The following is a 57,671-nucleotide window of genomic DNA, read 5'->3' as shown; positions in this document are numbered from 1 at the left end:
GCTGTTCATCTTCCTGGGCTGAGATGGCGTCATCGAAGGCGTCTTTCACCTCTTCCGGCGGACGGGCAGGCAGGAAGTTGACGTCGACGATCTGAAGCCCCATCTGATATTGATCAATGATGCCGTCGATCACCTGCCAGGTCTCCTGGCGGACCTTTTCCCGACCCGTGGTCAGGACGTCATCCATCCGGGTGTGACCCACCACATAACGCAGGGCACTGTCGGTGGCCTGGCTCAGGCTCTCGTCCGCGTTGGTCACGCTAAACAGGTAGGCCTGGGGATCCACGATGCGATACTGCACGTCCATCTCGACCCGGACCACGTTCTCGTCCTGGGTCAGCATGAAACCGGAGGCCGGCAGGGAACGCACGGACTCGACGTCCACCGGGATCACCCGGTCGATGAAGGTCGGCTTCCAGCGCAGGCCGGGATCCACGTTGTGAGAGTACTGGCCAAAGCGCAGCACGACGCCGCGCTCCGCTTCGCGAATGGTATAGAAGCCGCTGACGACCCACACCACCACGGCGATCAGCACGGCGATGGAGATGCCGAACTTGCCCATCTCACCACCGGATTTGCCACTGCCGCCAAACAGGCCACCAAAACGGCGGCTCAACTTGCGCAGCATCTCGTCCAGATCAGGGGGGCCCTGAGTTTTGCCGTTATTCCCCCAGGGGTCACGGTCTTTGCCGTTGTTTCCAGGCTCATTCCAAGCCATCAGCGTCTCCATTTAAATACGTGCGAATGGATGTCATCTCTATCGGCATCATGCCGCCGGGCCTAATCGCCCAGATGGCGGTTCAATGCATGATAAAGCGTTGTAAAACTTCACCTTCTTGCTTCACGAGGCGGTTCCAGTCGGCCACTTGCAAGCGGACTTCCAGCACAAAATCCCCCTCCTCGCTAAAACCTTCCTGCTCTATCCCCTTGAGGCGATAGAGGGTACTGCGCAACCGGGCGGCCGAAGGCGGCAACTGCAACCTGTGGTGTACCATGGTCCCCGCCAGCAGCTCGGTCAGGGCCTGGAACAGCAGCTCACGCCCCTCCCCGGTCTGGGCCGAGAGCCAGACCCGGACAGGGCGCCCCTCATCGTCGCGCTCCAGCAAGGCCGGGCGATCGCTCAGCTTGTCGATCTTGTTGCAGACCATCAGCTGGGGGCGATCATCGGATTCAATCTCGGCCAGTACCCGTTGTACGGCGTCGATATTGTCCTGCATCTGCTCGTCGGCACAGTCGACCACGTGCAGCAAGAGGTCGGCCTCCCGGGTCTCCTGCAGCGTCGCCTTGAAGGCCGCCACCAGATCATGGGGCAGGTGTCGGATAAATCCAACCGTGTCCGCCAGAATCACATCCCCCACGTCCCGGATCTCCACTTTACGCAGGGTCGGGTCCAGGGTCGCGAACAATTGATCGGCAGCATACACGCTGGCAGCTGTAAGTTCGTTGAACAAAGTGGATTTTCCGGCGTTGGTATAACCCACCAGGGAAACGGTCGGCACTTCGTTGCGATTGCGGGCGCGGCGCCCCTGCTCCCGCTGCCTGGCCACCTTGTCGAGCCGGCGCAAGATGGCCTTGATGCGTTCACGCAGCAGACGACGGTCTGTTTCGAGCTGGGTTTCACCTGGTCCGCGCAGGCCGATACCGCCTTTCTGACGCTCCAGGTGGGTCCAACCGCGAACCAGCCGGGTAGAGAGATGGCGTAACTGGGCAAGTTCGACCTGAAGTTTACCTTCATGGGTGCGGGCGCGCTGGGCGAAGATATCGAGAATGAGGCCGGTTCTGTCGACCACCCGGCACTGGAACAGCCGCTCCAGGTTACGCTCCTGGGCCGGGGTCAGGGCATGATTGAAGATGACCACGTCCGCATCCAGGGACTGCACCTCGGCTGCGATCTCTTCCGCCTTGCCGCTGCCGACAAAAAACTTGGCACTTGGCGCACTGCGGCTGGTAGTCACCACCCCCAGCGTGTTGACCCCGGCTGAGCTCACCAACATCTTGAGCTCTTCGAGATCCTCACGTTCACCCTCATCGCTGAAGTTGACATGCACCAATACGGCCTGTTCGCCTGCTTCATAACGGTCAAACAAGCGCTGACTCCTTAACGGAATTCATGGGATCTGTATGGCGAGCGGGCTCGCCGCGTCGGCTCACGCCTCGCTGTCACCGGACTGCTCATCACCCTGGCCGGTGGCGACATGCTGGTGATGATTGACGGCACGGGCCGGCACCACGGTAGAGATGGCGTGCTTGTAAACCATCTGGCTCACCGTGTTCTTCAGCAAGATGACAAACTGGTCAAACGATTCGATCTGACCCTGCAACTTGATGCCGTTCACCAAATAGATAGAAACAGGAATCCGCTCACGGCGCAGCGCATTCAAAAACGGGTCTTGGAGAGATTGCCCCTTAGCCATCTTCTTTTTTCCTTATAGTTTGTAGTTTTTAAACACCGGATATCACTATAACAACCTGATTATACAGGGAGTGTCAAGCCGCACCAGCGCTGGCGACGACCCTGGCGAGGTTGTCAGACTCACCAGATCCCAACCAGGTGACATCAGGCCAGCCCCGCAACCAGGTCATCTGCCGTTTAGCAAGCTGACGAGTGGCAACGATGCCACGATAACGCATCTCATCATACTCCAGTTCCCCGGCCAGGTAGTCCCACATTTGGCGGTAGCCAACGCAGCGGATAGAGGGTAGGTCGGGGGTGAGATCGCCCCGGGCGCGCAAGGCCCTGACCTCCTCTTCGAACCCCTGTGCCAGCATGAGATCGAAGCGCCGCTCGATGCGCTCATGAAGCAGGCTCCGATCGGCAGGGGCGATGGCAAACTGATGCACCCGATAAGGCAGCCCCTCCCCCTGCACCCGGGTCAGATCGGTGAGGGTCTTGCCGCTGATGCGATAGACCTCGAGTGCCCTGCTCAGGCGCTGGGGATCATTGGGGTGGATGCGGGCACCGGCCACGGGGTCGATGCGCACCAGTTCGTCGTGCAGCGCCTGCCAGCCGATACGCTGGGCCTCGGCCTCAATCTCGGCGCGGATGGCCGGATCGGCGGACGGCAGGGGGGAGAGCCCCTCCAGCAGCGCCTTGAAATAGAGCATGGTCCCGCCCACCAGCAGCGGGATGCGGCCACGACCGGCTATCTCGGCCATTTCACGCAAGGCGTCGCGACAAAAGTCTGCCGCCGAATAGCTCAGGGCGGGATCCAGGATGTCGATCAGGCGATGGGGGGCGAGCCTGAGCTCATCGGCGCTGGGCTTGGCGGTGCCGATATCCATGCCGCGATAGATGAGGGCGGAATCCACGCTGATGATGTCGCAGGGCAAGGCCTGACACAGTTCGATGGCGAGATCCGTCTTGCCGGAGGCGGTAGGCCCCATCAAAAAAATCGCGCTCGGCAACTCGCTCACGTTCAGCTTCCTCTCACAGAGCAAAATACAGGGTCGTCTTGGCAGGCGGGCCCCGGCATCACTCCCCGCCCTTGGGTGGGGATACCGGGCGCGTTCTCACTCGCCATCAAATTCGGCCAGGGTGGCAGCCAGGGACAGGGGGCGCAGCAGCCGCCTGTCGGCGAAGGGCTCCCCGGGCAGATGGGCCAGCTCCCCCAGCAGGCGGTTGGCACTGGCAAAATCATATTGTTTGTCTGCGGCCAGCCCTTGCTCCACCAGCCACTGGCAGAGCACCTGGGCCTGCTCCTGGTCGTCGGCCGCCCCGAGCCCGTCCACCAGCTGCAACAACTCGGGCAGCAGCCGGGCCAGGTCGGTCTGGCGCAGCAAGGCGGGCACCCGAGTCAGGATCATGGTGTCGCGCCCCCCGCTTTTCAACTCCAGTCCCAGCCGTTTGAGCAAGATTTCCTGCTCGTTGGCCACCTGCTGCTGGGATTTGGCCAGCTTGAAGGAGACGGGCAGCAGCAGGGGCTGGGCCGCGAGCCCCTGCCCCCAGCCATCTTGCAGCCAGTGCCGCAGCAGTCGGCGCTCCGCCGCCACCAGCCGCAGCAGGGCTAGCCGCCCCCCTTGCTCCAGCAGCAGGTAGCGCCCCTCGACCAGAGAGAGTGCCCGGGCCACTTGCCCGCCCTGGGGCTCGTCCCTGACCGGGCCAACCTCCCCGGATTTGGGCATCGTGGTGAGCAGGGCCTGCATGCCCCGCAGCGCCTCCCGGCTCGGGGCCTCGGCCAAACCGACGCCATGGCCCGTGATGGCCCCGTGCGCGTGCGCCGCTTGCCCCGCCCTGTCCGCGCCGCCCCCGCCGGCAGAGGCTCCCCCCCGTTCACCGGCCCCCTCCTCGCGCACGGCGGCGGGGGCACGATAGCCATGCTCGGCGCCGTACCAGTCGGCGCGCGGAGTCTGGCCAGGGTACTCGGGCGGCTCGGCCACCGGCAGGGTCACCTCGCTCATGGCCAGGGGGGCCTCTTCCCTGGCCCGATGCAGGGCGGCAAAGAGCGCCTGGTAGATGAAATCGTGGATGAGCCGCGCCTGATGGAAACGCACCTCATGCTTGGCCGGATGGACGTTGACATCCACCTGGCGGGGATCCAGCTCTATGTAGAGCACATAGGCCGCGTGGCTGCCGGCGGGCAGCAGCTCGTCATAGGCCTGGCGGATGGCATGATTGATCAGCTTGTCGCGCATCATGCGGCCGTTGACATAGGTGTACTGCAGATCGTTCTGGGGCCTGGCCCCGGCCGGGGTCGCCAGCCAGCCCCGCAGTCGCACGTCGCTGTGCTCGCTCTCGATGGCCAGCGCATGATGCATGAAGGGGCTGCCACACACGGCGGCGAGACGGCGCTCCTGCTCCGCTATCGTGCTGGCGGCACGATACTGGCGCACCAGCTTGTCGTTGTGGCGCAGCAGCAGGGTGACATCGAAGCGCGACAGGGCGATGCGGCGCACCAGCTCGTCGATATGGGCAAACTCGGTCTTTTCGCTGCGCATGAACTTGCGCCGCGCCGGGGTGTTGAAGAAGAGATCCACCACCTCGACCGTGGTCCCGACCGGATGGGCCGCCGGCTTGATGGTGACATCCATCTCCCTCCCCTCTGCCTGCGCCTGCCAGGCCTCTGACTGCGCCTGGGTGCGGGAAGTGAAGGTGAGCCGGGAGACGGAGCTGATGGAGGCGAGCGCCTCGCCACGAAAGCCCAGGCTGTTGATGCCCTCCAGATCATCCAGGGTCGCCACCTTGGACGTGGCGTGGCGCGACAGTGCCAGCACCAGTTCGTCTTGCGCCACGCCGCAGCCGTTGTCACGGATGCGGATCAGCTTGGCGCCCCCCTTGTCGATGTCGATCTCGATCCGGTTCGCCCCCGCATCCAGGCTGTTCTCCACCAGCTCCTTCACCACGGAGGAGGGGCGCTCCACGACCTCGCCTGCGGCAATCTGGTTGGCAAGAATAGGAGGTAAAATACGGATCGGCATCGCTTACTCCTGATGATTGACCTTGGGGGGCGCGGGTGTCCTCCAGAAAGGGGAGCCATACCGCCACCTTGCCGGCGGCAAGATACGGCTCGTCATCCCTTATCCTCTGGGGATATAAAGCACCTGACCAATCTGGATCTCGTTGGATTTCAGATTGTTGTATTTCGCCAGTCGGGACATGGGGATGCCGTGGCGCTCGGCCAGGCGCGACAGGCTCTCACCGCGCTTCACCACGTGCCGGATGCTGCGCTGCTTGTCGATGGTGCTCAGCGCACCATTGCCGGGCAGGCTGGCCACCGGCTTGATGATCCCGGCCCCGGAAGCACTGGCCACGCCCACCACGGGGGCGGCGGCGCGCGCCGACTGGCTGGCCGGTGCCACCTGGCTGACGGGGCGCTGCACCGTGCGGGTCGGGGAGCTGCTCACCTTGCCCGCCATGATGGGGCCCTTGGTGGGATGCGCCCGGTAGTAGTTGCGAATGCCCTGGAAGATGGCCTGGGCCAGCTTGTTCTGATAGGCGGTGCTGGCCAGCAGCTTCTCCTCTTCGTGGTTGGAGATGAAGCCCGTCTCCACCAGCACAGAGGGGATGTCCGGCGCCTTGAGCACCGCCAGACTGGCGTGCTCGGGGGCCGACTTGTGCAGGCGGGCAACCCGTCCCATCTCCTTGAGGATCTGGCGGCTGACGTCATATCCCTCGGCACGGGACTTGTCCATGGAGAGATCCAGGAAGGTGCGCGCCAGATAGGGGTTGGGATCCGATTCGGCGATCACCTTGCCGACGCCGCCGAGCAGCTCGCCCTGCTTCTCCTGCTTCTCCAGCCAGCTGCCCATCTCGCGATTGGCGCGGTTGGTGGAGAGCACCCAGACCGAGGCGCCCCGCGGACGCGAGTTGTGGAAACTGTCCGCGTGCACGGAGACCAGCAGATCCGCCTTGGATTTGCGGGCAATCTCCGAGCGCTTGTTGAGGTCGACGAAGTAGTCGCCCCGGCGGGTCATCACCGCCTGCATCCCGGGCTCACGGTTGATGAGCGCGGCCAGCTTCTGGGAGACCGCCAGGGTCACCCGTTTCTCATAGGTTTTCCGTGGGCCTATGGAGCCCGGATCCTCGCCGCCATGGCCGGCATCGATGGTGATGATCACCTTGCTGCCTGGGGCTGCGGGCGGCGGCGCCGCGTGCCTGGCGGTGCTCTCCTCGTAGGGGAGATCGATCACCAGCCGGTGGCCATAGGGGCCGGCTGGTGCCAAAGGAAACACCACCGGCTTGATGGCGGACTTGAGATCCAGCACCAGGCGCAGGCCCCCCTTGTCCACCGGGGTGCTCTCGCGGATTTTTCGCACCAGCTCGCTCTTGTTCTCGACCCGCGCCAGATTGGTGCCATTGCTGGCCCCCTTGAGGTCGATGACCAGCCGGTCCGGGCCCGTCAGGGTGAAGTAGTTGAACTGGGGCGAGCTGGCGAGATCCAGCACCACCCGGGTGTTGTCGGGAGAGGGCCAGATCCGCACGCTCTTGAGCTGATTGGCCCAGACGGGCAAGGCCAACAGAGTAAACAACAAGGAAATTATTAGACGCACTTGGGTTGCAACCGTTCCAGAATGGCTTCGCCGATCGCAGTGCGGGCCACCAGCAGGGCCTCGCGCTGCATGTCTACATAGGTCAGGGTTATCTCGAGATCCGGGGCGGGCAGCCAGCCCTCTCCCTTCTGTGACCACTCCACCAGACAGAGGGTATGGGGTCCGAAGTAGTCACGGATCCCCATGAATTCCAGCTCCTCTGGATCAGCCAGCCGATACAAATCAAAGTGATAGACCTGCCAGGCGCCCAGTTCATAGGGTTCGACCAGTGTATAGGTCGGACTCTTTACCTTGCCTGAATGGCCGAGTCCCTGCACCCAGCCACGGGTGAGGGTGGTCTTGCCCGCCCCCAGGGTGCCGTGCAGAAACACTGTGGTCGCCTGCTCGCTGACCTGGGCCAACTGGCCACCCAGGGCTACGGTCGCTGCCTCGTCCGGCAGCCTTATCATCAACTGTTTTGCCATCGTCTTCTTAATCTGTCAGGAGTATCGGGGTTGGCCAGAAGGCGGATCCATGGCAACAGGTCCGATGCCAGCATGCCTCTCTCCCCTTCTGCCGCCGCCAGATCGGCAGCTTCCCCATGAATGACGGCCCCCAGGCAGGCCGCGTCGCGCGCCCCCAGCCCCTGGGCCAAAAGGGCGGCGATTATACCAGATAACAGGTCGCCCATGCCGCCCCCCGCCATGCCCGGGTTGCCCTCGTGGCAGAGCCAGATCTGCTGGCCGTCCGCGATCAGGGTTCCCGCCCCCTTGAGCAGCACGACGCCGCCGTAGCGTGCTTGCAGGGACACCACAGCGGCGAAGCGATCGGCCTCCACCTCGGCCACGCTGCACCCCAGCAGGCGCGCCGCCTCGGCGGGATGAGGCGTGAGCACCCAATTATCCTGATGGCGAGGCCCTTGCGCCAGCCAATTCAGCCCATCGGCATCCAATACCAGAGGCAGATCCCGGCACAAGGCCGCCTCGAACAGGGGACGCGCCCACTCGTCTCTCCCCAATCCCGGCCCCAGTACCCGCACCGATTCCCAGGCGGGCGCCAGGGGATGGCATGCCTCACCTGAGGCCGCAGACAGGAGTACCGACGCCGGCAGGCCCATCAGCTCTGGCTGAGTCAGGCTGGCGGCGGGATTGGCCGGATGCTGGCACAGCCGCACCAGGCCGGCCCCCGAGCGCAGGCAGGCCATGGCCGCGAGCAGTATGGCGCCCCCCATCCCCTGATTGCCCCCAACCAGCAGCACCCGACCATGATGCCCCTTGTGGGCGCTGCGGGGGCGGGGGGTGAGCAGGGGCGCCAGGCCGGGGTAATCGATGCGCCGGGCGGCAGGAGCCTGCCAATCCGCCAACGCCAGGCCGAGGGGGTGCAGGTCCAGCTCGCCGCACCAGCTGGGCCCCTGCCCCGTCAGCAGCCCCTGCTTAAGGCCGACCAGGCAGAGGGTGCGGGTCGCCTGCACCACGGCCCCCAGGACCTGACCCGTATCGCCATCCAGGCCTGAGGGGAGATCCACCGCCAGCACTGGGGCGGGCAAGGCATTGATGGCTGCGACAATCTCTGTCATGGCCGGGGAGAGCGGCCTGTGAGTGCCGCTGCCAAGCAGGGCATCTATCACCAGATCAGGCCCGGGGCTCGTCCCGGCCGGGATCCTGTGGTCGTCGGCGAACCGCTCCACTACCCCACCCGCCGCAGCAAAGGCGGCGGCGCTGTGGGCCTCCCCCTTGAGAGCCGAGGGATCACGGGCGGCGATGACCCGTACCGAGAGACCGGCGGCCAGAGCCAGGCGCGCCAGCACGAAGCCATCGCCGCCATTGTTGCCGGGGCCGGTGAAGATCCACCAGTGGCGCGCCTCGGGCCAGTATCGTCTGGCATGGTCAAACAACGCGCTCCCGGCTCGCTCCATCAGGTCATGGAGGCTGATGCCCGCGGCGCCCGCCAGCTCGACCTCGGCCCGGCGGATCTGATCGGTTCGCCACAGCGCCTCGGGCAGCGCCGCGCCAGGATGGCTCGGTTCGGTGCGAAGCTGTGGTAAACTGCCCGCACCTTTCCTGTTGATCTGCATCATGACGGCTCCCGATTTCGACAAACTGGCCCACGATATCAAGCTCTGGGCACGCGAGCTAGGATTTGACCAGGCCGGCATCACGGACACGGATCTGAGCCTGGAAGAGCCCAGATTGCAGGCCTGGCTCGATGCGGGCTATCACGGCTCCATGGATTACATGGCCCGCCACGGCATGATGCGCGCCCGCCCCCACGAACTGCTGCCCGGCACCCTGCGGGTGCTGTCGGTGCGGATGAACTACCTCCCGTTCGAAGCGGGCTTCGCCGCCACCCTGCGCGACCCCAGCCTGGGCTACATCAGCCGTTATGCCCTTGGCCGCGACTATCACAAGCTGCTGCGCGCCCGCCTCAAGGCGCTCGGCGAGCGCATCGAGGCCCGCTGCGAGGCCCTGGGCTGGCGCCCCTTCGTCGATTCGGCCCCCGTGCTGGAGCGTCCTCTCGCCGCCAAGGCAGGGCTTGGCTGGGTTGGCAAACACTCACTCCTGATCAATGAGTCCGCAGGCTCCTTCTTCTTCCTCGGCGAGCTGCTCCTCAGCCTGCCGCTCCCCCTGGACCAGCCGGTGGAGAAAGCGCAATGCGGCAAGTGCGTGGCCTGCATCAATATCTGCCCCACGGGGGCCATAGTCGCGCCCTATGTGGTGGACGGTCGACGCTGCATCTCCTACCTCACCATAGAGAGTGACGAGCCCATCCCCATCGATCTCAGACCCCTGCTCGGCAATCGCATCTATGGCTGCGACGACTGCCAGCTCATCTGCCCTTGGAACCGCTACGCCGATGCCAGCCCGGAGCCCGATTTTCGCCCGCGTCCCAACCTGCACAGCCCCAAGCTGCTGGATCTCTGGGGCTGGTCGGAGCCCGAGTTTCTCAAGCACACAGAGGGCAGCCCCATCCGCCGCATCGGCTATCAGCGCTGGCGCCGCAACCTGGCGGTGGCCCTTGGCAACGGTCCGGCCGACGAGGCGGTCTTCGGTGCCCTGCGTTCAGCCCTGCCAGAAGCCCTGCCCATGGTGGCCGAGCACATAGAGTGGGCATTGGCGAGCCTGGCTGCCCGCCAGCAGGGGGAGAACCGCAAGACCCGATTGCTTATCCGCTGCATCGAAAAGGGTCTGCCGGATCACGCTTGAAGGCCCGCCCCCTTGCTGTTTTCGCGCACATTTTCCATGCTTTAGCGCGCCTGGATGGCGCCATCATCACAAGGATCACAAAGATGCAGATATTGGGTGTGGACATAGGAGGCTCGGGCATCAAGGGGGCCCTGGTCGATACGCAAAGCGGCGAGCTCATCGGCGAGCGTCACCGCATCCCGACCCCGCAACCCGCCACCCCGGCGGCCATCGCCCACGCCCTCAAGCAGCTGGTCGAGCACTTCCAGTGGCAGGGCCCCATCGGCTGCGGCTTTCCCGCCACCATACATCATGGCGTGGCCAAGAATGCCTCCAACATCGACAAGAGCTGGATAGAGACGGATGCAGCCAGGCTGTTTGGCGAGGTGACCGGCCTGCCCTGCTTCGTGCTCAATGACGCCGATGCCGCCGGTCTTGCCGAGATGCGTTTCGGCGCCGGGCAGAGCCATGGCGGCGTCGTCATCCTGGTGACGGTCGGTACCGGCATAGGCACGGCCCTGTTCGTGGAGGGGCATCTGCTGCCCAACACCGAGCTGGGTCACCTGATGCTGGAGGGCATGGTTGCCGAACGCTACTGCTCCGATGCGGCGCGCAAGCGCGAGGATCTCTCCTGGGGAAAATGGGGCAAGCGCTTCAATCAGTATCTGGCCCGGCTCGAGTTTCTGTTCTCCCCCGATCTCTTCATCCTGGGTGGGGGCTGCGCCGCCAAGCTCGACAGATTCGTGGACAAGATAGCGACCCGAGCCCCCCTTATCGCCGCCGCCAGCCTCAATCAGGCTGGGATCATCGGGGCCGCACTCTACGGCGCCGAACAGATCAGATTGCAGCAGGGGACCAGGAAAAAGCGGGGCGGTGCCCCCAAGCAGACCCACTGAGGCGAGGCGCCAGGCTCAAACCGTCCTCTGCCATGGCGGGCCCGCCCTGCCCTAGAGGTCATCGAGTCGATGGGCGCCATGGACCAGGCGGGTCAGGCGGGCCTGCTCCAGCCCGCTCAGGTTGCGCAGCAGAGCGGCGGTGGCCTCGGTTGGGCACTCCCGTGCCAGCCTGTCCAGCTCGGCCACCAGCCTCCTCTCCAGATCGCAGGCCAGGGCCACTATCTCATCCCCTTGCGCCCCGGCCGGCAGCGTCAACTCGGTGATGAGGGGCAGCAGCTCCTCATCGAAGCCCAGCTCGAACCAGGTCAGGGCCTGGGCCTCCCCCAGCTGCTCGGCATACTCCTCGAGGTGGGCGGCGGCGGCATCTTCCCTCCCCCGCAGATACATCAGCAACATGCGACTGCGTTCGGCATCCACTTCCCGACTCAAGCGGCCATAGGCCAGCGCCAGCCTGTGGTGCACCTCCCCGAGATAGCGCAACAGATCCTTGATTTGCTTGCTGCTCATGGCTCCTGCTCCCCTTGTCCTCACTCTGCCCCAGTATAGGGCCGCCGCGCACCGCCCCTGCGAGGATCCAACCATCCCTTGCGTTGCATCAAGGGGAGCGACAACAAAGGGGATCCTGGACCAAAACGGTACATTTTATGCCTGTCACAGAGGCGACGACCCGGCTCGAGAAACGGGCGGCGAGATGGTTGCAGCAGTGGTGTGCACAGGGAGTGCGCACAGGGATGCGGTGAGCAGGGTTCAAACAGGAAGACGATGGGAGATGGGCAGAAATGACCAGCCCGAGGGGCAGACAGCAAGAGGGATGAAGGCGGAAAACGAGACTCGCACTCGCGGCCCTGGCCTTGGCAAGCACGGACAGTGCGCTACCAACCGAGTTGACGATGGTCGTATTGAAATTCTGGGCTTGGGTAAACAAACGATGAAGAGAGATTGGAGCGGGAAACGAGACTCGAACTCGCGACCCCGACCTTGGCAAGGTCGTGCTCTACCAACTGAGCTATTCCCGCAACGAAGGGTGTTAATCACAGCTATCACTGACGGCTTGCGGATGCTTGGAGCGGGAAACGAGACTCGAACTCGCGACCCCGACCTTGGCAAGGTCGTGCTCTACCAACTGAGCTATTCCCGCATCGATTCGACATGAGGTCGATGCATCTGCAAACAGGGTTCTCTTTTGCAAGAGTGGAGCGGGAAACGAGACTCGAACTCGCGACCCCGACCTTGGCAAGGTCGTGCTCTACCAACTGAGCTATTCCCGCAACGGATAGTGCCAAAAACAGGTACTGCTGACGTCTTTGCGGATGCTTGGAGCGGGAAACGAGACTCGAACTCGCGACCCCGACCTTGGCAAGGTCGTGCTCTACCAACTGAGCTATTCCCGCATCGATTCGACATGAGGTCGATGCATCTGCAAACACGGTATTCTTTCGCAGGAGTGACGCGGGGAAACGAGATTCAGACTCTCGACTCCGGCCTTGGCAAGCACGATTCATGCTCTACCGGCCTGGCTACTCCGGCAAAATCTATTGGAGCGGGAAACGAGACTCGAACTCGCGACCCCGACCTTGGCAAGGTCGTGCTCTACCAACTGAGCTATTCCCGCAACATGGGTACTGACTTGGGTACATCAAGAAGGGCATATGCTTGGAGCGGGAAACGAGACTCGAACTCGCGACCCCGACCTTGGCAAGGTCGTGCTCTACCAACTGAGCTATTCCCGCATCATCTCGGCGTTACACCGATGCATCTGCCTAACTCTTTGCTTCTTCATCGATATTGGAGCGGGAAACGAGACTCGAACTCGCGACCCCGACCTTGGCAAGGTCGTGCTCTACCAACTGAGCTATTCCCGCAACATCATCGATAAAAAAATCGTGCGGCATTTGGTTGCTTGCGCTACCACACGGGAGCCGAATTATAAGAGCCGGGGGATCAATTGCAAGGGCTTTTTTGTCTGGCAATGCCTGTTCGCTTAAAAGCTGGTCGAACTGCCGATTTTCCCAACCGATAGTGCCGGGTGCCCCTTATTTCCCCCTCTTCCGCCTGTCAGAGCGAGCGGCCTGACTCGTCTCGACTCACCATGCGCCCGAGAGCCCGAGGGAGCCGACTCAGATCTTGAAGACCTGGGCGCGGTAGAACTGCAGCTCGGCGATGGACTCGCGGATATCGTCCAGCGCCTGGTGGGAGCCGCTCTTCTTGAATTGCTCCAGCAACTCCGGCTGCCAGCGGCGCACCAGCTCCTTGATGGTGCTGACATCCACGTTGCGGTAATGGAAGAAGGCTTCCAGCTGTGCCATGTGCTTGACCATGAAACGGCGATCCTGGCCGATGCTGTTGCCACACAATGGGCTGGTACGCTCCGGCACCCACTGGCGAATGAAGGCAAGGGTTTCGGCCACGGCCCTGGCCTCGTCATGCTGGCTCGCCTTGACCCGGGCCACCAGACCGCTCTTGGTGTGGGTGTTGACGTTCCACTCATCCATCTTGGCCAACTCTTCGTCGCTCTGGTGAATCGCGATGACAGGCCCCTCGGCCAGCACGTTCAGATCCTTGTCGGTGATGATGGTGGCAATCTCGATAACCACGTTCTGTTCGGGGTCCAGCCCCGTCATCTCCATGTCGATCCATACCAGGTTCTGCGCGCTGACTGTCATGATTGCTCTCTCTATCTCGGGAGGAATGGCGGAATTTTGCCAATTTGCATGTATCATACTGGCTTTGGATCTGTTCATAAACCGGCAAACCCCGTGGCAAAGAAAGCGAAACTCAATCTGGGTCAACAAAGGCGTGTCCAGGTCAACCGCGAGAAGCGGTTACAAAAAGAGCACAACAATCAGGTGGATGACACCCTGTTCGGCCCGGCCATCGAAGGCATGGTGATCAGCCGTTTCGGTCAGCATGCGGACGTCGAGGCCAGCGATGGCACCATACACCGCAGCAACCTGAGACGCAGCAGCATTAGCAGCCTGGTGTGCGGCGATCGCGTGGTGTGGCGTCCCGGCCTGAACGAGGCGACCCCTGGGGTCATAGAGGCGGTGCATCCGCGTCACTCGGTACTGACTCGGCCGGACTTCTACGACGGGGTCAAGCCCATCGCCGCCAACATCGACCAGATCGTCATCGTCTCGGCGGTGATGCCCGAGTTCTCCACCAATATTGTCGACCGCTACCTGGTGGCCGCCGAAGATGTGGAAATCGCCCCCCTCATCGTGCTGAACAAGGTCGACATGCTGGACGATGCCGCGCGCGCACAGGTCGAGCGCCAGCTCGCCGCCTACCGCAAGCTCGGCTACCCGGTGCTGCTGGTGAGCTGCGAGAGCGGCGAAGGCATCGACGCCCTCAAGGCGGCACTGACCGATAAGATCAGCATCTTCGTCGGCCAGTCCGGGGTGGGCAAATCGTCACTCACCAACGCCCTGATGCCGGGGCTGGGCGTGCTCACAGGCGAGATCTCCGAAAACTCGGGGCTGGGCACCCACACCACCACCACGGCGCGGCTCTATCACTTCCCGAGTGGCGGCGATCTCATCGACTCCCCGGGGATCCGCGAGTTCGCCCTCTGGCACCTGGAAGCCGATCGCATCACCTGGTGTTTCGTGGAGTTTCGCGACTACCTGGGGGGCTGCAAGTTTCGCGACTGCACCCACAAGGACGATCCCGGCTGCGCCCTGCGCGGCGCGGTAGAGCGGGGCGAGATCAGCGCCGACCGCTTCCACAACTATCACCGCATCCTGGAAACCATGCAGGAAGCCCGCCACGGTCGGCAACAAGCCCGGCTGTGACCCATACCCCCTCTTGCTATAAAAGAGCAGATGAAGATCATGAGCATTACTGACAACCTGAAAATTGCCGGCCAATACTGTCTGCCCAAGCACGCCCTTTCCCGTCTGGTGGGCAAACTGGCGGCGGCTGAGTCCGGCAAGCTCACCACCCGGGTGATCGAGGCCTTTATCAAGCAGTACGGCGTCGACATGAGCGAGGCGCTGCACGAAGATCCCGCCCACTATGCAAGCTTCAACGCCTTCTTCACCCGCGAGCTCAAGCCCGGCATCCGCCCTGTGGTGGAAGACGCCATGACCCTGGCCCTGCCGGTGGATGGCACCGTCAGCCAGCTCGGTCCCATCAGTCAAGGCCGCATCATCCAGGCCAAGGGCCACGACTACAGCGCCCGCGAACTGCTGGGCGGCTATGAGGATCTGGTGGCGCCGTTCAAGGATGGCGACTTTGCCACCATCTATCTGGCGCCCAAGGATTACCACCGCATCCACATGCCCCTGGACGGCGTGCTGGAGAGCATGGTGTTCGTCCCCGGCGATCTCTTCTCCGTCAACCCGCTCACCGCCGAGAACGTCCCCAACCTGTTTGCCCGCAACGAACGGGTGGTCGCCACCTTCCGCACCCCCCACGGCCCCATGGCCCTGGTGCTGGTCGGCGCCACCATAGTCGCCAGCATCGAGACCATCTGGGCCGGCAACATAGCCCCGACCAGAGAGAAGAAGGTGGTGCGCTGGGACTACACCGGCGATGAGGCCATCACCCTGCAAAAAGGCGCCGAGATGGGCCTGTTCAAGCTGGGCAGTACCGTGGTCTGCCTGTTTGGCCCGGGCATGCTGGCCGGTTTCGAGCCCCATCTGGCCAACGGCGTCACCACCCGCATGGGTCAGCCCTTTGCCACCCTGGCGGCGCAGGCATGAGCGATCAACCCGCCTCCCAGAAGAACAACCCGCTGCACGGGCTGACCCTGGAAGCCATCGTCACCGCCCTGGTGGCCCACTACGGCTGGGAAAAGCTGGGGCAGGAGATCAATATCCGCTGCTTCACCGATAATCCCAGCATCAAGTCGAGCCTGAAGTTCCTGCGCAAGACCCCCTGGGCCAGGGAGAAGGTGGAGAGCCTCTACCTCTATGTGCTGCGCAAGCAATCCAAACAGAAGGACGGTCCAGATGGCCTTTAAGATCACCTACACCTACGGCAAGAAGACCAAGGAGATTGGCTACGCCAACGACAAGTTCAACAGCATCTATGATGCCGTTGCCGCCGCCGAAGGGATCGATCTGACCCGCTTTCACGCCATGGAAGAGCAGCTGGCCCAGGTGTGTCGCCGCGACAAGAAGAGCGTGAAGGACTACCGGGAGAACTACTTCAAGGAGCTGGGCTTCTCCAACATCCTCATCGAGCGGGACCCCAAGGAGTAAGCATGCGCCCCCTGACCCTGATGGCGGCCACCCTGCTGCTGGCCGCCTGCAACACGACGCCGCGGGAGCCCATGGTCGGCGCGGATCGCGACGAGCATGACTGCATAGCCAGCGCGGGTTATCAATGGTCGGCGTTGGCAGGCCAGTGCGTACGGCTGTTCGAGCAGGGCATTCGCCTCAACCCGACCGACGCCGGCCAGACCGCCAGTGCCTTCGTGCTGTTCAACGCCGATCAGAGCCAGGCCGAACTGCACCTGCCCGATGGCGAGTCTCTTCGCCTGACCCGTCAGGGCGAAGAGGGCGACTGGTCCTGGCAGGGCGACGCCTATCAGCTCTTCCCCTGGAAAGGCTATGTGCTCAAATCCGGCGACCGGGTGTTGTATCACGGCGATCTGACACCTTGATCCCCATCCTGTCGCAAGCCGCTTCCCCTCCCTCACGACCCTGATGGCCGAAGCGCAGGCACAAAAAAACCCCGTTGCATGCAACGGGGTTTTTCATGGTACCCGGCAGGATCAGTTGCCAAGGGTGGCGAACAGGCTCTGCTCCAGGCTACCGCGGGAGACGCACACCGGGGTGATGGAGGGGGCCGCTACCCGCTCACCGGAGGACTCGACGAAGTAGAGCTCAGTGTTGCCCTTGACGTTGACGGTGGCCACGCTGTTGGTGCCGCTCTGGGTGACGATCAGGTTGATCTGCAGGTTGGGGTTGCCCAGGGCGACCTTGGATCCCATGGTGCCGCAGTCGAGCCACTCCAGGCCATCGACGGCCTGCTCTATGTTGGCGGTCATCAGTCCGGTGGCGCGCTGGCTGGTCTCTATCTTGAGGCCCTGGTCGGCAAACCACTTCTCGGCACGGGCCCACACCAGATCGACCGGGATCTGCATCTCCTGGGTGTTGTTGGTCGCCTTGGCAACCGGCGGAGTGTAACGGTACTGCTCGCCACCATTGTTGTCCGCCGCACAGCCTGCCAGCAGCAGCGCCAGGGCGCTCCCCATTATTTTTTTCATCTGTCTTTTCTCGTCTCGTCATGAGGCCATAGGCCAACCGGCGGCTATTATGGCGCCGGGACAAGCGGCTGTCAGCAGGGCAACAAAGAAATGATCGGGGCCCAAGCGGGCTTTACAAAAAGGCTTGCCTGTCATAGATTTGCTCGAAACTTGCCCTTTGAGCCCACCTTTCCATCTTGTTTACCCCAGACCAGCTTCAAGCCCTCATCGATCAGCTCCCCATGACGATTTTCTGTCGGGATCCGGCTGGCCGTTATCTGCTGGTCAATCGCCAGTTTGCCCGGCACGCCGGCGCCGCCCACCCGAACGAGATCGTCGGCAAGACGGATGGGGAACTGCCCTGGGGCGACCTGTTTCGGGAAGAGGACGACCAGATCCTCGCCAGTGGCCACCCCCTGCTGCACCAGCAGCAGCTCTGCCATGGCGAGGAGAGCGACTACTGGATCGAGACCCACAAGGTGCCGCTCTACGATGAACTCGGCGACCCCTTCGCCCTGTTCGGCGTGGTGAACGAGATAGGCCAGCACAAGGCGCTGGAGCAGACCTTCAAACAGCAGCAGCTGTTGCAGCGACGCCTGCTGGATGCCATTCCCGACCCTATCCGGCTCGAGGATCACGATGGCCGCGTGCTCGATTGCAACCAGGCCTTCCTCGATTTCATGGGGCTGCAGGCGAGCGAGGTGCTGGGTCACAACATCGGCCAGCACCTGCCCCCCCAGATGCCCATGGGACGTGGCGAGTATTGTCTGCTGGATGCCAGGGGACAGGGTCGCCACCTGGAGATCATCCGGGTCGAGGTGCCGGATGACAATGGCCTCTCCCTCGGGGTACTGACCCTGAGCCGCGATATCACGGGGCTGCGCACCACCCAGGCCCAGCTGCAACAGGAGCAGCACTACGACAGCCTCACCGGCCTGCTCAAGCTCTCCCACTTTCTGCAAACCAGCCGCCACCTGGGGGGGCGCCCGGCAGGCCTGCTGCTCATCGATCTGCAACACTTTCGCGAGATCAATGACAGATTCGGCATCCGCATCGCCGACCGCTTGCTCAGCCAGGTCGCCCAGCGCCTGCAACGGCTCACCCCGGCAAACGCCCTGCTGTGCCGGGTCGCCGCCGATGATTTCGCCCTGTTGCTGCCCGAGCCGGGCAAACCTCTGCTTGAGTGGAGCCAGCGACTGCAAGAGGAGTTGATGGCCCCCTACCAGGTCGAGGAGCACCGCATCCAGGTCACCGCCTTCCTCGGCATCGCCCAGGGGCGGGCCAACGATGCCGAGCGTCTGCTGGGCCATGCGGAGGCCGCCCTGGCCGAGGGCAAGCGGCTGCAACAGCACAGCACCCTGTTCGACCCCCTGCTCTATCAGCAGTTGCAGCGACGCAAGCGGCTCAGCGCCGACTTGCCCCAGGCGATCCGTTCGGCCGAACTGGTGGCCGTCTACCAGCCCATCATCTGTGCCCGGCAGGACAAGCTGCACGGTGCCGAGCTGCTCTGCCGCTGGCCCCACCCCCAGCTCGGCATGATAGCGCCGGACGAATTCATTCCCCTGGCCGAGGAGCTGGGACTCATCGGCCGGCTCGGTGATCTGATGCTGGAGCAGGGTTGTGCCCAGCTCGCCCGCTGGCAGGCGGTGTGGCCGAGTCTGATGCTGTCGGTCAACCTCTCTCCCCTGCAATTTCGTGACCCCGGCCTGTGCGACCACGTCCAGGCCTGCGCCCGGCGCCACGGCATCGCCCCCGCCACCCTGGAGCTGGAGATCACCGAAGGCGTGCTGATGGAGAATGCCGACGAGATAGAGCAGAACCTCTCCAGCCTGATCCGGGCCGGCTTCCAGCTCGCCATCGATGACTTCGGCACCGGCTATTGCTCGCTGGCCTACCTGCCCCGGCTCGAGGTCGCCACCCTCAAGCTGGATCGAAGCTTCACCCGGGATCTGGTCAGCAATGGGGCCACCACGGCCATCGTCCGCTCCGTCATCGGCCTGGGCCATGAGCTCGGCATCCAGATCACCGCCGAGGGCGTCGAAACCCAGGAGCAGCGCCGCTGGTTGAGCGAGGCGGGCTGTGATCGGCTGCAGGGTTATCTGTTCAGTCGCCCCCTCCCGCCAGACGAGTTTGGCCGCAGTTACGGCCTCGGCGACTGATCGCCTGCCACCATTGCCCAAGACGAGTTTGGCCGCAGCTACGGTCTCGGCGACTGAGCGCCTGCCACCATTGCGCCAGACGCCAGACGCCAGACGCCAGACGAGTTTGGCCGCAGCTACGGCCTCAGGAACTGATCGCCTGCTGTCGTACCTCCCCGGGAGTGCGGGCACCGGGACACGGCTCATCGCCAGATGACAAAAAGCAGAAGGCCACCCGCAGGTGGCCTTCTCGTGTATGGCAGGGTCGCAGCCCGCTCTCGCGCCAAGGCCGGGGCCACGGCCGTTGCCTGGGTCAATCCCGGCCCCGCATCACTCCTGGAAGTAGGTGCCCCAGCCGTCGTAATCGACGCCGTATTTCTCCAGGATGGGACGCATCTTCTCGATATCGGCGAGGATCCGTTCCACATCCAGGGCACATTCGACCGTGGCATCGAAACAGAAGATGGTGGCGCCGTCGTCCAGCTCCATCTCTTCGGCATCGGTCACTTCGAAGCCGGCCTTGAACAGGTCCACCGCGGCCTTTTCCAGCAGATCGAAATCCTGGCAGGCGAAGTGGTGTTCAATCTCGTAATCAAGATCGGGGTTGCTACCATCGGCCAGCAGTTCGTTGACGATGGCGCTGGTCTCGTCGCGCCACTCTTGCATATCCAGACTCATGTTGCCTCCCAGGCGGTATGGTTGCGCAAAGCATACCTGTCCGGCGCGCCGCGCTCAACGAGTGTCGACGCCATCTCGCCCCTCCTCAGCGCCCCGGCCATCTCCCCCAAATGGGGACATGCCCGTTTTGGGGGAACATCCGCACCATATTCCAGAAAATAGCGACAAGACCGCATATATCACAGGAAATAAGCCGATGAAGAAGAGGGATCGGACCATGACGCTATGTTCCCACAGCACGGGGCAAGCGTCCGGGTGCCATGACAAAGTGGGACGACTCGGGTTATCAAGGGTCGGCAAGCCAGCCTTGCAATCGAGAGAGGAGCCCGACCGGGCTCCTTTTTTTCACGTGATGGAGCACGTTGATAATGACTACAAAAACCATACTGAGCCTGCTGGTCGGCTCGACCCTTATGATTGGAAACCAAACCCAGGCCGCCCCGGCCCATGGCCCGTTCGATGCCCCCTTGGCCGACGAGGTGAAGGTGCTGGATATGCTGAAGAAAAGCGGCCGCATCCCCACCCTGGCCTCCCCCGAGCAGGAGCAGGCCGCCCTGGCCCGTTTCTACCGCGACAAGTCTCGGGCCTATCAGGGCCAGGGGGGCACCCTGGCCCTGAAAGAGGGCAAGGTGCGGGAAACCATCCTCAAGAAGATCCGCCTCAACGGCACCGCCCGCCCGGGGGACAGGGTGCCCACCCTGCTGCTCAAGGCCATCGAGAAGGAGCACTACCGGGGCAGCATGCGGCAGGACAAGATCCTCGCCATCCTGGTGGACTTTCCCGACTATCCGAAAAACAGCATCACCCCGGATCTCACCAGGATGTACTACCCGGACTACAGCCCGGCCCACTACCAGGATCTGCTGTTCTCGGCCAAGGGCTATGCCGGTCCCAATGGCGAGCGGTTCATCTCCATGCGCCAGTTCTACGAGCAGCAGTCGGGCCAGAGTTACAGCGTGCGCGGCCAGGTGGCGGGCTGGTACACCGCCAGCCAGCCCGCCGCCTACTACGGCAGCAACCTGAACGAGACGGCGGTGCGCGAGCTGGTGAAGGAGGCCCTGGCCCAGGTGGCGGCGGATCCCGCCATCGATCTCGCCGAGTTTGATCAGGAGGATCGCTACGATCTCAACGACAACGGCAAGCTGGACGAGCCGGACGGCCTCATCGACCACCTGATGATCTTCCACTCCAGCGTGGGGGAAGAGGCCGGTGGTGGCGATCTTGGCGAGAATGCCATCTGGGCCCACCGCTGGAATCTGGGCGCCCCCTACCCCATCCCGGGCACCAGCAGCCCGGCGGGGGATTTCAACGGCCAGTATGCCGCCTACGACTACACCATACAGCCCATCGATGCGGCGGCCGGGGTCTGCGCCCACGAATATGGTCACGACCTCGGCCTGCCGGACGAGTACGACACCAAGTACAGCGGCAAGGGCGAACCGGTGGCGACCTGGTCCATCATGTCCTCCGGCTCCTGGGCCGGGGTCATAGGCGGCACAGAGCCGACCGGCTTCTCCCCCTGGGCCAAGGCGTTTTTGCAGGCCTCCATCGGCGGCAACTGGCTACACGGCAGCAATGTGCATGTCGACGACCTCGGCCGGCGCGGCAACGTCTACATGCTGGATCAGGCCAACGACAAGGGGCGCAACGACGATGTGGTGCGCATCAATCTGCCACCCAAGCAGGTGCCCCTCAATCCCCCCTACGCCGGCCAGTACCAGTACCACGGCGGCAAGGGCAACAACCTGGACAACCGCATGAGCCTCGCGCTGGATTTGCGCGACCGCCAGCACGCCGCCCTGACCTTCAAGACCTGGTATCAGATTGAGGAGGGCTACGACTATGCAAGGGTGCTGGTCAACGGCGAGCCCATCCCGGGCAACCTGACCACCAGCGACGATCCGAACGGGGTCGGTTTCGGGGTCGGCATCACGGGCAACTCCAATGGCTGGGTGGAGGCCGAGTTCGACCTCACCCCCTGGGCCGGTCAGCAGATCCAGCTCAGCGTGCAATACCAGAGCGATGGCGGCGTGGCCGAGCATGGTCTGTTCCTGGACGATATCCAGCTCGTCGCCGATGGCGACACCCTGCTCAGCGACGGGGCCGAGGGCACCTCTTCCTTCACCCTGGCCGGCTTTGTGAGAAGCAATGGCAACGAAGCCAAGGATCACTACTACCTGGCCGAATGGCGCAACCATGCCGGGGTCGATAAGGGGCTGGCCCACATCAACGTCAGCGACCAGCTGATGCGCTACGAACCGGGCATGCTGCTCTGGTACGTGGACAGCAGTCAGGAAAACAACTGGGTGGGCCTGCATCCGGGCGAGGGCTTCCTCGGGGTGGTGGATGCGGATCAGCGCACCCTGACCTGGAGTGACGGCGCCGTGGCCGGTACCCGCTATCAGATCCACGATGCCACCTTCAGCCTGGGCTTCCAGCGTCCCCTGCAACTGGACCACCCGAGCGGTTCCTTCCTGCGGGATCTCTGGCTGGCCCCCAGGCGCACCTTCAAGGATGGCAACCGCTACCAGAGCGACGCCATCCCGGATGCAGGCCGCACCCTGCCCCACTACGGCCTCAAGATTGCAGTCACGGGGCAGGCACGGGACATGAGCACGGGGCGCATCATCATCAGCAGACAGTGACGCCCCTGATACCAGGCCCCGACAGGGGCCTTTTTTATGCTGCCCCGCCCAGTCCCCACCGCCATTGGCGAGGAAAGCGGCGGATTGTGCAGATGTCGAGCGAACGGTGAATTAATCGAGTCATGCGGTTGACACTGATGCGGCAAAAGGGTTTAATGCGCGCCGTTGCCCAGATAGCTCAGTCGGTAGAGCAGGGGATTGAAAATCCCCGTGTCGGCGGTTCGATTCCGTCTCTGGGCACCAACAATTCCTCCTTAGTTCAGTCGGTAGAACGGCGGACTGTTAATCCGTATGTCACTGGTTCAAGTCCAGTAGGAGGAGCCAAATTTGAAAAGCCCGCTCAATCGAGCGGGCTTTTTGTTTTTTCACGGTCGGGGCGACGCCGACAGTCTGCCTCCCCTCTGCTCACCCCGCCAGCTCTATCTTGCCGTAATCGAGGCGATTCTCCTTGGGTGCCCCCTCAATGCTGCGCACCTCGTTGAACCTGTACCTGAGGATGTAGCCGAAGCAGGCGAAGAAGAGCCCTATCACCAGGGCGCCAACCCACTGGATCTCGAGAAAATCGAGCTGGAACAGCAGAGTCAGGCCGGCCAGCATCAGCAGGTTTAGCCCGAAGTAGCGCCACTGGCCGAGCCGCGCAGTGGTCAGTCCCAGGTTGTCGGTGTAAAGGCGGATCAGGGAGTCGAGGGAGTTGATCACCATGGTGATCCCCACGGCGACCATGGCCCAGTTGAAGAAGCCGGCGGTCGACAATCCCTGCTCGTGGTAGTAGTAGAGCACGGCAAACCAGACGGCGATGGCCAGGGAGGGGAACACCAGCATGGCTCCCAGCAGTTGCCAGGTGCGCAGGCCACCGACGAAGCGGGCGGTGAACTGGCCGATCATGATGCTCCAGGAGAACCACCAGTAGAGATAAAAAGCGTGGTAATCATTGAGGGGCAGCACGAAGCGATCTATGTGACCAAAGTAGCCCCCCACCAGTGCCAGGGTGGCGGCAAAGTCGGCCAGAGACCCTGCCGGGGTGAGGAAGGCGGCGCCCCACATCAGGGCGATCAGGGCGATGAAGCAGGTCGTGGTGCCCAGGCTCAGGACCCGCACGAACTTCAGGCTGGTGCTCGAATAGATGGAGAGCCCTATCACCACCAGCACGAGCAGGTAAAAACTCGCCACCAGGCTCTCGCCATCCCCTATCTGGGGCAGATACCAGGGCAGGTTGCTCAGCAGCAGATAGGCGGTGAAGGCGCAGGTGCCTATGATCACCAGGTTGTTGAGAAACTTCACCGGCGCCAGCTCGAAGAACTTCACTCTGGGTTCTATCACGCAAAAATAGAAACAGGTCAGGAAGTAGAAACCCCAGATGAGAAAACCCCAGTAACCGAACTCGATGGCGAGCGGGTTGGTGAACCCGTATTCCGGGCTCGCCTGCAGATCGGCATAACCGGCAAACTCGGTCAGCGGGAACATGATGAGTCCCACATCCAGCCCGGAAGTGAACAGGATGGCGATGAAGGTGAAGGTGCGCACCGGCGTGGTGCCGATGCAGCGGATATTGCCCCAGCGATAGAGGACAAACGCGATGGCGGCAAAGGTAAAGAGGATCCCCGCACTGAGCCAGGCCGTCATGACTGACCTCCCGCGATATCCATTTCGTGACCAAACATAGGTGCTCCTTGTCATTGCATTGTGATGTTCAAGAAGCAGTTCGGCTTCCGGCGGCCATGGCTTCCCCTACCCCACGGCTGCGGGGGAAGGGATGGACGCGGGATCAGGACTTAACTATCGCCAGCGCCACCTGGGGCCCAGCGATAGGTAAAGACTGACGAACTGCCGTGCCAGGGTGCTCTCTGCACACACTGTCGTTGTGGTGAACCCTCAGGCCAGGGCGCGTACCGGCGCCCGGGGGCGCTGCTTCTCCTGCCAGTGGTCGGCCAGCCCCACCTCGACCGGGGATGCCGCGAGCGGCGCCTTGCCGAGGATCAGGTCGGCGGCGCGCTCGGCCACCATCAGGGTGGGAGCATTGAGGTTGCCGTTGGGAATGGTCGGAAAGATGGAGGAGTCCACCACCCGCAACCCTTGCAGACCATGGACCCGGGTCTCGGGATCCACCACCGCCAGGGCGTCCGTCCCCATCTTGCAGGAGCAGGAGGGGTGGTAGGCGCTCTCCACGGCACTGCGCACGAAGGCATCTATCTGCTCGTCGCTTTGTACCGAGGCCCCCGGCTGTATCTCCTCTCCCCGGTAGGCATCTAGGGCGGGCTGGCCGATGATCTCCCGGGTCAGGCGCACGCAGGCGCGAAACCCTTCGACGTCATCGGGATGGGAGAGATAGTTGAAGCGGATGGCGGGAGCCTCGCGGGGATCCGCCGAGCGCACCGCCACCTGGCCGCGACTGCGGGGCTTGTTGTGGCCGATATGCACCTGGAAGCCGTGACCCGCAAACGCCTCCCTGCCGTCATAGCGCATGGCGGCGGGCAGGAAGTGGTATTGCAGATCCGGCCAGGGCACCCCGGCCTTGGAGCGAATGAAGCCGCAGGACTCGAAGTGATTGGTCGCCCCCAGGCCATCCTTGCGCAGCAGCCAGCGGCTGCCGATGAGGAACTTGTCCCACAGCCCCAGCTTGCCGTTGAGGGTGATGGGCTGCTGGCAGCGAAACTGGAAGTAGAACTCCAGATGATCCTGCAGGTTTTCCCCCACCCCGGGCAGAGGATGCAGCACCCCTATGCCCGCTTGCTTCAGGGCATCGGGGTTGCCGATGCCGGAGAGTTGCAGCAGATGGGGGGAGCCTATGGGTCCGGCACTCAGGATCACCTCCTTGTCGGCCCTCACCTCCTCCATCTTGCCTGCGCGCTCGAAGCGCACCCCGACCGCCCGCTTGCCCTCCAGCAACACCTTGTGGACCAGGGCGCCGGTTTGCACAGTGAGGTTGGCCCTGGCCATGGCGGGCCTCAGATAGGCGTTGGCGCTGGAGCTGCGCACCCCTTGCTTCACCGTCATGTGCATGGGGCCGAACCCCTCCTGCTGGCGGCCGTTGTAATCGGCCGTGGCGTCATAGCCCGCCTCCACACCGGCGTCGACGAAGGCCTGGTAGAGGGGGTTTTGCATCTGGTTGCCGTTGTTGACCCCAAGGGGCCCTTCGTCGCCACGATACTCGTCCCCACCGAAGGCCCACTGCTCGGCCCGCTTGAAGTAGGGCAGGCAGTGTGCATAGTCCCAGCCCTCGGCCCCCGCCTGCTGCCACTCGTCAAAGTCCCCGGCGTGGCCGCGCACATAGACCATGCCGTTGATGGAAGACGATCCCCCCAGCACCTTGCCCCGGGGGCAGTGCATGCGCCGCCCGTCCAGATGGGGCTCGGGCTCGGTCTCGAACTGCCAGGCGTACTTTTTGGTGTTCATGGGGATGGAGAGGGCGGTCGGCATCTGGATGAAGATGCTCCTGTCGCTGCCCCCTGTCTCCAGCAGCAGCACCCTGTAGCGGCCATCCTCGCTCAGGCGGTTGGCCAGCACGCACCCGGCGCTGCCCGCCCCCACTATGATGTAATCGAATCGCTTCATGGCGCCTCCTTAGAACGGGCTCTGCATGGCTTGCATGCCGACATAGACGGATTTGAGCTGGGTGTAGTGCTGCAGGGTCGCCAGACCGTTCTCCCGCCCTATGCCGGACTGCTTGAAGCCGCCCACCGGCATCTCGGCCGGGGAGGCGCCATAGCTGTTGATCCAGCAGATCCCGGCCTGCAACTGATGCACCACCCGGTGGGCACGGCGAATATCCCGGGTAAACACCCCGGCCGCCAACCCCAGGGCCGTGTCATTGGCCCGTCGCACCACCTCTTCCTCCTGCTCGAAGCTGAGCACCGACATCACGGGGCCGAAGATCTCTTCCCGGCAGATCCGCATCTCGTCCCGGCACTCGCTGAAGATGGTGGGGGCGACGAAGAAGCCATTGGGCGCCATGGCGGGGCGCAGCGCCTCCCCGCCGCAGCGCAGGGTTGCTCCCTCCTCCTGGCCGATGCGGATGTAGTCGAGCACCTTGCGCTGATGTTCGCGGGAGATGAGGGCGCCGAAGTTGGTGGCCGGATCCATGGGGTCCCCGACTCGGATATTGTCCCGGGTGCGGGCCAGCAGGCGCGCCATGAAGGCGGGGTAGATCCCCTGCTGCACGTAGACGCGGGTGCCATGGGTACACACCTCCCCCTGGGTGTAGAAGTTCGCCACCATGGCGGCGCTGACCGCCTCTTCCAGACCCGCATCGTCGAAGATGATGAGGGGGGATTTGCCCCCCAGCTCCATGGTCACCCCCTTGAGGGTGTCGGCGGCGGCGCGCATCACCTTCTTGCCGGTACCCACCTCGCCGGTGAAGGAGACCTTGGCCACCTCGGGCGCCTGGCTCAGCCAGGCACCGATCCGGCCATCCCCCTGCACCACGTTGAAGACCCCGGCAGGCATGCCGGCCTCGATGAAGATCTCCGCCAGCTTGAGGGCGCCAAGAGGCGTCTCCTCCGAGGGTTTGAAGATCATGCTGTTGCCGCAGGCCAGTGCCGGGGCCGACTTCCAGCAGGCGATCTGCAGCGGGTAGTTCCAGGCGCCGATCCCGGCGCAGATGCCGAGGGGTTCGCGGCGGCTGTAGTAAAAATCGGCCCCCAGCTGCTGCTGGTTACCCTCGATGGCGGCGGCCAGACCGGCGAAGAACTCTATGCTGTCGGCCCCCGTCACCACGTCCACCACGGAGGCCTCCTGCCAGGGCTTGCCGGTGTCGGCCACCTCGATGGCGGCCAGAGCATCGTTGCGCTCACGCAGCAAGGCCACGGCCCGCAGCAGGATCCGGCTACGCTCGACTCCGCTCATGGCGGACCAGAGCGCAAAACCCTGCTGGGCACTCGCGATGGCGGCGGCCTGCACGGCTTCATCGGCCACCTCGACCTCGTAGATGACGGCGCCGGTGGCCGGATTGATCACCTCGAAGCTCTCGCCAGAGGCATTGGCCAGGTAACGGCCGTCGACAAAATTCTGATAACGGGTCAAAGACATGAATTCACTCCGCTGGGGTCAGTCGTTGCAGGATAAAAAGTTTGCACAGCCGCTCGGCACGGCTGAAGTCGGGTTCGGGGCTGGGGCTCAGGGCGCTGCGCAGCCAGAAGCCATCTATCATGGCGGCGCTCTGCTGGGCTGCGGCCAGAGCCTGCTGGCGCGGCAGGCTGGCGCCGAAGGAGCAGGCCAGATTGCTCAGCAGCCGCCGCTGGTTGATCCGCTGCAGGCGGGCCAGAGCGGGCTCATGGCTGGCCTGGGCCCAGAAGGCGAGCCAGGTGCGCGCCACGGCACGGGAGCACTGCAAGGGGGTGAAATTGGCTTCCACGACTGCCATCAGCCTCGCCCGGGGCGACATGCCGGGGCGCAGCCGCTGCCGCAGCGCCGCCCCCAGGGCCGAGAGCAGCTCCCGCACCACCGCCTCGATCAGCGCCTGCTTGCCGCCGAAGTAGTGGCTGATGATGCCGGACGACATGCCGGCCTGTGCGCTGATGCGATTGAGGGTGGTGTGCTGCAAACCGAACTCGGCCACCGAAGAGATGGTGGCCTGGATCAGTTGCTGACGACGCTTTTCCGAGACTCCGACAATGGGCATGTTTTTGTTAATTGATTGTTCAATGAATCCACACCCTAAAGGTTAGATACGAAATGATCAACCCATCAAAACCACACAAACAAAGTAGACAAAAACAATTTAAAACCAATAATTAACACAAAAACATATAGTTATATTGCATCTCACACAGCGCAAATTAATTTAGACATCTAATGATTTAGTTCTGAAATGTTAGCAAATTGCGTCATTTTTCAGGTGTGGGTCGGCGAGCAAGGCTGGTCTTTCCTTTCCTAAAAAGGCCCCAAAGGAGCCTCTTTTGGTGCGGCAGCGACGGCAAGAAAGGGTCGATAGCAGCCTGAACGCGCACGCCGAGGGCAAGGGGGAAAGTCTAGTGACAGGTGCACTCGCGCATGCCATGGCCACGAACAAGCCAGGTTCGGCGGGATATTTTCATGAACGCAGTGGACAGGGCGAAGGCGCCAGGCGCACGACTTCCCCCTTCCCAATCCAGGGGGACGCGACACAAACCACCAAAGTTGCCAGCCGGGCCCACAACCGGCGTGACCGCATTCGGGGCCATGGTTATGATGTGGCTCCCCCATTGCCTCGTTTCGGGAGAAGGCCAGATGAATCGCCCCTTGAGTTATGTGCTGGATGGCGTCCTGTGTGAGCCCCGGCTGTTCACCGTTCCCCTCGATCATCGCCAACCGGAGGGCCCGGCGCTCACCCTGTTTGGCCGCACCCTCTGTCGCAAGGACAAGCTGGACGCAGACCTGCCCTGGCTGCTCTATCTGCAAGGGGGCCCCGGCTTTGGCGCCCCCCGCCCCACCAACCAGAACGGCTGGCTCAAGCGGGCCTTGCAGGAGTTTCGGGTGCTGCTGCTGGATCAGCGGGGCACAGGCCACTCCACCCCGGTCAGCGCCGATGCACTAGCCCATCTGAGCCCATCCGAGCAAGCCGATTACCTGAGCCACTTTCGGGCAGACGACATAGTGCGCGATGCCGAGCTGATCCGGGCCGAGCTCTCGCCCCACAGGCCCTGGAGCCTGCTCGGCCAGAGCTTCGGCGGCTTCTGCTGCCTGACCTATCTCTCCCTGTTTCCCGCCGCCCTGCACGAGGTCTATATCACGGGAGGCATCCCCCCCCTTGGCCGCCGGGCAGAGGAGGTCTATCGCGCCACCTACCGCCGGGTCGCCGACAAGAACCGCGCCTTCTTCAGCCGCTTCCCCCATGCCCAGGCCATCGCCAACCGGCTGGCCAATCACCTGCACAGCTACGAGGTGCTCCTGCCCAACGGCCAGCGCCTGACGGTGGAACAGTTGCAGCAGCAGGGGCTGGATCTCGGCGCCAGCGGCGCCTTCGAGGGGCTCTATTTCCTGCTGGAGGACGCCTTCATCGGCGAGCGGATCAATCCCGCCTTCCTCTATCAGGTGCAGGCCATGCAGCCGTTCAACGCCCATCCCATCTTCGCCATACTGCACGAGGCCATCTATTGCGAGGGGAGCGCCAGTGACTGGGCGGCCGAACGGGTGCGCGCCGAGCATCCCGAGCTGGCCTGGGCGCCGGGCCAGGACTTCGCCTTCACCGGCGAGATGATCTTCCCCTGGATGTTCGAGCAGTTCCGTGAGCTTGTCCCCCTGAAAGAGGCCGCCCATCTGCTGGCCAAGAAGGCGGACTGGGGCCCCCTCTATGACCCGGCACAACTGGCCCGCAACCCGGTGCCGGTCGCCTGCGCCGTCTATGCCGACGACATGTATGTGGAATTCGATTTTTGCCGCGACACCCTCAAGGGCCTTGGCAACAGCCGCGCCTGGATCACCAACGAATATGAGCACAACGGCCTGCGCGCCGATGGCGAACAGATCCTGGACAGACTCATCCGGCTGAACCGGGACCGCTGATCCGACAGGGCTCCCGCCCGCAGCATGACAACCCGTTCGAGGGCGGCCCATGAGCCGCCCTGCCCATGGAAGCAACACACAATAATAAGGACACCCATTGGATCACCCGGAACTCTCGGCGAGCTGGCTGAGCCGCCTCTTCTATCACTGGACCTCCCCCTTGCAGCGCAAGGGGTTGCAGGAGAGTGCCGTCAGCCTGGACGATCTCTACCCCCTGCTGCCCCAGGACAGCCGGGATGCCAGGGCCGATGAGTTTCTGGCCCTGACCGCTCGCCAGCCGGTGCGCCCCTGGCTCATCACCCGCCACATCTGGCGTCACTACGGCAGCCGCATCGGCCTGCTCACCCTGTTGCAGCTGCTGGCCATGCTGGCGACCCTGACCAGCCCCTGGCTGCTCAACCATGTCATGACCCAGCTGGGCGCCGGCGCCACCACGGCACACAAGCTGCTGCTGGCCCTGGCCCTGTTCGCCTCCGTGCTCGCCGCCGGCATGTTGTCCGAGCACGCCCTGCAGCTCTCCCTCAAGATGCACGTGCCCATCCGCCGCCTGCTGGCGGAGGCCCTGCTCGCCAAGGTGATGAAGCTAGGCGGCAAGAGCTTCGACGACCGGGCTGGCGGCCGGGTGCAGAACCTCATCAACCGGGACGTGTGGGACATCACCTGGATCCTGGCAGACCCCGCCATGCCGGTGACCCTGCTGCTGCAGCTGGCGGGCACAGTCACCCTGCTGGTGTGGCAGGTGGGCAATGCGGGCCTGGTGGGCTGTGCCGTGCTCATGCTGTTGCTGCTGCTCTCGACCCGGCTGATCCGGCGCATGAACCAGCAGGAGCAGCGCCTCAAGCACAGTCAGGACGAGCGCAACGGCATCCTGGCCGAATACATCAAGAAGCTGCGGTTGGTGCGCCAAAACGGGCTCGGCCCCTTCTTCACCCGGGCGGCCCGGCACAAACGCCAGCGGGAGCTGACCGTGCTCGGCCGGGTGCTCAGGCTGGATGCCATCAATGATGCCCTCATGCTGAGCACCCCCCTGCTGGTTACCCTGGCCACCTTCATCACCTACCTGGTATCGGGCCAGCGCCTGACCCTGCCCCAGGTGTTCACCACCATCGCCCTGTTCGCCGTGCTGCGCATCCCCATGCAGCGCCTGCCTTATCTCATCCGCACCCTGATCAACTTCAATACCGGCTTCAACCGCTTGTGCGAACTGCTCAACAGCCCGGAGCAGCACCGCAGGCTCGATGACGAACACCTGGCCAGAGGGGCAGTCGTGCTGGAGGCGGTGAGCGCCCGCCATCGGCAACAAGCCGTGCTGGCCGGGGTCAAGCTGACCATAGCGCCGGGAGAACTGATCGGCATCACGGGGGCAACCGGGGCCGGCAAGAGCTGCCTGCTGCACCTGATCGCCGGCTTCGATGACGAGTTCGAAGGGGAGATCCGCCGCCACGGCCGGGTTGCCCACCTGGGCCACAAGCCCTGGCTGATGAACGACAGCATCCGCAACAACATACTGTTCGGCCAGCCCTGGGACGAGGCCCACTACCGCTGGGTGCTGGAGGCCTGCACCCTCAACGGGGATCTGGCCCTGCTCGCCCATGGGGATCAGACCCTGGTAGGCGAGCTGGGCACCCGGCTCTCCGGCGGCCAGCAACAGCGGGTGGCCCTGGCCCGGGCCCTCTATACCCGGGCCGATATCCTGCTGCTGGACAATCCTCTCTCGGCCCTGGATCCCCTGGTCGCGGCCCAGGTGCTGCGCCTGGGGCTGACCTTTCGCCCCGGCCCGACCCGCCTGCTGGTGAGCCATGATCCCGAAGTGCTGGCCCGCTGCGATCGGGTGTTTGCCATCGAGGGGGGCAGCCTTATCGAGCTGGCCCCCCGCCAGCTGGTGGATCTGCCGAGGAGCCCGTCCTATGCCCCCCTGCTCCCTCCCCGGGAGCAGGAGCGGTTCCACGAGGAAAAGATGGTGGAAGGCAAGGTGGACTGGGGGCTGTTCGGCTTTCTCTGGCGGCGGCTCAGCGCCCCCGGCCTCATTCTCCTGATCCTGATGCTGACCCTGGGGCAGGAGGGGCTGCGCATCGCCTCGGATCTCTGGCTCGGCGGACGGGCAGAAGACACGGCGCTTGGCCCCCTGATCGGCATCTATGCGGCCCTGGGTCTGGGATCCCTGCTCTGCATCACCCTGGTGCGGGTGCTGAACTACAAGCTGGGACTCAGGCTCGCCTGGAGTCTGTTCGACGGCATGCTTGACCGCATCAGCCGCGCCCCCATGGCCTTCTTCGACAAGGTGCCCCAGGGGCGCATCCTCAACCGCTTCGATCGGGATCTGGCAGAGACCCAGGAGACGCTGTTACCCATGTTGGTGGGCCTAGTGGGCATGCTGATCTCGGTGCTGTTGCAGGTGCTGGTGATCGGCATCAACCTGCCGCTGTTGTTGTTGGTCGCCCCCCTGGTGGGCTGGGCCCTCTATGTGCTGCAGCGGCGCTACCGGGCGGTGCAGCTCAAGCTCAGACGCCAGGCCTCGGTGCTGCGCTCGCCGCTCTACATCAGCATAGGCGAGACCATACGCGGCGCCCCCGCCCTGCGTCTGGCCGGCGCCGAGCGATACGCCCTGGATCAGGTGCTGGTGCACTATGACAACAACCTGCGCAGCTGGTACACCACCACCTCCATCAATCGCTGGCTCGGCATGCACCAGACCCTGCTCTCCGCCGCCCTGGTGGGGGCAGTGGCCATCATGGTCGCCCTGAGCGACAGCACTCTGTTCGGCGCCGTGGCCATCACCTATGCCTTCACCACCTCGGCCATGCTCAATGCCCTGATCCGCAACTTCGCCGAGGTGGAGCAGATGATGAATGCAGTCGAACGGGTGCGGGAATACAGCGAGATAGCGAGCGAGCGCCAGCAAGGCGCGTCGCTGCAGAGGGTCCATCCCGCCGTGCGTTTCGCCGACCTTGGTCTGCGCTACCCCGAGGCGAGCCAGTGGGCCCTGCACGGCGTGAATTTCGAGCTGGCTCCGGGGGAGAAGGTGGGGGTGTGCGGGCGCACCGGGGCGGGCAAGAGCTCGCTGCTCGGCGCCTTGCAGGCCATGTATCCCGCCACCCAGGGGGAGATCTATTACGGCGATCAGCCCCTCTCGACCCTGGCGCCAGAGGCGGTAAGGGCCCTGTATGATACCGTCTCCCAGACCCCTCTCACCTTCTTCGGCACCCTGAGGGCCAACCTGGTCCCCCTGGCGGAGCCCGCGAAATCAGCCCAGGCACCGCTGGCGCCGCGGCCGGGCTCAGACGAAGATCTCCCACCCGACTGGGCTCGCCAGGATGAACGCCTGATGGAAGCATTGAGGCGGGTTGGCCTGGGCGAGCGCTGCGCCGGCCGGCTGGATGAGGATCTCGACAGGCTGCAGCTCTCCGCCGGCGAGACCCAGCTGCTGGTGATCGCCCGCATCCTCCTCTCCCACCGCCCCTTGATCGTGCTGGACGAGGCGACCTCGGATCTCAGCCACGGCGGCATGCGCGAGATGGCCGAGCTGCTCTATCGCTACCGGCCAGAGGCCAGTTATCTGGTGATAGCCCACCATCTGGAGCCCCTGCTGTCGGTGGACAAGGTGGTGGTGATGGAGGCGGGCACCGTGGTGGAGCAAGGCTCGCCGGTCAGCCTGCTGGCCAACCCCGCCTCCCGCTTCCATCAGCTGTTTGCCGGCCAGGTCAATCGGCAGATAGACCAGATAGCCTGATACCTTACGCAACAGGGCTGCCCCCGGGCAGCCCTGTTCAGTTCGTCGGTGTGTATGGAGATGGATGGCGACGATGCACGGACATCAAGAGACCTTAAGCTCATAAAATCACATCAATGTAAAGCTCACGCGACATGCCATCTCCGTCAATATATACTTAACAATCCAATTACAACTCAGCATGACCTGTTCAAATAATGAGCTCGCCTTGTGCGTGACAGCAAACTAAATGAACAAAACAGTGAGAATTTTCCTATTTATGTTGCAGAAAAATACACTTTTGATAAATTCCACCGCTGAATTCATTTGGCAATCATACTGCTAGATTCATCAATAAAATCTCTCCCTTGCCTGGCGCCTGCGACACAAGCTGTCAATGAAGCTGGCGAGTTAACAAAAAACTCACAAACACATGCCGATATGTCATTCGGATGCGGTAGCTATGGTCTTTTCTGTCTATCTCATGCGTCAGGCATGCTCATTGAGCAATCAGATAATAATTTGAAGTAAAAATGCAGGCTGCTGTTGTACCTTTTAGTAAGCACGATGCCTGCCCCCCAGCCTCCTTCAATGCAGTTTCTGCAAACTTGTGGACCGCTCGCCCTTGTGTTCGCAGTACTTCATTAAACACAGTCATAATGTGTCGATAATATATCGAGGTAATAATACCTCCTTGGCAGCAAGCAAAGAATGATAATTTCTTTCAATACTCTATCAATGAAATAACGTCATTTTATGACAATATTTATTTCTGACGATGAGAATAAACACACAGCAAGGCTTTACTTTAAATGAAATTTATTATAGCGCCATGGATTATCGCTGCGGTGAGTATGAATGCCTTCGCCGCCCCGCAAATCACCCCACAGATGATGGAACAGTTCAAGCGTTTGTCCCCCGCCGAACAGCAATCTCTGGCAAAGCAATACGGAATATCGACCGAACAGTTGCAGACAAGCAGTGCTGTCACCCCTGTGACAAAATCCACCCCCGTCTCTGCACCACGAGAACTGGATTACTCCCAGTCATCCCAGCGCCCTCTTATTGCCGGCGTGTCGCAGCCCGGAGAGTTGCAGCCTTTTGGATATAACGTCTTTGCCGGTGAACCAATTTTAGATGCGCCCATCACCGACATGCCGGTATCGGATGACTATGTCATTGGCCCTGGCGACGAAATTCATGTGCAGCTCTATGGCAAGGAAAATGCCGTCTATAACCTGAGCGTCGGTCGCGAAGGCTTCATCGATTTCCCCAGTCTCGGTCCTATCTCTGCCAGTGGATTGACCTTCCAGCAATTCAGAAGCGACCTTGATACCCGGATCAAGGAGCAGATGATAGGTGTGAACTCCTTCATCAGTTTTGGCTCAATGCGCGCCATGCAGGTGTTTGTCATGGGGGATGCCTATCGTCCCGGTGCATATAATGTCAGCGGCATGGCTACCGTGACTCAGGTGTTGCAGGCCGCAGGCGGTATCGATACTGTGGGATCACTGCGCAAGATCCAGGTCAAACGGGCAGGGCAGAAAGTCATCGATGTGGATCTGTACAAGATGCTAGTGTGGGGGGATACCAGCCAGGATATTCGCTTGCAGGCAGGAGATACCGTATTTGTCCCCGCCAAAGGCAGCGAAGTATCCATCAGTGGCCTGGTCAAGCGCCCAGCCATCTACGAGTTGAGAAATACCGCCCCCCTGGCAGACGTGCTCTCGCTGGCAGGAGGGGTAAAGGCCGCAGCGTTGCAGGAAGTCTCCATTGAACGCCACACGGACACCGGTCTCAGAGTATTCAATCTGACACTGGCAAACGCTCGAGACCGCCTCTTCAGCGTACGCGATGGCGACAAGATATCGGTCAAGCCAAGCAGCACCGAATATAGTCAAGCTATTGTCGTGAAAGGTGCAGTTGTACGTGACGGCGTATACAGCTTTACTCCGGGAACTCGCATCAGCAGCATACTGAAAAGCACCCAAAGAGATCTCACCTCAGCTACCGATTTAAGTTACGCTCTGGTCGTCCGAGAAATCGATTCTCAGCGCAATATCAAAGTGATCCAGTTCAATTTAGGCAAGGCGCTGCAACAGCCAGGCAGCATGGATGATATCCTGCTTCAGGCAAGGGATCAGGTCCTGATATTCCGCAATGATGCAACGGATAGGCTGAGAGAAATTGCAGAAAAACGCGCCCACGTCAAAGACATCAGAACAAAATCCCAAGAGCTCAATCATGCGTTGATGGAGCGCACCGATGATGCGACCGGCGCGAATGTGACCGGGGAAGAGTTAAACACAGACAATCAAGTCAAGCTGTCGTCTCTTTCCGAAAAGACGGTCACGGATGCGTTAGTCGCTGATTCCAGACAAGCCTTGCTGGCCCCCGTCATCGAGAGGTTGAAGGCACAATCGACCCAAGGGAAACCAGTCAAGATCATGGAAGTCAGGGGAGAAGTAAAATACCCGGGACTTTACCCCTTGGCTGAAAACAGCAACATGTCCGATGCAATATTGGCAGCAGGTGGATTCAATGAGCAGGCGAATATCGTTGAGCTTTCTCGAGTGAATGAGCGCGGTGACAGCATATTGGTTAACAATGAGCGGTTCTCACTGGACATTGCCAATGATGCAGCCAATGCCCCCCTGTTACAGTCTAAAGACAACATCAACGTATTACCCCATCCACAATGGCGAGAAGAAGCAACGGTTCAGGTGTTTGGTGAAGTCAAATACCCAGGCACTTATACCGTCCGGCGCGGAGAGAGCCTGCACGACCTGATTGAACGCGTGGGTGGCATTACTGCCTATGCGAATCCCAACGGGGCTGTATTTGCGCGCAAGGCGCTACGCCAGCAGGAAGAAGAGCGACTGATGATGCTGCGAGATGAGCTGCGCCAGGAGATAGCGACCATGACATTGCGCAGGCAGAGTACCATTGCAAATTACAGCAGCTCTCCTGCCGAAGCCATGACGGTGGTAAATCAATTGGAAAACACCAAGGCCGTTGGCCGCATGACAATCGATATGCCTGCCCTGCTTTCTGGAGAAAAGCAGTCCGATGTATTGCTCGAGGATGGTGACAAGTTATATGTGCCTACATTGCAGAATGTCGTATCCATTGCCGGCATGGTGCAGTTCCCCTCCGCTCACATATACAACGATGACATCAGTATCAATGAATATATCAATCTGGCCGGTGGGACAAAGAAACAGGCGGACACGGACCGTGTCTATGTCATCAAAGCCAATGGCAGTGTTGCCCTGCCCTATGACAGCTGGTTTGGTGGCAGGAAAAATCTGGAACCAGGCGATACCATCATAGTACCTGTCGATTCTGATTATCTGGATAACCTGAGCATCATGACCTCAGCAACGCAGATAATGTATCAATTGGGTGTGGCATGGTCAGCCATAAATTAATCAATACTATCATACAGCTCAAGATTCCAGAAAGGTAATTTGATCATCATGGAAGCACAGAAAGTAAATGTCATCCCTTTACCGAGAGACCTGTCTCCCGTGAGTGATGAAATTGATCTCAGGGAATTGATAGTTTCATTATGGCGAGGAAAGTGGTGGATTATATCCACCACTTTTATTGCCACCTGCATGGCCGTTGCATTTGCACTGTTGAGCCCTAATATTTATCGCGCCGAGGCCTTGCTGACCCCTTCCCTCGAACAACAGGGAGGAGGGCTCTCTGCGCTGGCTTCCCGCTTTGGCGGCCTGGCCAGCCTGGCAGGGGTTGATCTTGGCAATAAAGGTGGAGATAAGGCATCTATCGCCATAGAGGTTGGCAAGTCGCGTCTTTTTCTTACCGACTTCATCCATCGCCACCAATTGGCCGTGCCATTGATGGCGGCCAAGGGATTGGATAAAGACACGGGAGAACTCATCATTGACCCCCTCATTTATGATATGACCAATCAGAAATGGGTACGTGATGCCCCCCCCGGAAAATCATTAGAACCAAGTGATTGGGAGCTGATAAAAGCTTTCAAGAGTCTGGTCATGCTCAACAGTGATCCCAAGACGGGTCTGTTGACCATCTCCATCGATTTTTATTCTCCCCAGATTGCCAAGCAATGGGTGGACTGGTTGATAGATGACCTCAATGCCACCATGAAACGCCGCGATCAGGATGAGGCTCAGCGAAATATTTCTTATTTGACCGAGCAGTTATCAAAAACTTCGGTCGCTGATATGCAGAAAGTTTTCTATCAACTGATAGAGGAACAGACCAAGACCCTGATGCTCGCCGAGGTCAATCAGGAATATGTTTTTAAAGTTCTTGACCCCGCCGTCATAGCCGAAGAAAAAATAAAACCCAAACGGGCACTAATTGTTGTAGTCGGCGCCTTGTTGGGCGGTATGTTGGGGGTGATGATAGTTTTGGTTCGGTTTGCACTGCGTCATGACAAAAAGTAATGGGTGCAAATCGGTCAAAAGCGATGGCTTGCCATCAAAATAGAGTAGAACGATCGTCGACTATTCTTATTTTATAAGGGAAATATATGAAGAAGAGTGTTTTGATTATGACTGCACTGCTGGCGCTGTCCAGCCCGACCATGGCTGCGGAAGAAGTCGGTGCTGCTGGCGCTGGTGCAGGTAGCAGTGGCGCTGCAGCTGGTGCAGGTGCAGCAAGTGCTGCGGCTGCCGGTGGCCTGACTGCTGGCGCCCTGGCCGTTGGTGTGGCTGCTGCTGCTGCCATTGGTGTTGCCGTGTCCGTTGCCAGCAATGACAATGATGACAACAGCTCCACCTCTACTGTCACCAGCACAGCCGGTTGATATAATTAAATAAAGACTGCCTGATGGCAGTCTTTATTTTCATGCCTATATATTCAGTGATGCCTGCATGCTAACCAAGCGCATTATCATAGCACTCTCAATATTGTTGTCTGGCTGTGCTGACAACAAGTTTGATAGCTATCAGCAAATCAAGTTTCTCCTCTCCAAGAATGAAGAAGTAGCCATCTCCCCCGAAGCGATCAACAGGCTGCCTTTTGCAAGCGCATTTGTAACGGTCGATGACAGACCGAGGATATTCGTCGTCCTCGCTTTTGCAGATGACCATCGATTGTCCTGGGTCAGCAGTGACAAGGGCATGATTGTGACCGAGCACGGCCGCATCACCAAGACACTGAAACTGGATAATGATCTTGACTACTTTTCTGGCATGACACGAGACCCCTTGTCCGATTCCATCGCTACCGGCACAGAGTTCAGCTATAGTGCCGAATGGGTTAAGGATCGCCGCAGTGGGAGAAGCATTCGTACTGTATTCAAGCGACTTGCGGATGAAACTCTGAATATTAACGGCGCTATCATAGATACTTACCTCTATGAAGAAACCGTGCAATCTTTCAAAGATGATCAAACATGGAACAATTATTACTGGCTGGACAAAATAACTGGTCAGGTTCGAAAGACAATTCAAAAAATTGGCCCTGACAACAGCACCATCGAAATGGTCTTTACCAAGCCTTACTCATCATGAAAAAAATACTACTCTCATTATTGCTAGGCTATGCACCATTTATTCATGCTGATAGCGTCACCCAAGTCTTCGTCAGTAATGTCAATCAGAGTACCATCTCACTTGCCGATTCTCCGCGTCTCGAACGGCTGCTTAATGATCCCCGATTACCTGACCATATCTACTGGCCTGCCGCCATCATCTCATCACCCGCGCAAGACTATTTAATCCAGCAAAAGAAAGAACAGGTGCTCCGCGATTTGAAGTCACTTCAGATCTTCTGGATGAGGGATCATCAAGGCGGCCTGGTTCAGACAACCCAGCAACTATTACGCGAGCTGGATCAACTCGATGTGGCCGGCAGGATTAAAATAACATTGGATCCTGACCTGAGCCGAATTGAACCAGTCAACAATCCTCGCTTGAGTGGAAGTTATTCTCTGTTTATTTCTGAGCGCCCCTCCTGCTTGTATTTACTGGGTTTAATCAATAGTCGAAAGTCATTACCTCATCAATTCGCAAAGGGCCTGGATGAATATTGGCAAGGCCATAGTCTGTTGCCTGGGGCAAATCAAGGCGAGGTCTATCTCATCCAGCCCGATGGCAGCATACACTTGTCCCCCGTTGCCGTGTGGAATCAATATCATATAGAACCCATGCCGGGGGCAACACTGTTTGCCGGCTTCGATCCGGCTCTACTGCCAGCCAGATTCAAGAATATCAATCTCCGTATTGCCGAACTCATTGCTAATCGGATACCCGAGTAATGCTAACCAGAATCGCTCTTATACCCATATTATTATCACCTGTTACTCATGCAAATACGGAGAGTTTTTCCCCATCCTTTCCTACTCAAGGGGATTTTGGTGGTGTGGGTTTACTTCAGACACCTACGGCGCGGATGGCTCCAGAAGGTGAGTTCTCATTCAACTATATGGATAATGAAGAATATCGCCGCTGGTCTATTTCCATGCAGCCATTCAGCTGGCTGGAGGCTACGCTTCGTTACACCGACATTCGCTCCAGGCTATACAGTAATGACGCCAGCTTCAGCGGCGACCAGACCTATAAAGACAAGGGGCTAGATATAAAAACCAGACTCTGGCAAGAGTCACGCTTGCTCCCGCAAGTCTCTGCTGGCTTGCGTGATGTCATGGGTACCGGTTTGTTTGACAGTGAATATATTGTCAGTAGTAAACGCTATAAAAATGTTGATTTCACTCTTGGTGTTGCCTGGGGAAACATGGGCCAGAGTGGCAATGTCAAAAATCCGTTCTGCGAAGTCAGCGAGACATGGTGTCAGCGAGATGATGGATTCTCCGGCAGTGGCGGGAAATTTGAGTTTGACAGCCTGTTCCATGGTCCGGCAGCCTTGTTTGGTGGCATAGAATATCAGACCCCCTGGCAACCACTGAGACTAAAGCTTGAATATGATGGCAATGACTACAGTCATGAATACGCAGGGGAAATAAAACAACATACTCCCATCAACCTGGGTCTTGTCTACCAGCCATATGATGCGATTGACATGCACCTTAGTTATCAGCGTGGTAATACCCTGATGTGGGGCATTACGCTGCATACCAATTTCAACGACCCATCCTTATCACTGCCCAAGCTCCTCGATCCCCCGATCCCGACCTATCAAGCCAGCGAGGCATCCTCTCTGGATAGGGTTGACTGGCAAGGTTTGTCCTCGGATCTTGCATCCAATGCAGGTTGGCAAAATGCCAGTATCCATGGTGATGGGGAGAGCGTCACGTTAATAGGCGAGCAGACCAAGTTCCGAGATCAAAGCCAGGCCGACCAGAGGGCCATCATGCTCACCGTCAATGCCGTACCCGCTTCGGTGAAGCAGTTGCGAATCATTGAACAGAAGCAAGAGATGCCACTGCAAGAAACCAGAGTCGATCTTGACTCCGTGCGCCAGGTAAATAGTGATTTGCCACTCGGTCAAGAGCAGGAGGTCGTCATGACTCACCAGTCGCCTGCGCCGGTGCAAGAGACTCGACGAGTTGCGGCAGAAGCACCTTCATGGAACTTCAACATAGTGCCAAAGCTCAATCAATCCATAGGGGGTTCAGAAAATTTCTATATGTATCAAGTCGGATTGAACGCCAATACCGATTGGTATATGACCCGGCACAACTGGGTCAGCAGCACCCTCTTCGTCAACTTGCTCAACAACTATGACAAATTCAACTACAAGGCTCCTCCCCCCGATGGCGAGGCCTTGCCCAGGGTGAGAACCTGGATCCGGGAATATGTCACGTCATCGGACCTGCTCCTCAATAACCTCCAGCTAACGCATATGGATAAGTATGGCGATAGCTGGTATGCCCAGGCCTATGGCGGCTATCTGGAGATGATGTATGCCGGGGTTGGCACAGAGGTGCTGTATCGTCCCTTCAAGCAATCCTGGGCGCTTGGCGCCGATTTCAATCTGGTGAAGCAGCGGGACTGGGAAAATACCCTGCACCTTGCCGACTATCAGATCGCTACCGGCCATGTCACTGCATACTGGCAGCCAGATTTTCTGGACAAGGTGACGGCCCAGGTCTCCGTTGGCCGTTACCTGGCTGGCGACTATGGTGCCACCTTCAACTTCGCCAAGAAGTTTGATTCCGGGGTCAGCGCCGGTTTCTTTGCCACCTTTACCAATGTGTCGGCCGAAGAATATGGCGAAGGCAGTTTCACCAAGGGCCTCTATATCACCATCCCCTTTGACCTCATGCTGCTCAAGTCGACCATAGATAAAGGTACTATCAGTTGGGTCCCCCTGACCCGAGATGGCGGCCAGATGCTGGCCAGAAAATACGGTCTGTATAACCAGAGCAGTGTCGCCTCATTCTGAGGTGAGAGTCACATTCCCCTCTTGTTTGAAGTTAAAAAAAGCACCTTCCATGAAGGTGCTTTTTTGTTTCTGCCTCACGCTGGTATCCACTCAGGGATTGGGCTTGCGATCCCCTGTGACGATGGGATTCGCGGGATCCGAGCTCCATTCATACCAGCCGCCGTCGTAGACGCTGATCCGCTGCCAATCCATCAGCCAGGCGTAGAAGAAGGCTTCCGAGGCGCGCCAGCCGGTGCCGCAGTAGAAGGCGGCCTGCTGGGTCGGCGCTATGTTCCACTGGTCCCACATGGCCAGGATCTCCCCCTGGGGCTTCATGGTGCCATCCGGGTTGTGGAAGTCGCTCATGCTGTTGGCATCCACGCCACCGTGTCCCCACTTGGCGCCCGGTATGTCCCCCTTGGCGTCGATATAGCTGTAGCCTGAGGTCTCGCCGGTGAACTCGTCCCAGGTGCGGATGCTGACCAGGGCGCCGTCGGCCTGTTTGAGCAGGGCCTTGGCCTGGTCGGTGGAGGTCAGGTATTCGGGATGCACCGGGATCTTGGCCCCAAATGACGCGACAGCCTCATACTTTTTCGGGAGACCCGCTTCGGTACTCAGGTGGGCGGCGAACCAGGCATCGATGCCGCCATCGAGCAGGCGCACGTCAGCCACGCCGGCATACATCAGCAGGTGGGCGGCCCGGGCGGAAGCCATGGAGTTGCGACCATAGAGGATGACGCTGGTGTCGTGGCGGATGCCATTCTTGAGCAGCAGCGCCTCCAGATCGGCATCGGAGACCTTGTTCCACAATGGTTCCTGCTCCAGGCTGTTGGTGTCGATGTAACCCGCCCCCGGAATATGGCTCAGCAGGAAGGCCTTGGGGGCCCCCCAATCCACTTCAAACAGCTTCCAGTCCCCCTTGGGAGCGGCCGCCACCGGCTTGCCCGCCTGCAGATCCGCCAGCCACTGGGGATAAACCAGCTGCTGCCAGCGGGCCAGGTGAACACGCTCGGCCTGCTGCCAGCCCTTGAGCTCATAGAGTTGGTGGAAGCCGCGCATGCGCAGCAGACGGGCCACCTCGGCCAGCCCCTTCTCCTCGCCATAGAGCGCGACCGGCTTTCGGGCATCCAGCCCCTTGGCGCTCAGGGCCTGGGGCCACTGCTCATCATCATATTTCCAGTCGGCGGAGAGACTCACGGCCCCCGCCACGTGCCCGCCCTGTTGCTCTCCTGCCATGGGCCAGCCCTGGTAGAAGTGGCTGGGGCGGGTATCGATCAGGATGGCGCCCTGGGTCTTCGCCTCCTCGAGGGAGAGGGGGGCCAGTTCGTCGGCCCCGGCAGGGGTGCTGAACCAGAGCAGCAGGCTGGTGGTGGCGGTTAGCAGCAGCCGAATCGCGTGTTTCATTGACGTGCTCACTTTTGATGGATGGCAATTAGAAGATGGATCGGCCGAGGCGCCCGGACAGCAGCTCGAGGGCCGCCGTGCCTGCCAGCGAATTACCGGCCTTGTTCAGTTCGGGCGACCAGACGCAGACGCAGAGCTCACCCGGGATGAGGGCCATGATACCACCGCCAACCCCGGACTTGCCCGGCATGCCGACCCGATAGGCAAAATCCCCGGCCTCGTCATACAGGCCACAGGTGGCGAGCAGGGCATTGACCTGCTTGGTGGTGCGCGCCGGCAGCAGGGGCTCGCTCGCCCCGAGCGGCAGGCCGCGGTTCGCCAGATAGACGAATGTGCGGGCAAGATCGACGCAGCTCATGCGGATGGCACAGGCGTTGAAGTAGCTCTGCAACACCTTGTCCACCTCGTTGTGGAAGTTGCCGTGAGACTTCATCAGGTAGGCGATGGCGGCGTTGCGCGCCGAATGCTGATACTCGGAGCGGGCCACCACGGCATCCGCGACGATGGCAGGGTTGCCAGCCAGACGGCGCACCAGCTCCAGGGTACGCTGACGCGGTGCCGTCAGCCGGGTTTCCAGCAGGTCGCTGACCACCAGGGCGCCGGCGTTGATGAAGGGATTGCGGGGAATGCCATGCTCGAACTCGAGCTGCACCAGGGAGTTGAATGGCTGACCCGAGGGCTCCTTGCCGACCCTGGCCCAGATCTCCTCTTCCCGATAGAGGGTGAGCGCCAGGGTGAGGCTCAGGGCCTTGGAGATGCTCTGGATGGAGAAGGGTTCGTCCGCATCCCCCGCGGTGAACAGTTCCCCCTCCACGGTGCAGACCGCCATGCCGAGCCTGTCCCCCGGCACCCGCGCCAGGGCCGGGATATAGTCGGCCACCTTGCCTTGTCCCAGCAGGGGACGCACTTCATCGAGAATGCTTTCCAGTAATTGCGATGACAACTGCATTGAGAGGTTCCACAACTCAAAACGGGGTCAGCCACCCCACCGACAAAAATCCCGCCAGCGGCGGGATTTTTCATGCAGGCCCAATCAGGCCGGTTCACCATACCAGAGGTCGAACAGCTCGGTGACCTCGACGGCCTCCATGCCCTTGGCGTCCAGCCAGCCCTTGATGGCGGCGCGGTCTTCCTCGGTGCACTTGCCCAGGGCCTGGGTGCAGATCATCCCTTCCCAGGCCAGGTGGCCCGAACCGGCGAAGGCCAGCTTGCGCGGCTCGATCACCTCATCGATCATGGCATCGATGACGGCATCTATGGTCTCTTCGGCTGTGTTCACCGGGAAGTTAAAGCTCAGATCGAATCCCAGTTCCTGGAACTCCTCGACGCGCAGTTTCTTGCGCAGACGGCGACTACGGTTTGCCATGACAGCTCCTCAGGTTCAGTTAACACGTTTGAAAATCAGATCCCATACCCCGTGGCCAAGACGATGGCCCCGTTGTTCGAATTTGGTCAGCGGGCGCCACTCGGGACGCTCCACCCAGTTGCCATGGGCCGAGGTGTTCTCGTACCCTTCGGCGGCACTCATCACTTCCAGCATGTGCTCGGCATAGTTTTCCCAGTCGGTCGCCATGTGGAACACGCCACCTATGGCCAGCTTCTGGCGAATATCCTGGGCAAAGGCCGGCTGCACGATGCGGCGCTTGTGGTGACGGCTCTTGTGCCAGGGATCCGGGAAGAAGAGCTGCAGACAGGAGAGCGAGCCGTTCGGGATCATGTGCTCCAGCACCTCGACCGCATCGTGGCAGATGACCTTCAGATTGATCACCCCGGCTTCCTCGGCGCTGCCCAGACAGGCTCCCACCCCTGGGGTATGCACCTCGATGCCGATGAAGTTCTTCTCGGGGGCATGTTTGGCCATCTCGACCAGGGAGGCGCCCATGCCAAAGCCAATCTCCAGCACCACGGGGGCGTCGCGACCAAACAGGGCGACGAAATCCAGCGGAGCCGTGTCGAAATCGATCCCCATGACAGGCCACTGTTCGGCCAGGGCCTTCTCCTGACCCTTGGTCAGGCGGCCTTCACGACGGACAAAGCTGCGGATCTTGCGCATGAACTTGCCGTCTTCGTTAAATTCGTCTTGGGTCACTGGCATATTGGATTACTCGTTATTTCATCTATCGGCACAAACAGGGGAGCGAATTATCCCAAGATGGGCCCAAGGCGCAAGTCTTTCCGACAACAAATGACCCAGGCGGGTTGGGTTCGTGCCACGCCTGCGGTAATTGCCAGCGGGTTCACAGAATCCTGCTTCCTGCGGGTGCATCCTGCTTCGCGCCAATAACATCATATACAACAAAGGATTGCAGTATGAGAAAGACCCTTGTCGCCCTCTGCCTCAGCGCCCTGCTGGCCGGTTGCAACACCTCAAGCAACGAATCACAGGCCCCCATCGCCCCCACCCCGGCCGAGCAGGCCTTGGAGTACCTGACTCAACTCGGCTCGAGCGCCGAAGGCATCGGCGCCCGTCCTACCGGCAGCGCCGCCGAGACCCGCGCCGCCGACTGGATCCAGGACAAGCTGGGCGGCTGGGGCTACGAGGTCACCCGCCAGCCGTTCAGCTATCAGCGGCGGGGGGAAGATAAGTCCTCCCAGAACCTGATCGCCGAACTCAAGGGCCAGAGCGACCGGGTGATCCTGCTGGGGGCCCACTACGACAGCACGGGGGAGGATGAGGGCTCGGAAGGGGCCACCGACAACGGCGCCGGGGTCGCGGCCCTGCTGGCGGTCGCCGAGGCGCTCCAGGGCCAGTCCCTGCCCCATACGGTACGCTTCGCCTTCTTCGGCGCCGAGGAGAACGGCCTCAACGGCTCCAAAGCCTATGCCGCCAGCCTGGATGAGGCCGCCATCGACGCCCTGCTGGCCATGGTCAACTACGACACCATCGCCGGAGGCGACATCGTCTATGTCCACTCGGCCCACTCGAACGAAGCCGAATATGGCTGCGCCGATCCGGCGCGCTACAGCCATGACCCCAGGGTGCGGGATCGCCTGCTCGCCATCTCCAGGCAGACCACCACCCCCTTCGCCATCCACCCCAGCTATGCCGGTTATCCGGAAGGGGAGACCGGCAGCTGGTCGGATCATGCACCGTTTGCCTGCCTGGGGGTGCCCATCGCTTATGTGGAGGCGACCAACTTCACCATCAATGGCCAGGACGGGTACGACGGCTACTCCCAGAGCACCCATCCGGCGCTGTGGGACTGCTACGACGACACCACCAAGAGCGCCTGCGATCGGGACAGCGAGAGCCAGTGGGGCAAGATCTGGCACACCGGTCATGATCGCCTCGACAAGATGGCCGAACTCTTCCCGGGCCGGATCGAGCAGCAGCTCGGCGCCAATACCGAGATCCTGATCCGCTTCCTGCGCGAGCCCGGTCTCTAGCCCGGGTCGCAGCCGTTTTGGCGAGGGGATGGCGGGTCGGGACGATAAAATATGGGCAGGTGCCAAACCTGCCCTTTTTTATGGATTTTTGTGACAGCCATTGCCTCATTTTTTAAATCTGATACAAACGGATAACTTGGCGGTTGAATGGAGCGACCGCCTACCCGTCAGAGAGAGTCCTATGCAGCCGTTTTTTGCCCAGCGCTTCGAGAAGGTCGAACCTTCCTTTATTCGAGAGATCCTCAAAGTCGCCGCCAACCCGGAGATCATCTCCTTCGCCGGCGGCCTGCCCAACCCCAACCTGTTCCCGGTCAAGGCCATCGAGCAGGCCTGCCAGGACGTGCTGCGCGAGCAGGGCGCCGCGGCGCTGCAATATGCCGCCACCGAGGGCTTCGCCCCCCTGCGCCAATACATTGCCGATCGCTACCTGAGCCGTCACGGCATGACAGTCAATCCGGACAACATCCTGATCACCAGCGGCTCCCAGCAGGCGCTGGATCTGCTGGGCAAGGTGCTGGTGGACGAGGGGCAGGATCTCATCATCGAAGAGCCGGGTTATCTTGGCGCCATCCAGGCCTTCTCCGTCTATCAACCTAGCTTCAAGCCCATCGCGCTCGGGGAAGCCGGGCTGGATCTGGCGGCGCTGGATGCGCTGCTGGAGCAGGGTTCCAACGCCAGGCTGCTCTACGGCGTGCCCAACTTCCAGAACCCGAGCGGGGTCTCCTACAGCCGGGCCAACCGCGAAGCCCTGGCCGAACGCCTGGTGCGCCACGATCTGCTTATGGTGGAAGACGACCCTTACGGCGAGCTGCGCTTCGAAGGGGAGCACCTGCCCCCCATCGCCAAGCTGGCGCCGAACAATACCGTGCTGCTCGGCTCCTTCTCCAAGACGGTGGTGCCCGCCTTCCGTCTGGGCTGGATGCTGGTGCCGGACTGGCTGCGCAAGAAGGTCACCATCGCCAAGCAGGCCACAGACCTGCACAGCAACGCCTTCAGTCAGCAGGTGCTGCATCGCTTCCTGACCGATCACTCCCTCGACACGCATCTGGAGAAGATCAAGGAGGTCTATGGCCGTCAGCGTGCCGCCATGGAAGCCTCCCTGGCCCGCCACTGCCCGCCAGGAGTGAGCTACACCCGCCCCGAGGGAGGCATGTTCCTCTGGCTGACCCTGCCGGCCAGCATCTCGGCCATGGCCCTGTTCGAGGAGGCTATCAAGGAGAAGGTGGCCTTCGTGCCCGGCGCCCCCTTCTATGTGCGCCCGGAGATCCAGAATACCCTGCGCCTGAGCTTCTCCTGCGTGGACGAGGCGACCACGGAGGAGGGGATCAAGCGACTGTGCAACGCCATGAGGCGCATGCTCTGAGCCCTCTCCCAGAGACAATGAACACAAAAAAGCGGCCAGATGGCCGCTTTTTTGTGCCCGAGAGTCAGGCGATGCGGGCGGGCGTCTGTGCCGGGAGCAGGCTGGGCAGGGTCTGCTCGAACTCTCCCATGGGCAGAGGCCGGCTGAAGAGATAGCCCTGCAGATAGTCGACGCTGCGCGCCTTGAGATAGTCCGCCTGCAACCGGTTCTCCACCCCTTCGGCCACTATCATGAGACCGAGCCGGGTCGCCAGGTCGATCACATTGTCCACTATGTGGCAGGAGAGGGCATCTGAGCCGATCATGGCGACGAAGCTCTGGTCGATCTTGAGGAAATCGACCTGGAACTTCTGCAGATAGGTGAGGCTGGAGTGTCCCGTGCCAAAATCATCGATGGCGATGAAGACCCCGAGATCGTGCAGCTCGGCAAACAGGCGATCCGTCACCTCTGTGACCTCGATCAGCTCGCGTTCGGTCAACTCCAGCACCAGCTTGACGGGGTTATCCTTGAAGGCTCCCAGAAAGGCGCGGCAATCGTCCACCAGGCTCAGATCCTGACAGTGGCGGGCGCAGATGTTGAAGCCAAAATGAAAGCCGGCGGGCAGCAAATGGGCCTTAGGCGCGAAACGTTGCCGCACCTGACGCATCAGTTCCCCTGTCATGGGGATGATGAGACCACTGGCCTCCGCCATGGGGATGAAGCGATCCGGCGGTATCATGCCCTGCTGGGGATGCTGCCAGCGCATCAAGACCTCGCAACCGGCGCAGTGCCCCTCCCCATCCATCACGGGCTGCAGATAGGGGATGAACTCCCCCTTGGAGAGGGCCCGTGCCAGCTCCTGCTCGGGGGAAACGGGCCGCCCCGTTATCCAGAAGGTGACACCACCGGCCAGCAGCGCCAGCAGGGTATAGAGCGCCATGCTGCCATTGCTGTAATTCCAGGCGCGCAGCCAGTATTGGCGCGGCGTGATGTGCGAACTCAGGTGATAGGCATACCGCTGGGAGATGATGCCAAATCTGTCCCCCTCCAGCCTGGGGGCGCCATCTTGCACCCCGCCCTGGCTGCCCATCCAGCGCTGGCCAACCTGAAACGCCATGGGGGTCTCGCGGCTCATCAGGCGCAGCGTGTTATGGAGGTAGTAGCCATCGACGCTCACCAGCACACTGCCCCCCTCCCCCAGGCTGCGATAGACGATGAGGGCGCGATCCGGCGTGACCGGGTTGCCCGGCAGCAGATCCAGCTGCCCCTGCACATAGCCGCTGGGATCGTAATCCTGGTCGTATTCGCCATAGAGGGAGGTGCAATAGATGCGCTTGCCCAGGGTCAGGTTGACCGAGCGCACGTCCGGTACCGTCGCCACCTGGCGGCGCAGCATCTGCTTGGCGTCGGCACAGGGTTGACCCAGCAGGGGTTTGACCGCCATGGCCGCCTGATGGGCGTTATCCAGGGTGCGATCGAACATGTCACGGGCATGGCTCAGCCTGGCATGGATGTCACTGCGCATCTCCCTCACCGTCTGCCAGCCGATGATGGCGGCGCCGAGCAGCAGGATCAGCACAAAGACCAGGCTTGCCAGGGCTCCTCGTCTGAGCTGCTGGCGTGGTTTGAAGCGGCGAAATGGCATTGTCACCCCACATTGATGACGAAAAAGGCAGCGATCATACAGGTTCAAATGTGACGCTTGATAACAATTTCTGCTGCCGGCTCGTTATAAACAATAAAGTTAATAGCATCTCCCCCCCACCAGACTGACCATCCCGTGGCGAGGCAAAAGGGAGTCGCCGCCATAAAAAAGAGCCCCGCAGGGCTCTTGAACCACCAGCAGAGACTCAGGCGCGCAGGGACTTCTCCGCACGCGAGATGCCGCACACTCCGGAGCGCACCACCTCGATGATCTCGTTGGTCTGGGCGGCAGTCTTGATGAAGGCGTCCAGCTTCTCGCTGGTACCCACCAGCTGCACCGTGTATTGATCCGGGGTGACGTCCACAATCTGGCCACGGAAGATGTCCGCCAGCCGTTTCAGCTCGTCCCGGGCGCCACCGGCGGCGCGGGCCTTGACCAGGGCGATCTCCCGCTCTATGTGCTCCCCTTCGCTGAGGTCACACACCTTGAGCACGTCCACCAGCTTGTGCAGCTGCTTCTGGATCTGCTCGAGCACCCGCTCGTCACCCATGGTCACTATGGTCATGCGCGACAGGGTGGGATCCTCGGTGGGGGCCACCGTCAGGGTCTCGATGTTGTAGCCGCGCTGGGAGAAGAGGCCAACCACACGGCTCAGGGCGCCGGATTCGTTCTCCAGCAGTACGGAAATGATATGTCTCATGATGTTTCCCCCGCCTTGCTCAGCCACATCTCATCGACGGCGGGCTCCACCGGTACGACCGAAATGATATGTCCCATCGTCAGGTCCTCTCCGTCTTGCTCAGCCACATCTCGTCCATGGCACCGAACTTTATCTGCATCGGATAGACGTGCTCGTCCGGATCGACCGAGATGTCCATGAACACCAGCCTGTCCTTCATGGCGAAGGCCTTCTCCATGGCGCTCTCCAGCTCGGCCGGGTCGCTCACCGCCATGCCGACATGGCCGTAGGCTTCCGCCAGCTTGACGAAGTCCGGCAGGGATTCCATGTAGGAGTGGCTGTGACGGCCACCGTAGAACATCTTCTGCCACTGCTTGACCATGCCAAGGGCACGGTTGTTAATGGAGATGATCTTGATGGGCACCCCGTACTGCATGCAGGTGGAGAGCTCCTGGATGTTCATCTGTACCGAGCCATCGCCGGTGACGCAGCAGACCACGGCGTCCGGGTTGGCAAACTGGGCCCCCATGGCGGCCGGGATGCCAAAGCCCATGGTGCCAAGGCCCCCTGAGTTGATCCACTGGCGCGGCTTGGCGAACGGGTAGTAGAGGGCGGCGAACATCTGGTGCTGGCCCACGTCGGAGGCGACGAAGGCCTCCCCCTTGGTCACCTTGTAGAGGGTCTCTATCACCTGCTGGGGCTTGATCAGGGTGGGGTGGGTCTCGTAGGCCAGGCAGTTGCGGGAACGCCACTGGCCAATCTGGCTCCACCACTCCGCCATCGCCTGCTTGTCGTTGTCAAACCCGCACTCGCCGATCACATCCAGCATCTGCTGCAGCACGGTTTCCACCGAGCCGACGATAGGCACATGGGCCTGCACCGTCTTGGAGATGGAGGTGGGGTCTATGTCGATATGGACCACGGTGGCATGGGGACAGAACTTGCTCACGTTGTTGGTCACGCGATCATCGAAGCGGGCCCCCACGGCGAAGATGAGATCCGCGTTGTGCATGGTCTTGTTCGCTTCGAAGGTGCCGTGCATCCCCAGCATGCCGATGAACTGCGGATGGGTGCCGCTGAAGGCCCCCAGCCCCATCAGGGTGGTGGTCACCGGCAGGTTGAGCAGCTCCGCCAGCCTGGTCACCAGCGCATCCGCATTGGCATTGATAGCGCCGCCGCCCACGTACATGACCGGACGGCTCGCCTCGGTCAGCAGCTTGGCGGCCCGCTTGATCTGGCCCTTGTGTCCGGCCTTGGTCGGATTGTAGGAGCGCAGGGAAACGGACTCGGGATACTGGTAGGGAAATTTCTCTTTCGGGTTCTGTACGTCCTTGGGCAAGTCCACCACCACGGGCCCCGGGCGGCCGGTCGCGGCTATGTAGTAGGCCTTCTTGATGGCGTCGGGGATTTCGCTCGCCGTCTTGCACAGGAAACTGTGCTTCACCACGGGACGGGAGATACCGATCATGTCGGTCTCCTGGAACGCATCTTCCCCGATCATGCTGGTCGGCACCTGGCCGGACAGGATCACCAGGGGGATGGAGTCCATGTAGGCGGTGGCGATCCCCGTGATGCAGTTGGTCGCCCCCGGCCCCGAGGTCACCAGCACAGTGCCCACCTTGCCGGTGGATCGGGCGTAACCGTCTGCCATATGCACCGCGGCCTGCTCGTGGCGTACCAGCACGTGCTCCATCTTGCCGTTTTCGAAGAGAGCGTCATAGATGTCGAGCACCGAACCACCCGGGTAGCCGAACACATGCTCAACCCCCTGATCCTCCAGCGCACGTACCACCATCTGAGCGCCTGATAACATCTCCATGATAAAGCCCTCCAGGCTTTGCTCCGTTTAGCAATTCTATCGACGGCTCCGCTGCTTCCCGGCACCACCCAGTCTGTCTGTTGTTGATTCGCTATCAGACGGGGCGAGTACGGAGCGCGATAGTTGAAAAATAGGGTTTGTCCATCATTCCCCCATAAAATGGGGTGAAAAACCAAGTTAACCCGCTTCCACCGGCTTGTCCACGGCTTTGTCTGACAACAACAGTCATAAATTTCAAACAGCCATTAACATTTAGTGAGCAGCCTGATAAAAACGGCATGATTACCTGTTCGTTCAGTGAGTGAACAGCGGATCATGCTAGGGAGGGAAATATCGGCAGGGGAATGCCCATCCCGGCGGGATGGGCATGACAAGAGGAGATCAGGGGTTTTCGTCTGGCTCGGCCAACCAGATCTGTTGATCCGGATCCGTCTCCTCGCAGACGGAGATGCTGACCCCCATATCGATCAACTCATGGAGAGTCAGGCTGTCCGCCAGGTTCATCACTTCGCCGTTTTCGTTGGTAAAACGCATCTTGATTGTCCTCAGCTATGGGGCTCCATCAGTTTAGTCCATGCTGGCGCAGGGCTGGGATCACGGTCCCTCACTCCAGGACGCCGAGCTGGGACAGCCAGGCGCCGCCGATGGTTTCCCCTTCCGCCAGCTCGCTCAACCTGTCCCCCACTTCCTCGGGAAACAGTGTCTTGGCCCAGAGCCGACGCGACAGGCTCGGCAAGGGCTCCTCGGCCCCCTCGGCCAGCCAGAGCGCCAGGGCCGCCGCCACATCCGGATAGACGATCGGACCTGGTGCCGAAGTATCGAGCCAGCTGCGAACCCCATTGGCATCCAGGCTGTCCATCAGCTGGGCCAATCCCATCAGCTCCAGGGTCTTGCCGTTGCTCAACTGCTCGAACTGGCCGCCCAGGGGCTTGACCAGCAGCTTCTTGCCAAGAGAGAGCGCCTCCGAGGCCAGCTCGAAGCCCGCATTGGAGATGACGCCACGACAGCCGCACAGCTGCGCCTTGAAGCCATCCCTGACCTGGGGTTCGAAGCGGATGTTGCGCCACTCGCTCGTCTCTGTGATGGCGGGGTGAAAACAGACGAAATGGTGCTGGCTGAAGCGCGACAGCAGGGCGGCGATGGCATCTGGCTGCTCGAACGGCAGATAGACCAGGATGCTCTGGTTGTCTGGGGTCGGGCGCATGGCATCGACGATGGGGGGCAACAAGGGGTGGCCGAAGTGAAACCAGTGCAGCCCGAGCCGCTGGCGCACCGGGGCATAATGACGCATCAGCTGCTGGCTGAGCCGGTTCTCCCCCCAGCGGGGCACGGGCCAATGAAAACTGGCCTGATGGCTGATGCTGATACTGGGCACCCCCTGACGCCTTGCCGCATGGGCGCTGAGCGGCTCGAAGTCGCTGATCACCAGATCGTAGCCACTGCAGTCGAGCCCCTTCAGATCCTGCCAGAAGCGCAGCGGCGCCAGTTGGCGCAAGGTGTCCCAGGGCTGCACGCGCCCCGCCCGACTGACGAAACTGATGCCATCGAAGCTGCGATAGTCACCGAAGGTTTCCATCTCGAAATAGCCGGCCCGCGCCCGGCCGCTGAACAGGTAATCGACCTCGATCCCCTGCTCGGCCAGGGCCCTGCCCAGGGTGCGGCTGCGACTGATGTGGCCATTGCCCGTGCCCTGAACCCCGAACAGTATCTTCATGCCAGCCCCCCCTTCCGAAGGAGGATGTCGCCGCCCCTCGGCACGGGTCGCACCATGGGCCGCCTCATCCCTGACCCCAGCCGAGGGCCAACTTGGCACATCCCATGCCGAGCAGGGCGCCGGCGATGAGATCACTGCCATAGTGAACGCCGAGCAGCAGGCGCGAGGCGGCCACCAGACTGGCCCAGGCGAACAGCACACTCGTCCACTCGGGATAACTGGCCGCCAAGACGGTGGCCATCAGGAAAGCGGCGGCGGTATGGCCGGAGGGCAGGCTGTAGCGATCAGAGGGGGTGATGAAAACGGGCAGGCCGCTGGGACGCGCACGGCGCAGACTGTTCTTGAGCAGCAGATAGAGGGGCAGTTCCAGGGCGAAGGCGAGCAGCGCCGCCTCCACCGTATCCTGGCCCCGGCTGCCCTGCTGCCAGAGCAGCGCGGCCACCATCAGATAGAGGGGGCCGTCACCACTGTGGGAGACGAGACGGCTGGCTCTGGCCAATGGCCGGTTATAGGGGTGCAGCAGACAGAGCCGACACACCCGCTGATCCCATTGCTGAATTTTGTTCATCGCCCTCGCCTCTCGCCATCCGGGATCCACAGGCTAAGGCAGCATGATGACAGTCAGGTGAAAAGGGGATAACAGATTGATGAATGGCAGGGCCCGTCGGCCCCGGCGATCCTGGCCCTAGACGCCGGTCAGTTTAAGCCCAGACGCAGCCCGGATTCCATCAGGCGGCAGTTGTGATCCGCCAGGCGACTCATGAAGTGCTCGTCGACGGTCAGACCAAACACCTGCTCATAGAGCTCCTTCATCACGAAGGGCTGCCACATCATGCTGAGGAAGGAGACCTTGAGCATCTCGGGATCCACGTCACCACCGAGTTCGCCGCTCTCTCGCATGGCGCTCAGCAAGGCATCGAACTGGGGCATCTGACGCTCCAGGAGACGATTTAGCACAAAATCCCGCCCAGGGCTTTTCTCGGTCGATAATGCGCTGGAGATGGCGGAGGTCAGCTCGCTGTTGGGCGCCATCACCTGATAGTAGGTGCTGAGCAGGTCATTGAGGCTGCGATGACCGCTCTCGTCCTGCCAGGCCTGCTCCAGCGGCTCGGCCACATCCCCCAGCACGGCCTGATAGAGCCCCTCCTTGCTGCCGAAGTAATAGTGGATCATCGCCAGATTGGAGCCGGCCCGTTCGGCGATCTCCCGGGTGGTGACCTTGCTGTAGGGGGTGCTCAGAAAGCGCTCACGGGCGGCGGCGAGCAGCTTGTCACGAATGTCTGATCGTCCGACCGGGCGACCGGGTCTGCGTTTTTCCATGAAATACCTCGAATGAATGCGCGAAAGGCTGATAAGTCGATCCGGTTGCTCAGACGATTGAGTGCAGCAGGAATGACCGGATAATCGAGCAATGGCGGAACATGGAACAAGGAAATTTGCACTCCTTTACAATTCGATTAAATAAGACAGGGGATCCCATGGGTAAAGTCCAATTGACACAGCATAAAAAACTCGATATTGGTAAAGCATGACTGACTGGAAGGATTGTTCACCTCATGGGTATTGCCGCTCGCCTACTACTAGTTTCCCTAATCGCGACTCCTCGCGCGGGATCCTTGTAGCCGGGCTCAGGCAAAGCCGGTCATTACAAAAACCCGTGCAACCTGCACGGGTTTTTTTATGCCATTGGCAGGATGCACACCAAAGCACTTAGGAAGAGGGAAAAGAGATGTCAAATCGGGTCATCATATTCGATACCACCTTGCGTGATGGTGAGCAGGCGTTGGCGGCCAGTCTGACGGTCAAGGAGAAGTTGCAGATAGCCTTTGCCCTGGAACGGCTCGGCGTCGATGTCATGGAAGTGGGCTTTCCCGTCTCCTCCCCCGGCGACTTCCAATCGGTGCAGACCATTGCCCGCAGCATCAAGAACAGCCGGGTCTGCGCCCTGGCCCGCGCCCTGCCCAAGGACATAGACGCCGCCGGCGAAGCCCTGCGGGTCGCCGATGCCTTTCGCATCCATACCTTCATCTCCACCTCCTCGATCCATGTGGAAAGCAAGCTGAAAAAGAGCTTCGAGGATGTGCTGGAGATGGGGATCAGCGCCGTCAAACATGCCCGCCGCTACACAGATGACGTGGAGTTCTCCTGCGAGGATGCGGGCCGCACGCCGATCGATAATCTCTGCCGCATGGTGGAGGCCGCCATCAAGGCGGGGGCCCGCACCATCAATATCCCGGATACCGTGGGCTACACGGTCCCGACCGAGTTTTCCGGCATCATCCAGACCCTGTTCAACCGGGTACCCAACATAGATCAGGCCATCATCTCGGTGCACTGCCACGACGATCTGGGTCTGTCGGTGGCCAACTCCATCGGCGCCGTGCAGATGGGGGCGCGCCAGATAGAGTGCACCATCAACGGCATCGGCGAGCGGGCGGGCAACTGCTCCCTGGAAGAAGTGGCGATGATCCTGAAGACCCGCGCCGACCTGCTCGGGGTGCACACCAACATCCGCCACAACGAGATCCATCGCACCAGCACCCTCGTCAGCCAGCTGTGCAACATGCCGGTGCAGCCCAACAAGGCCATCGTCGGTGCCAACGCCTTCTCCCACAGTTCCGGCATTCACCAGGATGGGGTGCTCAAGGCGAAGAACACCTACGAAATCATCACCCCCGAGAGCATAGGCCTGACCCAGAACAGCCTGAACATGACCTCCCGCTCCGGCCGTCACGTCATCAAGCACCGCATGGAGCAGATGGGGTATTCGGAGAGCAGCTATGACCTGGACCATCTCTACGGCAAGTTCCTGACTCTGGCCGACAAGAAGGGGCAGGTGTTCGATTACGATCTCGAGGCCCTCGCCTTCTTCAGCCAGATCCACGAAGAGCCCGAGCACTTCAAGCTGGAGTACCTCGGCGTGCAGAGCGGCAGCTCTGTGCTGGCCACCGCCTCGGTCAAGCTCAAGGTGGGTCAGGATCTCATCTGCGAAGCGGCCACCGGCAATGGCCCCGTGGATGCGGTCTACCAGTGCATCAATCGCATCAGCGGCATCGATATCCGCATCGACAAGTACGAACTCAAGGGCAAGGGAGAGGGCAAGAATGCCCTCGGCCAGGTGGACATAGTCGCCGAGTACAAGGGGCGCAAGTTCCACGGCATGGGGCTGGCCACCGACATCATCGAATCTTCGGCCCAGGCCCTGGTCCACGTGATCAACAGCATCTGGCGCGCCGATCAGGTGGCAGAGCAGATGGGGCGCAACAGCAACCTCAAATCGGAAACCGTCTGAGCAGCGATCGGCTCGCTGAACGGACGGAATGCAATCACAACATCAGGACGGAGACTGTCTGAACAGACATAGGCTCGCAGTATCGGGCCACTGGACGGATGGCACTCAAGACAGCATCAAAACGGAGACAGTCTGAACAGGTATAGGCTCGCAGTATCAGGCCACTGGGCAGATGGAACTC

The 57,671-nt window shown here is 61.2% G+C and carries 47 protein-coding genes and 9 tRNA genes (1 of these 56 running past the window's edge); 22 read left to right on the top strand and 34 right to left on the bottom strand.

All coding sequences use genetic code 11. The features are described 5' to 3' along the window. From hflK to BN1119_RS01345, 8 genes are all read right to left on the bottom strand, one after another. Positions 1–718, bottom strand: partial view of an FtsH protease activity modulator HflK gene (gene hflK, locus BN1119_RS01380; protein ID WP_041992790.1) — the 5' portion only. It extends 434 nt beyond the left edge of the window; only the first 718 of its 1,152 coding nucleotides appear in the window; the start codon lies at positions 716–718; the stop codon falls past the left edge of the window. An 82-nt stretch (positions 719–800) separates the two neighbouring features. Next, a complete protein-coding gene (gene hflX / locus BN1119_RS01375; RefSeq protein ID WP_041992787.1) occupies positions 801–2,087 on the bottom strand; it encodes a ribosome rescue GTPase HflX in 1,287 nt (428 codons plus the stop codon). A 60-nt stretch (positions 2,088–2,147) separates the two neighbouring features. Beyond that, positions 2,148–2,414 carry an RNA chaperone Hfq gene (gene hfq / locus BN1119_RS01370; protein WP_041992785.1) on the bottom strand — a complete coding sequence of 89 codons (267 nt, stop codon included), beginning with the start codon at positions 2,412–2,414 and terminating at the stop codon, positions 2,148–2,150. A gap of 73 nt (positions 2,415–2,487) precedes the next feature. Next, complete coding sequence (gene miaA / locus BN1119_RS01365; RefSeq protein WP_084205257.1) at positions 2,488–3,405, bottom strand: tRNA (adenosine(37)-N6)-dimethylallyltransferase MiaA; 918 nt, start codon at positions 3,403–3,405, stop codon at positions 2,488–2,490. 105 nt (positions 3,406–3,510) lie between these two features. After that, complete coding sequence (gene mutL / locus BN1119_RS01360; protein ID WP_041992783.1) at positions 3,511–5,415, bottom strand: DNA mismatch repair endonuclease MutL; 1,905 nt, start codon at positions 5,413–5,415, stop codon at positions 3,511–3,513. Positions 5,416–5,514: 99 nt separating this feature from the next. Beyond that, positions 5,515–6,987, bottom strand: coding sequence for an N-acetylmuramoyl-L-alanine amidase (locus tag BN1119_RS01355; RefSeq protein ID WP_041992779.1), 1,473 nt, complete (start codon positions 6,985–6,987; stop codon positions 5,515–5,517). After that, positions 6,978–7,451: a tRNA (adenosine(37)-N6)-threonylcarbamoyltransferase complex ATPase subunit type 1 TsaE gene (tsaE, locus tag BN1119_RS01350; protein WP_041992775.1), complete on the bottom strand. Its 474-nt coding sequence runs from the start codon at positions 7,449–7,451 to the stop codon at positions 6,978–6,980. Before tsaE ends, BN1119_RS01355 begins: the two co-directional genes overlap by 10 nt. Further along, positions 7,436–9,043: an NAD(P)H-hydrate dehydratase gene (locus tag BN1119_RS01345; protein ID WP_084205240.1), complete on the bottom strand. Its 1,608-nt coding sequence runs from the start codon at positions 9,041–9,043 to the stop codon at positions 7,436–7,438. The genes tsaE and BN1119_RS01345 overlap by 16 nt, the downstream gene beginning before the upstream one ends. On the opposite strand from BN1119_RS01345, the gene queG reads away from it, so the two are divergent. Beyond that, entirely contained in the window at positions 9,042–10,169 is a 1,128-nt protein-coding gene (gene queG / locus BN1119_RS01340) for a tRNA epoxyqueuosine(34) reductase QueG (RefSeq protein WP_041992772.1), read from the top strand. The two genes, BN1119_RS01345 and queG, sit on opposite strands and share 2 nt — an antisense overlap. A gap of 83 nt (positions 10,170–10,252) precedes the next feature. Then, on the top strand, positions 10,253–11,044 hold the full coding sequence (ppgK, locus tag BN1119_RS01335) for a polyphosphate--glucose phosphotransferase (protein ID WP_041992769.1): 792 nt from the start codon (positions 10,253–10,255) through the stop codon (positions 11,042–11,044). Between the two features lie 51 nt (positions 11,045–11,095). On the opposite strand, the gene BN1119_RS01330 is transcribed toward ppgK, so the two are convergent. The 9 genes from BN1119_RS01330 to orn form a co-directional block, all read right to left on the bottom strand. Continuing rightward, positions 11,096–11,551 (bottom strand): hypothetical protein, encoded by a 456-nt coding sequence (locus BN1119_RS01330; protein WP_041992767.1) that lies wholly within the window; start codon positions 11,549–11,551, stop codon positions 11,096–11,098. A gap of 433 nt (positions 11,552–11,984) precedes the next feature. Beyond that, a tRNA-Gly gene (locus BN1119_RS01325) sits at positions 11,985–12,060 on the bottom strand. A 46-nt stretch (positions 12,061–12,106) separates the two neighbouring features. After that, positions 12,107–12,182, bottom strand: a tRNA-Gly gene (locus tag BN1119_RS01320). A 54-nt stretch (positions 12,183–12,236) separates the two neighbouring features. Further along, positions 12,237–12,312 (bottom strand) — tRNA-Gly (locus tag BN1119_RS01315). A 47-nt stretch (positions 12,313–12,359) separates the two neighbouring features. Then, positions 12,360–12,435, bottom strand: a tRNA-Gly gene (locus BN1119_RS01310). 145 nt (positions 12,436–12,580) lie between these two features. Beyond that, a tRNA-Gly gene (locus BN1119_RS01305) sits at positions 12,581–12,656 on the bottom strand. Positions 12,657–12,698: 42 nt separating this feature from the next. Further along, a tRNA-Gly gene (locus BN1119_RS01300) sits at positions 12,699–12,774 on the bottom strand. 56 nt (positions 12,775–12,830) lie between these two features. Then, positions 12,831–12,906, bottom strand: a tRNA-Gly gene (locus BN1119_RS01295). A gap of 255 nt (positions 12,907–13,161) precedes the next feature. Then, the gene (orn, locus tag BN1119_RS01290; protein ID WP_041992765.1) at positions 13,162–13,707 is read right to left on the bottom strand and encodes an oligoribonuclease; all 546 of its coding nucleotides are present in this window, start codon (positions 13,705–13,707) and stop codon (positions 13,162–13,164) included. A gap of 93 nt (positions 13,708–13,800) precedes the next feature. Between orn and rsgA the strand changes: the two genes are divergently transcribed. From rsgA to BN1119_RS01265, 5 genes are read left to right on the top strand one after another with little or no spacing between them, the layout of a single operon-like run. Continuing rightward, a complete protein-coding gene (rsgA, locus tag BN1119_RS01285; protein ID WP_041992763.1) occupies positions 13,801–14,835 on the top strand; it encodes a small ribosomal subunit biogenesis GTPase RsgA in 1,035 nt (344 codons plus the stop codon). A 39-nt stretch (positions 14,836–14,874) separates the two neighbouring features. Beyond that, positions 14,875–15,747: an archaetidylserine decarboxylase gene (gene asd, locus BN1119_RS01280; RefSeq protein WP_041993790.1), complete on the top strand. Its 873-nt coding sequence runs from the start codon at positions 14,875–14,877 to the stop codon at positions 15,745–15,747. Beyond that, positions 15,744–16,007 (top strand): VF530 family protein, encoded by a 264-nt coding sequence (locus BN1119_RS01275; RefSeq protein WP_041992760.1) that lies wholly within the window; start codon positions 15,744–15,746, stop codon positions 16,005–16,007. Before asd ends, BN1119_RS01275 begins: the two co-directional genes overlap by 4 nt. Continuing rightward, positions 15,997–16,248 carry a DUF2960 domain-containing protein gene (locus BN1119_RS01270; RefSeq protein ID WP_041992756.1) on the top strand — a complete coding sequence of 84 codons (252 nt, stop codon included), beginning with the start codon at positions 15,997–15,999 and terminating at the stop codon, positions 16,246–16,248. Before BN1119_RS01275 ends, BN1119_RS01270 begins: the two co-directional genes overlap by 11 nt. 2 nt (positions 16,249–16,250) lie before the next feature. Next, a complete protein-coding gene (locus BN1119_RS01265; RefSeq protein ID WP_041992753.1) occupies positions 16,251–16,652 on the top strand; it encodes a hypothetical protein in 402 nt (133 codons plus the stop codon). 111 nt (positions 16,653–16,763) lie between these two features. Here the strand turns inward: BN1119_RS01265 and BN1119_RS01260 are convergent, their stop codons facing one another. Beyond that, positions 16,764–17,258, bottom strand: coding sequence for a hypothetical protein (locus BN1119_RS01260; RefSeq protein WP_041992750.1), 495 nt, complete (start codon positions 17,256–17,258; stop codon positions 16,764–16,766). A gap of 176 nt (positions 17,259–17,434) precedes the next feature. Here BN1119_RS01260 and BN1119_RS01255 point away from each other — a divergent pair, with 176 nt between their 5' ends. Continuing rightward, positions 17,435–19,396 (top strand): sensor domain-containing protein, encoded by a 1,962-nt coding sequence (locus BN1119_RS01255; protein WP_084205238.1) that lies wholly within the window; start codon positions 17,435–17,437, stop codon positions 19,394–19,396. A gap of 309 nt (positions 19,397–19,705) precedes the next feature. On the opposite strand, the gene rraB is transcribed toward BN1119_RS01255, so the two are convergent. After that, positions 19,706–20,041 carry a ribonuclease E inhibitor RraB gene (gene rraB / locus BN1119_RS01250; protein WP_041992747.1) on the bottom strand — a complete coding sequence of 112 codons (336 nt, stop codon included), beginning with the start codon at positions 20,039–20,041 and terminating at the stop codon, positions 19,706–19,708. Positions 20,042–20,421: 380 nt separating this feature from the next. Between rraB and BN1119_RS01245 the strand changes: the two genes are divergently transcribed. From BN1119_RS01245 to BN1119_RS01235, 3 genes are all read left to right on the top strand, one after another. Beyond that, the gene (locus BN1119_RS01245; protein WP_041992744.1) at positions 20,422–22,698 is read left to right on the top strand and encodes an immune inhibitor A domain-containing protein; all 2,277 of its coding nucleotides are present in this window, start codon (positions 20,422–20,424) and stop codon (positions 22,696–22,698) included. 167 nt (positions 22,699–22,865) lie between these two features. Next, positions 22,866–22,941, top strand: a tRNA-Phe gene (locus BN1119_RS01240). Between the two features lie 5 nt (positions 22,942–22,946). Next, positions 22,947–23,022, top strand: a tRNA-Asn gene (locus tag BN1119_RS01235). Between the two features lie 81 nt (positions 23,023–23,103). Here the strand turns inward: BN1119_RS01235 and BN1119_RS01230 are convergent. The 4 genes from BN1119_RS01230 to betI all read right to left on the bottom strand — a co-directional run bounded on the left by BN1119_RS01230 (position 23,104) and on the right by betI (position 28,315). After that, positions 23,104–24,321, bottom strand: coding sequence for a BCCT family transporter (locus tag BN1119_RS01230; RefSeq protein WP_041992741.1), 1,218 nt, complete (start codon positions 24,319–24,321; stop codon positions 23,104–23,106). A gap of 249 nt (positions 24,322–24,570) precedes the next feature. Continuing rightward, the gene (betA, locus tag BN1119_RS01225) at positions 24,571–26,250 is read right to left on the bottom strand and encodes a choline dehydrogenase (protein WP_041992738.1); all 1,680 of its coding nucleotides are present in this window, start codon (positions 26,248–26,250) and stop codon (positions 24,571–24,573) included. 9 nt (positions 26,251–26,259) lie between these two features. Next, on the bottom strand, positions 26,260–27,723 hold the full coding sequence (gene betB / locus BN1119_RS01220; protein ID WP_041992735.1) for a betaine-aldehyde dehydrogenase: 1,464 nt from the start codon (positions 27,721–27,723) through the stop codon (positions 26,260–26,262). A 4-nt stretch (positions 27,724–27,727) separates the two neighbouring features. Continuing rightward, entirely contained in the window at positions 27,728–28,315 is a 588-nt protein-coding gene (gene betI, locus BN1119_RS01215) for a transcriptional regulator BetI (RefSeq protein ID WP_041992730.1), read from the bottom strand. A 587-nt stretch (positions 28,316–28,902) separates the two neighbouring features. On the opposite strand from betI, the gene BN1119_RS01210 reads away from it, so the two are divergent. From BN1119_RS01210 to BN1119_RS01180, 8 genes are all read left to right on the top strand, one after another. Continuing rightward, positions 28,903–30,177 carry an alpha/beta fold hydrolase gene (locus tag BN1119_RS01210; RefSeq protein ID WP_041992728.1) on the top strand — a complete coding sequence of 425 codons (1,275 nt, stop codon included), beginning with the start codon at positions 28,903–28,905 and terminating at the stop codon, positions 30,175–30,177. 97 nt (positions 30,178–30,274) lie between these two features. Further along, complete coding sequence (locus BN1119_RS01205) at positions 30,275–33,907, top strand: ATP-binding cassette domain-containing protein (protein WP_041992725.1); 3,633 nt, start codon at positions 30,275–30,277, stop codon at positions 33,905–33,907. A gap of 791 nt (positions 33,908–34,698) precedes the next feature. Next, entirely contained in the window at positions 34,699–37,317 is a 2,619-nt protein-coding gene (locus BN1119_RS01200; RefSeq protein WP_041992722.1) for an SLBB domain-containing protein, read from the top strand. Between the two features lie 48 nt (positions 37,318–37,365). Next, positions 37,366–38,325, top strand: coding sequence for a Wzz/FepE/Etk N-terminal domain-containing protein (locus BN1119_RS01195; protein WP_041993785.1), 960 nt, complete (start codon positions 37,366–37,368; stop codon positions 38,323–38,325). 86 nt (positions 38,326–38,411) lie between these two features. After that, positions 38,412–38,687: a hypothetical protein gene (locus BN1119_RS19740; RefSeq protein ID WP_084205237.1), complete on the top strand. Its 276-nt coding sequence runs from the start codon at positions 38,412–38,414 to the stop codon at positions 38,685–38,687. A 67-nt stretch (positions 38,688–38,754) separates the two neighbouring features. Continuing rightward, positions 38,755–39,396, top strand: a complete 642-nt coding sequence (locus BN1119_RS01190; protein WP_041992719.1) for a YjbF family lipoprotein — start codon at positions 38,755–38,757, stop codon at positions 39,394–39,396. Then, positions 39,393–40,142: a capsule biosynthesis GfcC D2 domain-containing protein gene (locus BN1119_RS01185; RefSeq protein ID WP_041992716.1), complete on the top strand. Its 750-nt coding sequence runs from the start codon at positions 39,393–39,395 to the stop codon at positions 40,140–40,142. Before BN1119_RS01190 ends, BN1119_RS01185 begins: the two co-directional genes overlap by 4 nt. Further along, positions 40,142–42,229, top strand: coding sequence for a YjbH domain-containing protein (locus BN1119_RS01180; protein ID WP_041992713.1), 2,088 nt, complete (start codon positions 40,142–40,144; stop codon positions 42,227–42,229). The genes BN1119_RS01185 and BN1119_RS01180 overlap by 1 nt, the downstream gene beginning before the upstream one ends. A 90-nt stretch (positions 42,230–42,319) precedes the next feature. Here the strand turns inward: BN1119_RS01180 and BN1119_RS01175 are convergent, their stop codons facing one another. The 4 genes from BN1119_RS01175 to trmB all read right to left on the bottom strand — a co-directional run bounded on the left by BN1119_RS01175 (position 42,320) and on the right by trmB (position 45,707). Next, positions 42,320–43,612, bottom strand: coding sequence for a rhodanese-like domain-containing protein (locus BN1119_RS01175; protein WP_041992710.1), 1,293 nt, complete (start codon positions 43,610–43,612; stop codon positions 42,320–42,322). A gap of 28 nt (positions 43,613–43,640) precedes the next feature. Then, entirely contained in the window at positions 43,641–44,561 is a 921-nt protein-coding gene (gene glsB, locus BN1119_RS01170) for a glutaminase B (RefSeq protein ID WP_041992705.1), read from the bottom strand. An 84-nt stretch (positions 44,562–44,645) separates the two neighbouring features. Next, positions 44,646–44,978 carry a 50S ribosome-binding protein YggL gene (locus tag BN1119_RS01165; protein WP_041992702.1) on the bottom strand — a complete coding sequence of 111 codons (333 nt, stop codon included), beginning with the start codon at positions 44,976–44,978 and terminating at the stop codon, positions 44,646–44,648. A 15-nt stretch (positions 44,979–44,993) separates the two neighbouring features. Then, positions 44,994–45,707 carry a tRNA (guanosine(46)-N7)-methyltransferase TrmB gene (gene trmB, locus BN1119_RS01160; RefSeq protein ID WP_041992699.1) on the bottom strand — a complete coding sequence of 238 codons (714 nt, stop codon included), beginning with the start codon at positions 45,705–45,707 and terminating at the stop codon, positions 44,994–44,996. Between the two features lie 215 nt (positions 45,708–45,922). Between trmB and BN1119_RS01155 the strand changes: the two genes are divergently transcribed. Continuing rightward, entirely contained in the window at positions 45,923–46,999 is a 1,077-nt protein-coding gene (locus BN1119_RS01155) for a M28 family metallopeptidase (RefSeq protein ID WP_041992695.1), read from the top strand. A 181-nt stretch (positions 47,000–47,180) separates the two neighbouring features. Further along, on the top strand, positions 47,181–48,362 hold the full coding sequence (locus tag BN1119_RS01150; RefSeq protein ID WP_041992692.1) for an aminotransferase-like domain-containing protein: 1,182 nt from the start codon (positions 47,181–47,183) through the stop codon (positions 48,360–48,362). A 64-nt stretch (positions 48,363–48,426) separates the two neighbouring features. Here BN1119_RS01150 and BN1119_RS01145 read toward each other — a convergent pair whose 3' ends face one another. The 7 genes from BN1119_RS01145 to BN1119_RS01120 form a co-directional block, all read right to left on the bottom strand. Beyond that, positions 48,427–49,986 (bottom strand): EAL domain-containing protein, encoded by a 1,560-nt coding sequence (locus tag BN1119_RS01145; protein WP_041992689.1) that lies wholly within the window; start codon positions 49,984–49,986, stop codon positions 48,427–48,429. Positions 49,987–50,191: 205 nt separating this feature from the next. Continuing rightward, entirely contained in the window at positions 50,192–50,686 is a 495-nt protein-coding gene (gene ilvN / locus BN1119_RS01140) for an acetolactate synthase small subunit (protein ID WP_041992687.1), read from the bottom strand. 79 nt (positions 50,687–50,765) lie between these two features. After that, positions 50,766–52,484, bottom strand: coding sequence for an acetolactate synthase 3 large subunit (locus BN1119_RS01135; RefSeq protein ID WP_041992684.1), 1,719 nt, complete (start codon positions 52,482–52,484; stop codon positions 50,766–50,768). A gap of 381 nt (positions 52,485–52,865) precedes the next feature. Beyond that, complete coding sequence (locus BN1119_RS19730; protein ID WP_084205235.1) at positions 52,866–53,018, bottom strand: hypothetical protein; 153 nt, start codon at positions 53,016–53,018, stop codon at positions 52,866–52,868. A gap of 70 nt (positions 53,019–53,088) precedes the next feature. Continuing rightward, positions 53,089–54,198, bottom strand: a complete 1,110-nt coding sequence (locus tag BN1119_RS01130) for an MJ1255/VC2487 family glycosyltransferase (RefSeq protein WP_041992681.1) — start codon at positions 54,196–54,198, stop codon at positions 53,089–53,091. A 64-nt stretch (positions 54,199–54,262) separates the two neighbouring features. Further along, a complete protein-coding gene (locus BN1119_RS01125; RefSeq protein ID WP_041992679.1) occupies positions 54,263–54,766 on the bottom strand; it encodes a phosphatase PAP2 family protein in 504 nt (167 codons plus the stop codon). Between the two features lie 128 nt (positions 54,767–54,894). Then, positions 54,895–55,518 (bottom strand): TetR/AcrR family transcriptional regulator, encoded by a 624-nt coding sequence (locus tag BN1119_RS01120; RefSeq protein ID WP_041992676.1) that lies wholly within the window; start codon positions 55,516–55,518, stop codon positions 54,895–54,897. Between the two features lie 409 nt (positions 55,519–55,927). Here BN1119_RS01120 and leuA point away from each other — a divergent pair, with 409 nt between their 5' ends. Next, positions 55,928–57,490, top strand: coding sequence for a 2-isopropylmalate synthase (gene leuA / locus BN1119_RS01115; RefSeq protein WP_041992674.1), 1,563 nt, complete (start codon positions 55,928–55,930; stop codon positions 57,488–57,490). Positions 57,491–57,671 lie beyond the last annotated feature (181 nt).

It is taken from the genome of Aeromonas bivalvium (assembly GCF_000819765.1).
GTDB classification, from domain to species: domain Bacteria; phylum Pseudomonadota; class Gammaproteobacteria; order Enterobacterales; family Aeromonadaceae; genus Aeromonas; species Aeromonas bivalvium.
This window is presented reverse-complemented; position numbering and strand designations above follow the sequence as displayed.

What these genes read in the sequence shown, in the direction of transcription:
- betA (WP_041992738.1), bottom strand. Translation starts at nt 26,250, where the DNA reads ATGAAGCGATTCGATTACATCATAGTGGGGGCGGGCAGCGCCGGGTGC.
- queG (WP_041992772.1), top strand. Translation starts at nt 9,042, where the DNA reads ATGACGGCTCCCGATTTCGACAAACTGGCCCACGATATCAAGCTCTGG.
- BN1119_RS01195 (WP_041993785.1), top strand. Translation starts at nt 37,366, where the DNA reads ATGGAAGCACAGAAAGTAAATGTCATCCCTTTACCGAGAGACCTGTCT.
- orn (WP_041992765.1), bottom strand. Translation starts at nt 13,707, where the DNA reads ATGACAGTCAGCGCGCAGAACCTGGTATGGATCGACATGGAGATGACG.
- BN1119_RS01245 (WP_041992744.1), top strand. Translation starts at nt 20,422, where the DNA reads ATGACTACAAAAACCATACTGAGCCTGCTGGTCGGCTCGACCCTTATG.
- BN1119_RS01120 (WP_041992676.1), bottom strand. Translation starts at nt 55,518, where the DNA reads ATGGAAAAACGCAGACCCGGTCGCCCGGTCGGACGATCAGACATTCGT.
- rraB (WP_041992747.1), bottom strand. Translation starts at nt 20,041, where the DNA reads ATGCAAGAGTGGCGCGACGAGACCAGCGCCATCGTCAACGAACTGCTG.
- mutL (WP_041992783.1), bottom strand. Translation starts at nt 5,415, where the DNA reads ATGCCGATCCGTATTTTACCTCCTATTCTTGCCAACCAGATTGCCGCA.
- BN1119_RS01135 (WP_041992684.1), bottom strand. Translation starts at nt 52,484, where the DNA reads ATGGAGATGTTATCAGGCGCTCAGATGGTGGTACGTGCGCTGGAGGAT.
- BN1119_RS01130 (WP_041992681.1), bottom strand. Translation starts at nt 54,198, where the DNA reads ATGAAGATACTGTTCGGGGTTCAGGGCACGGGCAATGGCCACATCAGT.
- BN1119_RS01270 (WP_041992756.1), top strand. Translation starts at nt 15,997, where the DNA reads ATGGCCTTTAAGATCACCTACACCTACGGCAAGAAGACCAAGGAGATT.
- BN1119_RS01345 (WP_084205240.1), bottom strand. Translation starts at nt 9,043, where the DNA reads ATGATGCAGATCAACAGGAAAGGTGCGGGCAGTTTACCACAGCTTCGC.
- leuA (WP_041992674.1), top strand. Translation starts at nt 55,928, where the DNA reads ATGTCAAATCGGGTCATCATATTCGATACCACCTTGCGTGATGGTGAG.
- BN1119_RS01180 (WP_041992713.1), top strand. Translation starts at nt 40,142, where the DNA reads ATGCTAACCAGAATCGCTCTTATACCCATATTATTATCACCTGTTACT.
- hfq (WP_041992785.1), bottom strand. Translation starts at nt 2,414, where the DNA reads ATGGCTAAGGGGCAATCTCTCCAAGACCCGTTTTTGAATGCGCTGCGC.
- tsaE (WP_041992775.1), bottom strand. Translation starts at nt 7,451, where the DNA reads ATGGCAAAACAGTTGATGATAAGGCTGCCGGACGAGGCAGCGACCGTA.
- BN1119_RS01260 (WP_041992750.1), bottom strand. Translation starts at nt 17,258, where the DNA reads ATGAAAAAAATAATGGGGAGCGCCCTGGCGCTGCTGCTGGCAGGCTGT.
- ilvN (WP_041992687.1), bottom strand. Translation starts at nt 50,686, where the DNA reads ATGAGACATATCATTTCCGTACTGCTGGAGAACGAATCCGGCGCCCTG.
- BN1119_RS01275 (WP_041992760.1), top strand. Translation starts at nt 15,744, where the DNA reads ATGAGCGATCAACCCGCCTCCCAGAAGAACAACCCGCTGCACGGGCTG.
- glsB (WP_041992705.1), bottom strand. Translation starts at nt 44,561, where the DNA reads ATGCAGTTGTCATCGCAATTACTGGAAAGCATTCTCGATGAAGTGCGT.
- betI (WP_041992730.1), bottom strand. Translation starts at nt 28,315, where the DNA reads ATGCCCATTGTCGGAGTCTCGGAAAAGCGTCGTCAGCAACTGATCCAG.
- BN1119_RS01330 (WP_041992767.1), bottom strand. Translation starts at nt 11,551, where the DNA reads ATGAGCAGCAAGCAAATCAAGGATCTGTTGCGCTATCTCGGGGAGGTG.
- trmB (WP_041992699.1), bottom strand. Translation starts at nt 45,707, where the DNA reads ATGCCAGTGACCCAAGACGAATTTAACGAAGACGGCAAGTTCATGCGC.
- betB (WP_041992735.1), bottom strand. Translation starts at nt 27,723, where the DNA reads ATGTCTTTGACCCGTTATCAGAATTTTGTCGACGGCCGTTACCTGGCC.
- BN1119_RS01125 (WP_041992679.1), bottom strand. Translation starts at nt 54,766, where the DNA reads ATGAACAAAATTCAGCAATGGGATCAGCGGGTGTGTCGGCTCTGTCTG.
- BN1119_RS01150 (WP_041992692.1), top strand. Translation starts at nt 47,181, where the DNA reads ATGCAGCCGTTTTTTGCCCAGCGCTTCGAGAAGGTCGAACCTTCCTTT.
- BN1119_RS19740 (WP_084205237.1), top strand. Translation starts at nt 38,412, where the DNA reads ATGAAGAAGAGTGTTTTGATTATGACTGCACTGCTGGCGCTGTCCAGC.
- BN1119_RS01145 (WP_041992689.1), bottom strand. Translation starts at nt 49,986, where the DNA reads ATGCCATTTCGCCGCTTCAAACCACGCCAGCAGCTCAGACGAGGAGCC.
- BN1119_RS01210 (WP_041992728.1), top strand. Translation starts at nt 28,903, where the DNA reads ATGAATCGCCCCTTGAGTTATGTGCTGGATGGCGTCCTGTGTGAGCCC.
- BN1119_RS01155 (WP_041992695.1), top strand. Translation starts at nt 45,923, where the DNA reads ATGAGAAAGACCCTTGTCGCCCTCTGCCTCAGCGCCCTGCTGGCCGGT.
- BN1119_RS01175 (WP_041992710.1), bottom strand. Translation starts at nt 43,612, where the DNA reads ATGAAACACGCGATTCGGCTGCTGCTAACCGCCACCACCAGCCTGCTG.
- BN1119_RS01190 (WP_041992719.1), top strand. Translation starts at nt 38,755, where the DNA reads ATGCTAACCAAGCGCATTATCATAGCACTCTCAATATTGTTGTCTGGC.
- BN1119_RS01165 (WP_041992702.1), bottom strand. Translation starts at nt 44,978, where the DNA reads ATGGCAAACCGTAGTCGCCGTCTGCGCAAGAAACTGCGCGTCGAGGAG.
- BN1119_RS01200 (WP_041992722.1), top strand. Translation starts at nt 34,699, where the DNA reads ATGAAATTTATTATAGCGCCATGGATTATCGCTGCGGTGAGTATGAAT.
- BN1119_RS01185 (WP_041992716.1), top strand. Translation starts at nt 39,393, where the DNA reads ATGAAAAAAATACTACTCTCATTATTGCTAGGCTATGCACCATTTATT.
- BN1119_RS01265 (WP_041992753.1), top strand. Translation starts at nt 16,251, where the DNA reads ATGCGCCCCCTGACCCTGATGGCGGCCACCCTGCTGCTGGCCGCCTGC.
- asd (WP_041993790.1), top strand. Translation starts at nt 14,875, where the DNA reads ATGAGCATTACTGACAACCTGAAAATTGCCGGCCAATACTGTCTGCCC.
- BN1119_RS01230 (WP_041992741.1), bottom strand. Translation starts at nt 24,321, where the DNA reads ATGACGGCCTGGCTCAGTGCGGGGATCCTCTTTACCTTTGCCGCCATC.
- BN1119_RS19730 (WP_084205235.1), bottom strand. Translation starts at nt 53,018, where the DNA reads ATGCGTTTTACCAACGAAAACGGCGAAGTGATGAACCTGGCGGACAGC.
- ppgK (WP_041992769.1), top strand. Translation starts at nt 10,253, where the DNA reads ATGCAGATATTGGGTGTGGACATAGGAGGCTCGGGCATCAAGGGGGCC.